Source organism: Candidatus Methylopumilus universalis (assembly GCF_006365315.1).
In the GTDB taxonomy this organism is placed as follows: Bacteria; Pseudomonadota; Gammaproteobacteria; order Burkholderiales; family Methylophilaceae; genus Methylopumilus; species Methylopumilus universalis.
Genome location: NZ_CP040968.1, coordinates 170,519 through 226,156 on the forward strand (window position 1 = coordinate 170,519; position 55,638 = coordinate 226,156).

General features: G+C 37.5%; 67 protein-coding genes (2 of these 67 only partly in view). 49 read left to right on the forward strand and 18 right to left on the reverse strand.

Annotated features, from left to right (window positions below; genetic code table 11):
* The 35 genes from rpoB to rplQ form a co-directional block, all read left to right on the forward strand.
* Positions 1-1,869, forward strand: the final stretch of a protein-coding gene (gene rpoB / locus FIT79_RS00965) for a DNA-directed RNA polymerase subunit beta (RefSeq protein WP_139875355.1). Its footprint begins 2,301 nt before the window's first position; 1,869 of the gene's 4,170 nt are visible here — the last part of the coding sequence; its start codon lies off the left edge, out of view; it ends in the stop codon at positions 1,867-1,869.
* 11 nt (positions 1,870-1,880) lie between these two features.
* On the forward strand, positions 1,881-6,128 hold the full coding sequence (gene rpoC / locus FIT79_RS00970; protein WP_139866859.1) for a DNA-directed RNA polymerase subunit beta': 4,248 nt from the start codon (positions 1,881-1,883) through the stop codon (positions 6,126-6,128).
* Positions 6,129-6,247: 119 nt separating this feature from the next.
* Positions 6,248-6,622 (forward strand): 30S ribosomal protein S12, encoded by a 375-nt coding sequence (gene rpsL, locus FIT79_RS00975; RefSeq protein WP_139866861.1) that lies wholly within the window; start codon positions 6,248-6,250, stop codon positions 6,620-6,622.
* A 34-nt stretch (positions 6,623-6,656) separates the two neighbouring features.
* Complete coding sequence (gene rpsG / locus FIT79_RS00980) at positions 6,657-7,127, forward strand: 30S ribosomal protein S7 (protein WP_139866865.1); 471 nt, start codon at positions 6,657-6,659, stop codon at positions 7,125-7,127.
* Positions 7,128-7,155: 28 nt separating this feature from the next.
* Positions 7,156-9,246, forward strand: a complete 2,091-nt coding sequence (fusA, locus tag FIT79_RS00985; RefSeq protein ID WP_139866867.1) for an elongation factor G — start codon at positions 7,156-7,158, stop codon at positions 9,244-9,246.
* A gap of 25 nt (positions 9,247-9,271) precedes the next feature.
* Positions 9,272-10,462, forward strand: a complete 1,191-nt coding sequence (gene tuf, locus FIT79_RS00990) for an elongation factor Tu (protein WP_139875356.1) — start codon at positions 9,272-9,274, stop codon at positions 10,460-10,462.
* Positions 10,463-10,514: 52 nt separating this feature from the next.
* The gene (gene rpsJ / locus FIT79_RS00995; protein ID WP_046486954.1) at positions 10,515-10,823 is read left to right on the forward strand and encodes a 30S ribosomal protein S10; all 309 of its coding nucleotides are present in this window, start codon (positions 10,515-10,517) and stop codon (positions 10,821-10,823) included.
* Positions 10,824-10,917: 94 nt separating this feature from the next.
* Positions 10,918-11,562 (forward strand): 50S ribosomal protein L3, encoded by a 645-nt coding sequence (gene rplC, locus FIT79_RS01000; protein WP_139866871.1) that lies wholly within the window; start codon positions 10,918-10,920, stop codon positions 11,560-11,562.
* Positions 11,562-12,188: a 50S ribosomal protein L4 gene (gene rplD / locus FIT79_RS01005; protein WP_139870006.1), complete on the forward strand. Its 627-nt coding sequence runs from the start codon at positions 11,562-11,564 to the stop codon at positions 12,186-12,188. The genes rplC and rplD overlap by 1 nt, the downstream gene beginning before the upstream one ends.
* The gene (rplW, locus tag FIT79_RS01010) at positions 12,185-12,496 is read left to right on the forward strand and encodes a 50S ribosomal protein L23 (protein WP_139875357.1); all 312 of its coding nucleotides are present in this window, start codon (positions 12,185-12,187) and stop codon (positions 12,494-12,496) included. Before rplD ends, rplW begins: the two co-directional genes overlap by 4 nt.
* A gap of 9 nt (positions 12,497-12,505) precedes the next feature.
* On the forward strand, positions 12,506-13,339 hold the full coding sequence (gene rplB, locus FIT79_RS01015) for a 50S ribosomal protein L2 (RefSeq protein ID WP_046486966.1): 834 nt from the start codon (positions 12,506-12,508) through the stop codon (positions 13,337-13,339).
* 5 nt (positions 13,340-13,344) lie between these two features.
* Positions 13,345-13,620: a 30S ribosomal protein S19 gene (gene rpsS, locus FIT79_RS01020; protein ID WP_139866878.1), complete on the forward strand. Its 276-nt coding sequence runs from the start codon at positions 13,345-13,347 to the stop codon at positions 13,618-13,620.
* A 1-nt stretch (position 13,621) separates the two neighbouring features.
* Positions 13,622-13,957 (forward strand): 50S ribosomal protein L22, encoded by a 336-nt coding sequence (gene rplV / locus FIT79_RS01025; protein ID WP_139866880.1) that lies wholly within the window; start codon positions 13,622-13,624, stop codon positions 13,955-13,957.
* Between the two features lie 12 nt (positions 13,958-13,969).
* On the forward strand, positions 13,970-14,767 hold the full coding sequence (rpsC, locus tag FIT79_RS01030) for a 30S ribosomal protein S3 (protein ID WP_139866882.1): 798 nt from the start codon (positions 13,970-13,972) through the stop codon (positions 14,765-14,767).
* Positions 14,751-15,167 carry a 50S ribosomal protein L16 gene (gene rplP, locus FIT79_RS01035; RefSeq protein ID WP_046486979.1) on the forward strand — a complete coding sequence of 139 codons (417 nt, stop codon included), beginning with the start codon at positions 14,751-14,753 and terminating at the stop codon, positions 15,165-15,167. Before rpsC ends, rplP begins: the two co-directional genes overlap by 17 nt.
* 1 nt (position 15,168) lies before the next feature.
* Positions 15,169-15,363 carry a 50S ribosomal protein L29 gene (rpmC, locus tag FIT79_RS01040; RefSeq protein ID WP_046486982.1) on the forward strand — a complete coding sequence of 65 codons (195 nt, stop codon included), beginning with the start codon at positions 15,169-15,171 and terminating at the stop codon, positions 15,361-15,363.
* A gap of 2 nt (positions 15,364-15,365) precedes the next feature.
* Complete coding sequence (gene rpsQ / locus FIT79_RS01045) at positions 15,366-15,632, forward strand: 30S ribosomal protein S17 (protein WP_139866884.1); 267 nt, start codon at positions 15,366-15,368, stop codon at positions 15,630-15,632.
* Positions 15,633-15,794: 162 nt separating this feature from the next.
* Complete coding sequence (rplN, locus tag FIT79_RS01050; protein WP_139866886.1) at positions 15,795-16,163, forward strand: 50S ribosomal protein L14; 369 nt, start codon at positions 15,795-15,797, stop codon at positions 16,161-16,163.
* A 10-nt stretch (positions 16,164-16,173) separates the two neighbouring features.
* Complete coding sequence (gene rplX / locus FIT79_RS01055) at positions 16,174-16,491, forward strand: 50S ribosomal protein L24 (protein WP_139866888.1); 318 nt, start codon at positions 16,174-16,176, stop codon at positions 16,489-16,491.
* Positions 16,492-16,499: 8 nt separating this feature from the next.
* A complete protein-coding gene (gene rplE / locus FIT79_RS01060; protein WP_139866890.1) occupies positions 16,500-17,039 on the forward strand; it encodes a 50S ribosomal protein L5 in 540 nt (179 codons plus the stop codon).
* Between the two features lie 9 nt (positions 17,040-17,048).
* A complete protein-coding gene (gene rpsN / locus FIT79_RS01065; RefSeq protein ID WP_139866892.1) occupies positions 17,049-17,354 on the forward strand; it encodes a 30S ribosomal protein S14 in 306 nt (101 codons plus the stop codon).
* A gap of 15 nt (positions 17,355-17,369) precedes the next feature.
* The gene (gene rpsH, locus FIT79_RS01070) at positions 17,370-17,765 is read left to right on the forward strand and encodes a 30S ribosomal protein S8 (RefSeq protein WP_139866894.1); all 396 of its coding nucleotides are present in this window, start codon (positions 17,370-17,372) and stop codon (positions 17,763-17,765) included.
* Between the two features lie 11 nt (positions 17,766-17,776).
* Entirely contained in the window at positions 17,777-18,310 is a 534-nt protein-coding gene (gene rplF, locus FIT79_RS01075) for a 50S ribosomal protein L6 (protein WP_139866896.1), read from the forward strand.
* A 10-nt stretch (positions 18,311-18,320) separates the two neighbouring features.
* Positions 18,321-18,674, forward strand: coding sequence for a 50S ribosomal protein L18 (rplR, locus tag FIT79_RS01080; protein WP_139875358.1), 354 nt, complete (start codon positions 18,321-18,323; stop codon positions 18,672-18,674).
* A gap of 25 nt (positions 18,675-18,699) precedes the next feature.
* Complete coding sequence (rpsE, locus tag FIT79_RS01085; protein ID WP_139866900.1) at positions 18,700-19,212, forward strand: 30S ribosomal protein S5; 513 nt, start codon at positions 18,700-18,702, stop codon at positions 19,210-19,212.
* A 4-nt stretch (positions 19,213-19,216) separates the two neighbouring features.
* Positions 19,217-19,420, forward strand: a complete 204-nt coding sequence (gene rpmD, locus FIT79_RS01090; protein ID WP_139866902.1) for a 50S ribosomal protein L30 — start codon at positions 19,217-19,219, stop codon at positions 19,418-19,420.
* Between the two features lie 9 nt (positions 19,421-19,429).
* A complete protein-coding gene (rplO, locus tag FIT79_RS01095) occupies positions 19,430-19,867 on the forward strand; it encodes a 50S ribosomal protein L15 (RefSeq protein WP_139866904.1) in 438 nt (145 codons plus the stop codon).
* 10 nt (positions 19,868-19,877) lie between these two features.
* Entirely contained in the window at positions 19,878-21,200 is a 1,323-nt protein-coding gene (gene secY, locus FIT79_RS01100; protein WP_139875359.1) for a preprotein translocase subunit SecY, read from the forward strand.
* A 10-nt stretch (positions 21,201-21,210) separates the two neighbouring features.
* A complete protein-coding gene (gene infA, locus FIT79_RS01105; RefSeq protein WP_139866908.1) occupies positions 21,211-21,429 on the forward strand; it encodes a translation initiation factor IF-1 in 219 nt (72 codons plus the stop codon).
* Positions 21,430-21,462: 33 nt separating this feature from the next.
* Positions 21,463-21,576, forward strand: a complete 114-nt coding sequence (rpmJ, locus tag FIT79_RS01110) for a 50S ribosomal protein L36 (protein WP_082092808.1) — start codon at positions 21,463-21,465, stop codon at positions 21,574-21,576.
* Positions 21,577-21,663: 87 nt separating this feature from the next.
* Positions 21,664-22,026 (forward strand): 30S ribosomal protein S13, encoded by a 363-nt coding sequence (gene rpsM / locus FIT79_RS01115; RefSeq protein ID WP_046487011.1) that lies wholly within the window; start codon positions 21,664-21,666, stop codon positions 22,024-22,026.
* 21 nt (positions 22,027-22,047) lie between these two features.
* Positions 22,048-22,440 carry a 30S ribosomal protein S11 gene (gene rpsK / locus FIT79_RS01120; protein WP_046487015.1) on the forward strand — a complete coding sequence of 131 codons (393 nt, stop codon included), beginning with the start codon at positions 22,048-22,050 and terminating at the stop codon, positions 22,438-22,440.
* Positions 22,441-22,482: 42 nt separating this feature from the next.
* Positions 22,483-23,112, forward strand: a complete 630-nt coding sequence (gene rpsD / locus FIT79_RS01125; RefSeq protein ID WP_046487017.1) for a 30S ribosomal protein S4 — start codon at positions 22,483-22,485, stop codon at positions 23,110-23,112.
* A gap of 30 nt (positions 23,113-23,142) precedes the next feature.
* Positions 23,143-24,129, forward strand: coding sequence for a DNA-directed RNA polymerase subunit alpha (locus tag FIT79_RS01130; RefSeq protein WP_139866910.1), 987 nt, complete (start codon positions 23,143-23,145; stop codon positions 24,127-24,129).
* 32 nt (positions 24,130-24,161) lie between these two features.
* Entirely contained in the window at positions 24,162-24,569 is a 408-nt protein-coding gene (gene rplQ, locus FIT79_RS01135) for a 50S ribosomal protein L17 (protein ID WP_139866912.1), read from the forward strand.
* Positions 24,570-24,639: 70 nt separating this feature from the next.
* Here rplQ and rpmG read toward each other — a convergent pair whose 3' ends face one another.
* The 4 genes from rpmG to coaBC form a co-directional block, all read right to left on the reverse strand.
* Positions 24,640-24,795 (reverse strand): 50S ribosomal protein L33, encoded by a 156-nt coding sequence (rpmG, locus tag FIT79_RS01140; RefSeq protein WP_139866914.1) that lies wholly within the window; start codon positions 24,793-24,795, stop codon positions 24,640-24,642.
* A 9-nt stretch (positions 24,796-24,804) separates the two neighbouring features.
* Positions 24,805-25,041 carry a 50S ribosomal protein L28 gene (rpmB, locus tag FIT79_RS01145; RefSeq protein WP_046487024.1) on the reverse strand — a complete coding sequence of 79 codons (237 nt, stop codon included), beginning with the start codon at positions 25,039-25,041 and terminating at the stop codon, positions 24,805-24,807.
* Positions 25,042-25,125: 84 nt separating this feature from the next.
* Positions 25,126-25,578, reverse strand: coding sequence for a dUTP diphosphatase (gene dut / locus FIT79_RS01150; RefSeq protein ID WP_139870011.1), 453 nt, complete (start codon positions 25,576-25,578; stop codon positions 25,126-25,128).
* A 1-nt stretch (position 25,579) separates the two neighbouring features.
* Positions 25,580-26,761: a bifunctional phosphopantothenoylcysteine decarboxylase/phosphopantothenate--cysteine ligase CoaBC gene (coaBC, locus tag FIT79_RS01155; protein WP_223259641.1), complete on the reverse strand. Its 1,182-nt coding sequence runs from the start codon at positions 26,759-26,761 to the stop codon at positions 25,580-25,582.
* Positions 26,762-26,903: 142 nt separating this feature from the next.
* On the opposite strand from coaBC, the gene FIT79_RS01160 reads away from it, so the two are divergent.
* Positions 26,904-28,901: a carbon starvation CstA family protein gene (locus FIT79_RS01160; protein WP_139872316.1), complete on the forward strand. Its 1,998-nt coding sequence runs from the start codon at positions 26,904-26,906 to the stop codon at positions 28,899-28,901.
* A gap of 27 nt (positions 28,902-28,928) precedes the next feature.
* Positions 28,929-29,087, forward strand: a complete 159-nt coding sequence (locus FIT79_RS06775; protein ID WP_190238388.1) for a CstA-like transporter-associated (seleno)protein — start codon at positions 28,929-28,931, stop codon at positions 29,085-29,087.
* On the opposite strand, the gene lgt is transcribed toward FIT79_RS06775, so the two are convergent.
* Positions 29,084-29,851, reverse strand: coding sequence for a prolipoprotein diacylglyceryl transferase (gene lgt, locus FIT79_RS01170; RefSeq protein WP_139875361.1), 768 nt, complete (start codon positions 29,849-29,851; stop codon positions 29,084-29,086). The genes FIT79_RS06775 and lgt overlap by 4 nt on opposite strands.
* Before the next feature lie 63 nt (positions 29,852-29,914).
* On the opposite strand from lgt, the gene ilvD reads away from it, so the two are divergent.
* The 3 genes from ilvD (at position 29,915) to FIT79_RS01185 (ending at position 33,085) form a co-directional block, all read left to right on the forward strand.
* Positions 29,915-31,768: a dihydroxy-acid dehydratase gene (gene ilvD, locus FIT79_RS01175; protein WP_139875362.1), complete on the forward strand. Its 1,854-nt coding sequence runs from the start codon at positions 29,915-29,917 to the stop codon at positions 31,766-31,768.
* 8 nt (positions 31,769-31,776) lie between these two features.
* Positions 31,777-32,676, forward strand: coding sequence for a D-hexose-6-phosphate mutarotase (locus FIT79_RS01180; protein WP_139870015.1), 900 nt, complete (start codon positions 31,777-31,779; stop codon positions 32,674-32,676).
* Between the two features lie 88 nt (positions 32,677-32,764).
* The gene (locus FIT79_RS01185; RefSeq protein WP_139866928.1) at positions 32,765-33,085 is read left to right on the forward strand and encodes a c-type cytochrome; all 321 of its coding nucleotides are present in this window, start codon (positions 32,765-32,767) and stop codon (positions 33,083-33,085) included.
* A 30-nt stretch (positions 33,086-33,115) separates the two neighbouring features.
* Here FIT79_RS01185 and FIT79_RS01190 read toward each other — a convergent pair whose 3' ends face one another.
* The 9 genes from FIT79_RS01190 to polA all read right to left on the reverse strand — a co-directional run bounded on the left by FIT79_RS01190 (position 33,116) and on the right by polA (position 43,604).
* The gene (locus tag FIT79_RS01190; protein WP_139866930.1) at positions 33,116-34,531 is read right to left on the reverse strand and encodes an amino acid permease; all 1,416 of its coding nucleotides are present in this window, start codon (positions 34,529-34,531) and stop codon (positions 33,116-33,118) included.
* Positions 34,524-35,432 carry an oxygen-dependent coproporphyrinogen oxidase gene (gene hemF / locus FIT79_RS01195; protein WP_139875363.1) on the reverse strand — a complete coding sequence of 303 codons (909 nt, stop codon included), beginning with the start codon at positions 35,430-35,432 and terminating at the stop codon, positions 34,524-34,526. The genes FIT79_RS01190 and hemF overlap by 8 nt, the downstream gene beginning before the upstream one ends.
* Position 35,433: 1 nt before the next feature.
* The gene (tsaC, locus tag FIT79_RS01200) at positions 35,434-35,976 is read right to left on the reverse strand and encodes an L-threonylcarbamoyladenylate synthase type 1 TsaC (protein WP_189508952.1); all 543 of its coding nucleotides are present in this window, start codon (positions 35,974-35,976) and stop codon (positions 35,434-35,436) included.
* A 1-nt stretch (position 35,977) separates the two neighbouring features.
* On the reverse strand, positions 35,978-37,249 hold the full coding sequence (gene purD / locus FIT79_RS01205) for a phosphoribosylamine--glycine ligase (RefSeq protein WP_139871026.1): 1,272 nt from the start codon (positions 37,247-37,249) through the stop codon (positions 35,978-35,980).
* Between the two features lie 3 nt (positions 37,250-37,252).
* On the reverse strand, positions 37,253-38,812 hold the full coding sequence (purH, locus tag FIT79_RS01210; protein WP_139875364.1) for a bifunctional phosphoribosylaminoimidazolecarboxamide formyltransferase/IMP cyclohydrolase: 1,560 nt from the start codon (positions 38,810-38,812) through the stop codon (positions 37,253-37,255).
* Positions 38,813-38,814: 2 nt separating this feature from the next.
* The gene (locus FIT79_RS01215; RefSeq protein ID WP_139866940.1) at positions 38,815-39,054 is read right to left on the reverse strand and encodes a helix-turn-helix domain-containing protein; all 240 of its coding nucleotides are present in this window, start codon (positions 39,052-39,054) and stop codon (positions 38,815-38,817) included.
* On the reverse strand, positions 39,054-40,064 hold the full coding sequence (gene dusB, locus FIT79_RS01220; RefSeq protein ID WP_139866942.1) for a tRNA dihydrouridine synthase DusB: 1,011 nt from the start codon (positions 40,062-40,064) through the stop codon (positions 39,054-39,056). The genes FIT79_RS01215 and dusB overlap by 1 nt, the downstream gene beginning before the upstream one ends.
* Before the next feature lie 74 nt (positions 40,065-40,138).
* Positions 40,139-40,888: a competence/damage-inducible protein A gene (locus tag FIT79_RS01225; protein ID WP_223259405.1), complete on the reverse strand. Its 750-nt coding sequence runs from the start codon at positions 40,886-40,888 to the stop codon at positions 40,139-40,141.
* On the reverse strand, positions 40,875-43,604 hold the full coding sequence (gene polA, locus FIT79_RS01230) for a DNA polymerase I (RefSeq protein WP_139875365.1): 2,730 nt from the start codon (positions 43,602-43,604) through the stop codon (positions 40,875-40,877). Before polA ends, FIT79_RS01225 begins: the two co-directional genes overlap by 14 nt.
* Positions 43,605-43,625: 21 nt before the next feature.
* Between polA and FIT79_RS01235 the strand changes: the two genes are divergently transcribed.
* From FIT79_RS01235 to FIT79_RS01250, 4 genes are read left to right on the forward strand one after another with little or no spacing between them, the layout of a single operon-like run.
* Positions 43,626-44,354, forward strand: a complete 729-nt coding sequence (locus FIT79_RS01235; RefSeq protein ID WP_139866946.1) for an LOG family protein — start codon at positions 43,626-43,628, stop codon at positions 44,352-44,354.
* 50 nt (positions 44,355-44,404) lie between these two features.
* On the forward strand, positions 44,405-44,749 hold the full coding sequence (locus tag FIT79_RS01240; RefSeq protein WP_223254735.1) for a DUF2782 domain-containing protein: 345 nt from the start codon (positions 44,405-44,407) through the stop codon (positions 44,747-44,749).
* Between the two features lie 34 nt (positions 44,750-44,783).
* Positions 44,784-45,704: a homoserine kinase gene (locus FIT79_RS01245; protein ID WP_139866948.1), complete on the forward strand. Its 921-nt coding sequence runs from the start codon at positions 44,784-44,786 to the stop codon at positions 45,702-45,704.
* An 18-nt stretch (positions 45,705-45,722) separates the two neighbouring features.
* A complete protein-coding gene (locus FIT79_RS01250) occupies positions 45,723-46,493 on the forward strand; it encodes a BPSS1780 family membrane protein (protein WP_139866949.1) in 771 nt (256 codons plus the stop codon).
* Here the strand turns inward: FIT79_RS01250 and FIT79_RS01255 are convergent.
* The 3 genes from FIT79_RS01255 to FIT79_RS01265 all read right to left on the reverse strand — a co-directional run bounded on the left by FIT79_RS01255 (position 46,490) and on the right by FIT79_RS01265 (position 50,720).
* Entirely contained in the window at positions 46,490-48,646 is a 2,157-nt protein-coding gene (locus tag FIT79_RS01255) for a UvrD-helicase domain-containing protein (RefSeq protein WP_139875366.1), read from the reverse strand. The genes FIT79_RS01250 and FIT79_RS01255 overlap by 4 nt on opposite strands.
* Positions 48,647-48,737: 91 nt before the next feature.
* On the reverse strand, positions 48,738-50,390 hold the full coding sequence (gene groL, locus FIT79_RS01260; RefSeq protein WP_139866953.1) for a chaperonin GroEL: 1,653 nt from the start codon (positions 50,388-50,390) through the stop codon (positions 48,738-48,740).
* Between the two features lie 42 nt (positions 50,391-50,432).
* On the reverse strand, positions 50,433-50,720 hold the full coding sequence (locus FIT79_RS01265) for a co-chaperone GroES (protein WP_046487076.1): 288 nt from the start codon (positions 50,718-50,720) through the stop codon (positions 50,433-50,435).
* Between the two features lie 156 nt (positions 50,721-50,876).
* On the opposite strand from FIT79_RS01265, the gene FIT79_RS01270 reads away from it, so the two are divergent.
* From FIT79_RS01270 to FIT79_RS01290, 5 genes are read left to right on the forward strand one after another with little or no spacing between them, the layout of a single operon-like run.
* The gene (locus FIT79_RS01270; RefSeq protein WP_139866955.1) at positions 50,877-51,953 is read left to right on the forward strand and encodes an aldo/keto reductase; all 1,077 of its coding nucleotides are present in this window, start codon (positions 50,877-50,879) and stop codon (positions 51,951-51,953) included.
* A 3-nt stretch (positions 51,954-51,956) separates the two neighbouring features.
* Positions 51,957-53,261: an adenosylmethionine--8-amino-7-oxononanoate transaminase gene (bioA, locus tag FIT79_RS01275; RefSeq protein WP_139875367.1), complete on the forward strand. Its 1,305-nt coding sequence runs from the start codon at positions 51,957-51,959 to the stop codon at positions 53,259-53,261.
* A gap of 2 nt (positions 53,262-53,263) precedes the next feature.
* Positions 53,264-54,655: a D-alanyl-D-alanine carboxypeptidase/D-alanyl-D-alanine endopeptidase gene (gene dacB, locus FIT79_RS01280; protein ID WP_139870024.1), complete on the forward strand. Its 1,392-nt coding sequence runs from the start codon at positions 53,264-53,266 to the stop codon at positions 54,653-54,655.
* A 26-nt stretch (positions 54,656-54,681) separates the two neighbouring features.
* Complete coding sequence (locus FIT79_RS01285; RefSeq protein WP_420886387.1) at positions 54,682-55,137, forward strand: FKBP-type peptidyl-prolyl cis-trans isomerase; 456 nt, start codon at positions 54,682-54,684, stop codon at positions 55,135-55,137.
* Positions 55,137-55,556, forward strand: a complete 420-nt coding sequence (locus FIT79_RS01290) for an OsmC family protein (protein WP_139866961.1) — start codon at positions 55,137-55,139, stop codon at positions 55,554-55,556. The genes FIT79_RS01285 and FIT79_RS01290 overlap by 1 nt, the downstream gene beginning before the upstream one ends.
* 7 nt (positions 55,557-55,563) lie before the next feature.
* Here FIT79_RS01290 and FIT79_RS01295 read toward each other — a convergent pair whose 3' ends face one another.
* Positions 55,564-55,638, reverse strand: the final stretch of a protein-coding gene (locus tag FIT79_RS01295) for a DUF2322 family protein (RefSeq protein ID WP_139866963.1). It continues 240 nt past the right edge of the window; only the last 75 of its 315 coding nucleotides appear in the window; its start codon lies off the right edge, out of view; its stop codon occupies positions 55,564-55,566.

Below are 55,638 nucleotides of genomic sequence, written 5' to 3' on the forward strand. Positions count from 1 at the left end.
GGAGAAGTTGGCGTTGATATTTATAATCTAACTAAATACACAAGATCTAATCAAAATACCAATATCAATCAAAGACCGCTTGTAAGAATTGGCAATAAAATTGCAAGAGGTGATGTGATTGCTGACGGCGCATCAACAGATGTGGGCGAATTAGCACTTGGTCAAAATATGCTTGTTGGATTTATGCCTTGGAATGGTTACAACTTCGAGGATTCGATTTTAATTTCAGAGCGTGTAGTAGCTGAAGATCGATATACATCGATTCATATCGAAGAATTATCTGTTGTATCTAGAGATACAAAATTAGGCCCGGAAGAAATTACACGTGACATTTCAAATCTTTCAGAAAGAATGCTTGGAAGACTGGATGAGTCAGGCATTATTTATATTGGCGCTGAAGTTGAATCAGGCGATGTGCTTGTAGGTAAAGTTACACCAAAAGGCGAGACACAACTTACACCTGAAGAAAAACTCTTAAGAGCAATTTTTGGTGAAAAGGCTTCTGATGTAAAAGATACAAGTTTAAGAGTGCCGTCAGGCATGTCTGGAACAATTATTGATGTTCAAGTATTTACTAGAGAGGGCATTGATAGAGATTCAAGAGCTGAACAAATTATTGATGACCAATTAAAACACTTCAAACAAGATCTAGCTGATCAATTAAGAATCGTTGAAGATGATACTTTTGGAAGAATCGAAAGATTACTTACAAACAAAGTCGCAACTGGCGGCCCAAAAGGGTTGAAAAAAGGCGAAAAAATCTCTAAAGATTTTCTAGCTTCAATTAATAGATACGATTGGTTTGATATTCGCCTAGGTAACGACGATGCTTCAAAACAATTAGAAAGTTTGAAAGATAATTTAGCAACTGCTAAAGAACAATTCGACAAACGTTTTGAAGAGAAAAAACGAAAATTAACACAAGGCGATGAGCTCCCTCCGGGCGTTCAAAAAATGGTTAAGGTTTACTTGGCCGTGAAACGCAGAATTCAGTCGGGCGATAAAATGGCTGGACGTCACGGTAACAAAGGTGTTGTTTCAAAAATTGCTCCTGTAGAAGATATGCCACACATGGCTGATGGCACACCTTTGGATATTGTATTAAATCCATTGGGCGTTCCTTCTCGAATGAATATTGGCCAAATTTTAGAAACTCATCTTGGATGGGCAGCTAAAGGCCTAGGTCTTCGTATCGGAGAAATGCTAAAAGAAGAAGTAAAAATTACTGAAGTTCGTAAATTTTTAGATCAAATTTACAACGATGCTTCAGGTAAAAAAGAAGATATTAAGTCATTAAACGATGATGAAGTTGTAGAGCTTGCTGAGCATTTGAAAAATGGCGTTCCATTTGCCACATCAGTGTTCGATGGCGCATCTGAGTCGGACATTCAATATATGTTAGATCTTGCTTACCCAGATAACGATCCAAAAACAAAACTGTTGCAATTCTCAGCAAACAAAACGCAAGTTAAATTATTTGATGGCCGCACAGGTGAGGCGTTTGAAAGACCGGTCACAGTAGGTTACATGCACGTACTTAAATTACATCATTTGGTTGATGACAAAATGCATGCACGTTCAACAGGACCTTATTCTCTAGTAACGCAACAGCCACTTGGCGGTAAAGCGCAATTTGGCGGACAACGTTTTGGTGAGATGGAAGTTTGGGCGCTAGAAGCATACGGCGCTGCTTATACCTTACAAGAAATGTTGACTGTTAAATCAGACGATGTTGCTGGTAGAACTAAAGTATACGAAAACATAGTGAAGGGTGAGCATAAGATTGATGCAGGCATGCCTGAATCATTCAACGTGTTGGTTAAAGAAATTCGTTCACTAGCTATTGATATTGACCTCGATAGAAACTAAGGAGATCACAGATGAAAGCTTTATTAGACCTATTTAAACAGGTTACACAAGAAGAAGAGTTTGATGCAATTAAGATTGCATTAGCATCTCCAGAAAAAATTCGTTCATGGTCTTATGGTGAAGTTAAAAAGCCAGAAACGATCAATTACAGAACATTTAAACCTGAAAGAGATGGTTTATTTTGCGCAAAAATATTTGGACCTATTAAAGATTACGAATGTCTTTGCGGTAAATATAAACGACTTAAACACCGAGGTGTCATTTGTGAAAAATGTGGTGTTGAAGTTACCTTATCAAAAGTGCGTCGTGAGCGCATGGGTCATATTGATTTAGCAAGTCCAGTTGCACATATTTGGTTCTTAAAGAGCTTGCCAAGTCGTTTAGGTATGGTGCTTGATATTGCTTTGAGAGATATTGAACGCGTTCTTTATTTTGAAGCATTTATTGTTGTTGATCCTGGCATGACTCCTTTAACAAGAGGACAACTTCTTACCGAAGATGACTATCTTGCAAAAATAGAAGAGTTTGGCGATGAATTTACCGCAGTGATGGGCGCTGAAGCAATTAAAGAATTGCTTAAGTCACTCGATATTAATAGTGAAATTGAAAAATTAAGAACTGAATTAGCTGAGACAGGTTCAGAAGCAAAAATTAAAAAAATTGCTAAGCGTTTAAAAGTGCTTGAAGCATTCCAGAAGTCAGGCATTAAACCTGAATGGATGATTCTAGAAATTCTTCCTGTGCTCCCTCCTGAGTTAAGACCTTTAGTACCTCTTGATGGCGGAAGATTTGCTACATCAGACTTGAATGATTTGTATCGCCGAGTGATTAACAGAAATAATCGTTTAAGAAGATTATTAGATCTTAAGGCGCCAGAAATTATTGTTAGAAATGAAAAGCGTATGTTACAAGAAGCAGTTGATTCACTTCTTGATAATGGAAGACGTGGCAAGGTTATGACAGGTGCTAACAAGAGACCATTGAAATCTCTTGCCGATATGATTAAAGGTAAGGGTGGCCGATTTAGACAAAATCTTTTAGGTAAGCGTGTTGATTATTCAGGACGTTCAGTGATTGTTGTTGGACCACAATTAAAACTTCACCAATGTGGTTTGCCGAAGAAAATGGCACTTGAGTTATTTAAACCATTTATTTTTCATAAATTAGAAGTGCTTGGCCTTTCTACAACTATTAAAGCTGCAAAGAAAAAAGTAGAAGAAGAAGGACCGGAAGTATGGGATATTTTAGAGGACGTAATTAGAGAGCATCCTGTTCTATTAAACAGAGCCCCAACATTACATCGTTTAGGTATTCAAGCATTTGAGCCTATATTAATTGAAGGCAAAGCAATTCAATTGCATCCCTTAGTTTGTGCTGCATTTAACGCCGACTTCGACGGTGACCAAATGGCAGTGCATGTGCCTTTATCTCTTGAGGCTCAAATGGAAGCAAGAACTTTAATGCTTGCATCTAATAACGTTTTATCTCCAGCCAATGGCGAACCAATTATTGTTCCATCACAAGATATCGTGCTTGGTCTTTATTACATGACGAGAGACAAAATCGCTGCACGCGGTGAAGGTATGAAATTTAGTGATGTAGCAGAAGTTCATCGTGCTTTTGATAGTGGGCTGGTTGATCTTCATGCGCGCGTCACAGTTCGCATTAAAGAAACTGAATTAGGTCTAGACGGCACAACAACTGACAAAATAAATCGATATGAGACTACGGTTGGAAGAGCAATACTTTCTGAAATTCTTCCAGCAGGACTTTCTTTTGATTTAATTAATAAAGCATTAAAGAAAAAAGAAATTTCAAAATTAATTAATGCAGGTTTTAGACGTGTCGGCATCAGAGAGACAGTAATTCTCGCAGACAAACTAATGTACATGGGTTATACCTATGCCACAAAAGCAGGTATCTCAATCAGCATTCATGACATGCTTGTTCCTCCAGAAAAAGAGCAGCTCATTGAAGCTGCTGAAGCTGAAGTTAAGGAAATTGAAAATCAATACATCTCAGGCTTGGTTACCCAAGGTGAAAGATATAACAAAGTAGTTGATATATGGGGCCGTGCAGGTGACAAAGTTGCTGACGCAATGATGAAGCGTCTTAAGGAAGAGCCTGTTAAAAATGATGCTGGTGAAAATGTAAAAGGCAAAGATGGTAAAGATCTTTATCAAGAATCATTCAATGCAATTTATATGATGGCTGATTCGGGCGCTCGAGGATCTGCAGCTCAAGTAAGACAGCTTGCAGGTATGCGAGGTTTGATGGCAAGGCCTGATGGCTCAATTATTGAGACACCAATTACTGCTAATTTCCGAGATGGCTTAAATGTTCTTCAATATTTTATTTCGACGCACGGTGCACGAAAAGGTCTTGCAGATACAGCATTGAAAACAGCTAACTCAGGTTATTTAACTAGACGTTTAGTTGATGTAACTCAAGATCTTGTTGTAACACAGCACGATTGCGGCACAGAAGACGGTTTAGTTACGAAAGCGCTTATCAAAGGTGGTGAAGTTGTTGAGCCATTAAGCGATCGTATTTTGGGTCGTGTAAATGCCCTCGATATTTACCATCCAGAAACTCAAGAAGTGATTTATTCAAAAGGTACGCTCCTTGAAGAAGATCATGTTGAGAAAATTGATGCACTTGGTATTGATGAAGTGAAAGTGAGAACTGCACTTACATGCGAAACAAGACATGGTATTTGTTCTCAATGTTATGGTCGTGATTTAGGTCGCGGTAAATTGATTAGTCAAGGTGAGTCTATCGGTGTTATTGCAGCGCAATCTATCGGTGAACCTGGCACACAATTAACAATGAGAACCTTCCATATTGGTGGCGCAGTTTCTAGAGCAGCATCAGTAAGCCAAGTTGAAAGTAAATCAAATGGCGTAATTCAATTTACATCCACAATGCGTTACGTTACCAATGCTCGAAATGAGCAGGTTGTTATTTCACGTAATGGTGAGTTGATTATTCAAGATGAAAGTGGTCGCGAAAGAGAACGTCATAAAGTTCCTTATGGTGCAAACCTAGTTGTACAAGATGGCAAACCTATTAAAGCAGGTGGCGTTCTTGCAACATGGGATCCTCATACACGCCCAATTATTTCTGAGTATGCTGGACAGGTTAAATTTGAAAACGTTGAAGAAGGTATTACAGTTGCAAAACAAATTGATGATGTCACAGGCTTATCATCATTAGTTGTGATTGATCCTAAGCAACGTGCAGGTCAGTCAAAAGGCTTAAGACCGCAAATCAAAATCTTAGACACATCTGGCAATGAAGTTAAATTAGCGGGTAGCGATATATCTGTTAACGTAACTTTCCAGCTCGGTTACATCATTACTGTAAAAGATTCTCAAGAAGTAAAAGTGGGCGATGTGATTGCTCGTATTCCACAAGAATCTTCTAAGACGCGAGATATCACCGGTGGTCTTCCAAGAGTTGCTGAATTATTTGAAGCAAGATCTCCAAAAGACGCAGGTATGTTAGCTGAAAGTACAGGTACAGTTTCATTTGGTAAAGACACCAAAGGTAAACAAAGACTTGTGATTACAGATCTTGAAGGTGTTTCAAAAGAGTTTTTAATTCCTAAAGACAAACATGTGACAGCGCATGATGGTCAAGTTGTCACTAAAGGTGAAACTATTGTGGACGGACCAGCGGATCCGCAAGATATTCTTCGCCTTCAAGGTAGGGAAGCTTTAGCAAGATATATTATCGATGAAGTTCAAGATGTTTATAGATTGCAAGGTGTAAAAATTAATGACAAACACATTGAAGTTATTGTTAGACAAATGTTAAGACGTGTTCGTGTCACTGATGCAGGAGACACTTCATTTATTCAAGGTGAACAAGTCGAAAGAGCTGAATTGTTAACTGAAAATGAATCGATAATGTCACAAGACAAAAAACCTGCTGAGTATGAATATGTGCTTTTAGGTATTACTAAAGCATCGTTATCTACAGACTCATTTATTTCAGCGGCTTCGTTCCAAGAAACAACTCGTGTTCTCACTGAAGCAGCAATTTTAGGCAAGCGTGATGAATTAAGAGGACTTAAAGAGAATGTAATCGTTGGTCGTTTAATCCCTGCAGGTACAGGTTTGGCTTATCATGAATCAAGAAAAGCTGCAGCTGCTGGGGAAAGTATGGACCCTGTTGAGGTACCTCTCGATCAGATCGATACTCCAATGGAAGTGGCACAGGAAACTAGCCCTGAAATTGAAGCGCCGACTGAATGATAGGTTGACATTATGCAGGAACCAAAATACAATTTGCGGCTTTTTGGGATCTTCGCGTTTAGCGGGGACTCTAATAAAGTCATCATCAATAGTAATTTAGAAATTTAAGGATTTAGGCGATGCCAACAATTAATCAGTTAATTCGTAAACCACGAAAAAAAGTTGAAAGTAAGAGCAAGGTTCCAGCTCTTGAAGCTTCACCTCAAAAAAGAGGTGTGTGTACGCGTGTTTACACAACAACTCCAAAAAAACCAAACTCCGCTTTGCGTAAAGTGGCTAAAGTTCGTTTGACGAATGGTTACGAAGTGATTAGTTATATCGGTGGAGAAGGCCATAATTTACAAGAACACTCTGTTGTTCTATTAAGAGGCGGCCGTGTAAAAGACTTACCAGGCGTTCGTTACCATATGGTTCGAGGAAGTCTGGATACAGCCGGTGTTAAAGATCGTAAACAGTCTCGATCTAAATACGGCGCTAAGCGACCTAAAGAATAAGTTTTTTAGAATACTAAATTAAGGTAAACATATTATGCCAAGACGTAGAGAAGTTCCCAAAAGAATCATCCTTCAAGATCCAAAATTCGGAAGCCAAGAAGTTTCTAAATTTGTGAATGTATTAATGACGAGCGGAAAAAAATCCGTTGCCGAAAGATTAATTTACGGCGCATTCGATCAAATTAAAACGAAAAGCGGAAAAGACCCTATTGAAGTATTCTCTCTCGCATTAACAAATTTAAGACCAGTTGTTGAAGTAAAAAGTCGGCGTGTAGGTGGTGCTAACTATCAAGTACCTGTCGAAGTAAGACCTTCAAGACGTGTGGCTCTAGCTATGAGATGGCTAAGAGATGCAGCACGTAAAAGAGGTGAAAAATCAATGGATTTACGTTTAGCAGCAGAAATTGTAGAAGCTTCTGAAAATAAAGGCGCCGCAATGAAAAAACGTGAAGAAGTTCACAGAATGGCAGAAGCTAATAAAGCGTTCTCACATTTCCGTTTCTAAACTTAATTAATTAAAAGGTAATTCTAAAGTGGCTCGCATAACCCCCATTAATCGATACAGAAATATAGGAATTAGTGCTCATATTGATGCAGGTAAAACTACAACAACTGAGCGTATTCTTTTTTACACTGGGGTGAACCATAAGATTGGTGAAGTGCACGATGGTGCCGCAACCATGGACTGGATGGAGCAAGAGCAAGAGCGAGGCATTACGATTACTTCAGCAGCAACAACTTGCTTCTGGAAGGGTATGGCAGGTCAATTTGACCAGCATCGAATTAATATTATTGATACCCCAGGACACGTAGACTTCACTATTGAAGTGGAGCGATCAATGCGAGTTCTTGATGGTGCTTGTATGGTTTATTGTGCAGTAGGTGGTGTTCAGCCTCAATCAGAAACTGTATGGCGTCAAGCAAACAAATATAAAGTTCCACGTTTAGCTTTTGTAAATAAAATGGACAGAGCCGGCGCAAACTTTTTTAAAGTTTACGATCAAATGCGCTTACGTTTAAAAGCAAATCCAATTGCACTTCAGGTCCCTATTGGCGCTGAAGAAAAATTTGAAGGTGTGATTGATCTTATTAAAATGAAAGCTGTTTATTGGGATGAATCATCTCAAGGTATGAAATTTGATTATCGCGATATTCCTGCAGACTTAGTTGATACATGTAAAGAATGGCGCGAAAAAATGCTCGAAGCCGCCGCAGAAGCCAATGAAGAATTAATGAATAAATATTTGGAAACTGGTGATTTAAGCGAAGAAGATATTAAAAAAGGATTGCGCATTAGAACGATTAATTTTGAAATTGTGCCTATGTTATGTGGATCAGCCTTTAAAAATAAGGGTGTGCAAGCTATGTTGGACGCAGTGATTGAGTATTTGCCTGCCCCTACTGATGTTGCAGCGCTCGTATGTGAAGATGCCAAGGGCCAACCCACAACTCGCAAAGCCTCTGATGATGAACCTTTCTCAGCGTTAGCATTTAAAATCATGACAGACCCTTTTGTAGGTCAGCTTATTTTCTTCCGCGTATATTCAGGCGTTATTAAATCAGGCGATACCATTTATAACCCAATTAAAGGCCGTAAAGAACGTATTGGCCGTATTCTTCAAATGCACGCAAATCAGCGTGAAGAATTGAAAGAAGTTCGTGCTGGCGACATTGCGGCAGCCGTCGGACTTAAAGAAGCAACAACAGGCGACACTTTATGTGATATTAACAATGAAGTTGTTCTTGAAAGAATGATTTTCCCTGAGCCTGTTATTCACGTTGCAGTTGAACCTAAAACAAAAGCCGATCAAGAGAAAATGGGTATAGCTTTAAATAGACTTGCTCAAGAAGATCCTTCATTTAGAGTGAAGACAGATGAAGAAACAAATCAAACAATTATTTCCGGCATGGGCGAGCTCCATTTAGAAATTCTTGTAGATCGAATGAGAAGAGAATTTGGTGTTGAAGCTAATGTAGGTGCACCGCAAGTGGCTTACAGAGAGGCTATCAAGAAATCAGTTGAAATTGAAGGTAAATTTGTAAAACAATCTGGTGGTAAGGGTCAGTATGGTCATGTATGGCTGAAAATGGAGCCAAATGAACCGGGTAAAGGTTTTGAATTTATTGATGCAATTAAAGGTGGATCAGTGCCTCGTGAGTTCATTCCTGCGGTTGAAAAAGGATTACGCGAAACACTTCCTGCAGGTGTAGTTGCTGGTTATCCAGTTGTAGATGTCAAAGTTACTTTATTTGATGGTTCATACCATGATGTTGACTCAAATGAAAATGCATTTAAAATGGCAGCTTCGATGGCATTTAAAGACGGAATGCGCAAAGCGGACCCTATCCTTCTTGAGCCTATGATGGCAGTTGAGGTAGAAACACCTGAGGATTATTTTGGTGATTTGATGGGCGACCTTTCATCTAGACGTGGCATGATTCAAGGTATGGAAGATAATGCATCTGGCAAAGTTGTTCGCGCTGAAGTTCCTTTAGCAGAGATGTTTGGATATTCAACAACCATGCGTTCCCTATCTCAAGGTAGAGCGACATATTCGATGGAATTTAAGCATTACACAGAAGCACCAAGAAACGTAGCAGAAGCAGTTGTTAACAAAAAATAAGTTAAAAATTTAAGGATATAACATTATGGCAAAAGGCAAATTTGAACGTACCAAACCCCATGTGAACGTTGGCACAATTGGTCACGTTGACCATGGTAAGACAACACTTACAGCGGCAATCACAACGATTCTTGCTAAGAAATTTGGCGGAGAAGCTAAGGCTTACGATCAAATTGATGCGGCGCCAGAAGAAAAAGCACGTGGTATTACAATTAATACAGCCCACGTAGAATACGAAACAGCGAATCGCCATTATGCGCACGTTGACTGCCCAGGCCATGCTGACTATGTTAAAAATATGATTACAGGTGCAGCGCAGATGGACGGCGCAATCCTTGTATGTTCAGCAGCTGACGGCCCAATGCCTCAAACTCGTGAACATATCCTTTTAGCTCGCCAAGTAGGCGTGCCTTACATTGTGGTCTTCTTAAATAAAGCAGACATGGTGGATGACAAAGAATTATTAGAGCTCGTTGAAATGGAAGTACGTGACCTTTTAACGAAATATGACTTCCCAGGCGACAAAACGCCAATCGTGATAGGTTCTGCAAAATTAGCACTCGAAGGTGACCAATCTGAAATTGGTGAGCCATCAATCTTTAAATTAGCTGAAGCACTTGATTCTTATATACCAATGCCAGAACGTGCAATCGACGGTGCATTCTTAATGCCAGTTGAAGATGTGTTCTCAATCTCAGGTCGCGGTACTGTAGTAACGGGTCGTGTTGGGCGCGGTATTGTTAAAGTGGGCGATGAAATTGAAATCGTAGGTATCAAACCTACACTTAAAACAACATGTACAGGCGTTGAAATGTTCCGTAAGTTACTTGACCAAGGTCAAGCAGGCGACAACGTAGGTGTGTTGTTACGTGGTACAAAACGTGAAGAAGTTGAACGTGGTCAAGTATTAGCTAAAGCAGGTTCAATCACACCACATACAAAATTCGCTGCAGAGATCTATGTGCTTGGTAAAGATGAAGGTGGTCGTCATACACCATTCTTCAATGGTTACCGCCCACAGTTCTACTTCAGAACAACAGACGTAACAGGCGCTGTTGATTTACCAGCAGGCACAGAAATGGTGATGCCAGGTGACAACGTGTCAATCACAGTAACACTCATTGCACCAATCGCGATGGAAGAAGGTTTACGTTTTGCGATTCGTGAAGGTGGCCGCACAGTAGGCGCTGGTGTTGTTGCTAAGGTGATTGAATAGTTTTTTAAAATTAATACCGTAAGGTATTCGCTCTTTGGAAAGGTAGTAAAAAATGCAAAGTCAGAAAATTCGTATACGTTTGAAGGCATTTGATTATCGTTTAATCGATCAATCAGCCCAAGAGATCGTTGAAACAGCAAAAAGGACAGGAGCTGTTGTTAAGGGACCTGTTCCGCTTCCTACTCGAATCGAAAGATTTGATATTTTAAGATCGCCACACGTCAATAAAACGTCGCGAGATCAATTTGAAATAAGAACTCATCAGAGATTGATGGATATCATAGATCCTACAGATAAAACAGTAGATGCTTTAATGAAACTGGATTTGGCTGCTGGAGTTGATGTAGAAATTAAGTTGTAAAATTTTAAAGCGTTAGGTATAATTTCGCGCTCTTTGTAGAAATCGGTCAATTGTAATCGGTTTCGTTTAATAATAATAATTTAAGGATACGATCATGAGCTTAGCGCTTATTGGTCGCAAAGTGGGTATGACAAGGGTATTTACAGAGGATGGCACTAGCATTCCTGTAACAGTTCTTGAAGTCTTACCTAACCGCGTGACACAGATCAAAACAATCGCTTCGGACGGCTATACTAGCCTCCAGCTAGCCTATGGTGCAACAAAAGCTACTAAGCTTGATAAAGCACTTACAGGACATTACGCTAAAGCAGGTGTAACAGCAGGTACTGGCTTACACGAAACTGCAATCAAAGAAGAAGATGTAGCGAATTTCCCTTTAGGGACAAATATCACTGTAGAAAATTTCAAAGAAGGCCAGCTTGTTGATGTTACAGGTACATCAATTGGTAAAGGTTATGCTGGCGTTATAAAAAGACATCATTTCAGATCAAATCGAGCATCACACGGTAACTCAAGATCACATAATGTTCCAGGTTCAATCGGTATGGCTCAAGATCCAGGTCGAGTTTTCCCAGGAAAGCGCATGTCTGGTCATTTAGGTGCTGTGAGAGTAACTACACAGAACTTGGAAATTGTTCGTGTTGATACTACAAAAAATCTAATCCTAATTAGAGGGGCGGTTCCAGGCTCCAAAGGCGGCGATGTTTTAGTTCGCGCAGCTGTGAAAGTGAGCAAATAATGGAATTAAAATTACTTGATAAAAACGGAAAGTCCGCTAAGAAAAGCGTCACAGTTTCTGATGCAACATTTGGCCGAGAATTTAATGAGGCGCTTGTTCATCAGTTGGTTGTTGCATATATGGCAAATGCACGAGTTGCAACTCGCTCACAAAAAACAAGAGGTACTGTAAAACACAGTACTCGCAAGCCTTACGCACAAAAAGGTACAGGCAATGCTCGTTCTGGTATGACTTCAAGCCCTATATGGCGTGGAGGTGGCAGAACATTCCCAAATTCACCTGATGAAAATTTCTCTCACAAAATGAATCGTAAAGCATATCGCGTTGGTATGAGATCTATTTTGTCTGAATTGGTAAGACAAGAGAGATTAAGTATCGTTGAGGAATTTAAAGTTGAAACGCCAAAGACAAAACAACTTGTCGATAAAATTAAAGACATGGGATATACGCAAGGTGTTTTAGTTTTAACAGATGCGTTTGATGAAAATTTATATTTATCATCAAGGAATTTAACTAACGTAATGGTTGTAGAAGCGCAATATGCTGACCCAGTAAGTTTAGTTCAGTTTCCAAATGTTGTGGCCACAGCTGGTGCACTTAAAAAACTTGAGGAGATGCTAGCGTGAGTCAAATAGTTCATACACAAGATCGTATTATTCAAGTTATTTTAGCGCCACAAATTACTGAGAAAGCAACATTCATTGCTGACAAATATAATCAAGTGGCATTCAAAGTAAGAACTGATGCGACTAAATCAGAAATTAAAGCTGCTGTTGAATTAATGTTTAAAGTTGAAGTAAAGGCTGTGACATTACTCAATGTAGGTGGCAAGGTAAAAAGAGCAGGCCGTTCATTTGGTAAAAGAAATGATTGGAAGAAGGCTTACGTAAGTCTTAAACCAGGCCAAGAGATTAATTTTGCGAGCGGTGAATAAGGATAAAAAATGGCTTTAGTTAAAGTAAAACCAACCTCCCCAGGAAGACGCGCAGTTGTTAAGGTTGTTAATCCAGACCTACACAAAGGCAAACCCTTCGCACCTTTAGTTGAAAAAAAGAATAAGCATGCCGGAAGAAATAGCCGTGGTGTTATTACAATTCGTCATCATGGTGGCGGCCATAAACAAAATTATCGAATGATTGATTTCAAACGAAATAAAGATGGCATTCCTGCAAAAGTAGAGCATCTTGAATACGATCCAAATAGAACTGCAAATATTGCACTTCTTTTATATGCAGATGGTGAAAGAAGATACATTATTGCTCCTAAAGGTGTAGCTGTAGGTGCTGAGTTAATAAGTGGCTCGGAAGCGCCCGTTAAAAATGGTAATGCTATGCCATTAAGAAACATTCCTGTAGGTAGCACTATCCACTGTATCGAACTACAGCCTGGCAAAGGTGCGCAAATAGCTCGCTCTGCTGGAACTTCTGTGCAGCTTTTAGCAAGAGAAGGTACATATGCTCAATTAAGACTTCGTTCAGGCGAAGTAAGAAAAGTACATGTAGATTGCAAAGCAACTTTAGGTGAAGTCGGTAACGAAGAACATTCTCTAAGATCTATTGGTAAAGCAGGTGCTATGAGATGGAGAGGCGTTAGACCAACAGTGCGCGGTGTAGTGATGAATCCTGTTGATCACCCACATGGTGGTGGTGAAGGAAAAACTGCGGCTGGTATGCATCCAGTGAGCCCTTGGGGAACTCCAACTAAAGGCTATCGAACAAGAACAAATAAACGTACTGACAATATGCGCGTCAGTCGTCGTCCAGCGAATAAGAGGTAATAAATATGGCACGTTCAGTTAAAAAAGGACCATTCATTGATGCACATTTGGCAAAGAAAGTTGAGGTTGCCTCAGGTAATCGCGATCGTAAGCCAATTAAAACCTGGTCAAGAAGATCAACGATCTTACCTAGCTTCATTGGTCTTACCATTGCAATCCATAATGGAAAACAACATGTACCTGTAATGATTACAGAAAATATGATTGGACATAAGTTAGGTGAATTTGCACTAACAAGAACCTTTAAAGGTCACGCTGCTGACAGAAAGGCTAAGGTATAAAATGGCTACCGAAGTTTCAGCAGTTCTAAAAGGTGTTCGTTTATCACCCCAGAAGGCAAGATTAGTTGCTGATTTAGTAAGGGGAAAAAAAGTAGATTACGCGCTTAACATTCTTAATTTCAGCCCAAAAAAAGGTGCAGAAATTATTAAGCGAGTAGTAGAGTCCGCAATTGCAAATGCTGAACACAATAATGGGGCTGATATAGATGAATTGTTTATTAAAACAATTTATGTAGATAAAGGCATTATTTTAAAACGTATCCGTGCTCGCGCTAAAGGCCGTGCAGGGAAAATAACAAAACCAACTTGTCACATTAAAGTGACAGTCGGCAACTAAAGAGAAAAAAATATGGGTCAAAAAATTCATCCAATTGGTTTCCGCTTAAGTGTTCAGAAAAACTGGACATCACGTTGGTATGCTAATAGTAAAAATTTTCCTGCAATGTTGAACAATGACATTAAGGTCAGAGAATTTTTAAATAAAAAATTAGCAAATGCTGCGGTAAGTAAAATTGTTATTGAGCGACCAGCCAAAAATGCAAAGATTACAATTTACTCAGCAAGGCCTGGAATTGTAATTGGGAAAAAAGGTGAAGATATTGAAACATTAAGATCAAGTTTACAGGCGCTTATGGGCGTTCCGGTTCATTTGAATATTGAGGAAGTACGTAAACCAGAAATCGATGCAACGTTAATTGCACAAAGTATTGCCCAGCAATTAGAAAAACGTGTGATGTTTAGACGTGCTATGAAAAGAGCAATGCAGAACGCAATGAGGCTAGGGGCTCAAGGTATCAAAATTATGAGTGCTGGCCGATTAAATGGTATTGAGATTGCAAGAACAGAATGGTATAGAGAAGGCAGAGTGCCTCTTCATACATTAAGAGCTGATATAGATTACGGTGTGGCCGAAGCGAAGACGACTTATGGAATTATTGGTATAAAAGTATGGGTCTTTAAAGGTGAGTTATTCGTAGACAATACAAAAGAAACTTCACAGACATTAGATGCTGCAAATCCAGCAATTGAAAAAGCTGCAGAAGAAAAAAAACTTAGAAAACCAAGAGTAAAAAAAGACGAAACAACAGCACAAGAACCAGAAAAAAAAGTGAGAAAGTCGAGGGCTAAAGATGTTACAACCGGCTAGACAAAAATTTCGTAAGATGCAAAAAGGCCGAAACAAAGGCATTGCAACGACAGGAAACAAAGTAAGTTTCGGTGATTTCGGTTTGAAAGCTATTGGACGAGGACGTCTAACAGCGCGTCAGATTGAAGCTGCACGTCGAGTGATGACGCGTCACATTAAGCGTGGTGGCCGAGTATGGATTCGTATATTCCCAGATCAACCAATTTCAAAAAAACCTGCTGAAGTTCGTATGGGTAACGGTAAAGGCAGTACCGAGTACTACGTAGCTCAAATTCAGCCTGGCAAAATGTTATATGAGATGGATGGAGTGACTGAAGCATTAGCGAGAGAAGCATTTAAATTAGCAGCAGCTAAGCTTCCAATTGAAACAACCTTTATTACTCGTCATATCGGAGGCTAATATGAAAACAGCTGATTTAAGAAAAAAGACAACTGAAGAATTAGGTACCGAGTTATTAGAGTTAAGAAGAGCTCAGTTCTCATTAAGAATGCAATTGGCAACCCAACAATTAAACAAGGTTGATCAAATTGCGAAAATTAAACGTGATATCGCAAGAGTGAAAACAGTTCTTGGCGAGAAAGTTAAACAGGCTTAAATATGACGGATACAAAAAAAGTTGTTAGAACCTTTACGGGCAGAGTTGTCAGCGACAAGATGGACAAGACAGTGACTGTATTGGTTGAAAGAAAAGTAAAACATCCTTTAATTGGCAAGGTAATTGTTAAGTCAAATAAATTTCACGCGCATGATGAAAAAAATGAAAGTAAGGAAGGTGATTTGGTTGTTATTACAGAAAATCGCCCTATTTCAAAAACTAAATCATGGGTCGTTAGTAAAATAGTTACAAAAGCAGTTCAAGTTTAGTTATAAGAAGTTGAGAATAAGAAATAAATAGCATATAATGCGAGACTTTTTTGGGGTTCATAAACTATAAGTTTATAAGCTAACCCCCCAATACTGACCGTAGTATATCGGCTAATTAAAAAGCTGGCCTTAGCAATAACGGATTAAGTTGGAGATAAATTCATGATTCAAATGCAGTCAAGATTAGAAATTGCTGACAATACTGGCGCACGCTCAGTAATGTGCATTAAGGTATTGGGCGGCTCAAAACGACGTTATGCAAGTATTGGTGACATCATCAAAGTAAGTATTAAAGACGCAGCTCCTAGAGGCAGAGTCAAAAAAGGAGAGGTTTATACCGCAGTTGTTGTGAGAACAGCAAAAGGCGTTAGAAGACCAGATGGGTCTTTAATTAAATTTGATGCAAATGCCGCCGTTCTTTTAAACGCTAAATTAGAACCTATTGGAACACGTATTTTTGGACCTGTAACTCGCGAATTGAGAACAGAACGGTTCATGAAGATCGTTTCATTAGCACCAGAAGTTTTATAGGAGCATACGGATGAACAAAATTCGTAAAGGTGACAAAGTCATTTTAAATACAGGTAAAGACAAAGGTAAACAAGGTGTTGTTTTAAGCGTACTTAAAACAGGACATGTTGTGGTTGAAGGTTTGAATATGGTAAAAAAACACACCAAACCAAATCCTGCAAAAAATATTCAAGGTGGAATCGTAGGTAAAGAAATGCCACTTAATATTTCTAATGTTGCTTTACTTAATAACTTGACTCAAAAAGCTGACAGAGTCGGAATTAAAAAATTAGATGATGGAAAAAAAATCCGTGTTTTCAAATCAAACAACGAAGCAGTTGACGCATAGGAAAAGAAATGGCTCGATTAAAAGAATTTTATAAAACAGAAGTTATTAAAAAAATGACTGAACAATTTGGTTACTCATCACCAATGCAAGTCCCTAGAATTGAAAAAATTACTTTAAATATGGGTGTGGGTGAAGCGGTAGCTGACAAAAAGATCATGGAACATGCTGTAGGCGACATGGAAAAAATTGCTGGTCAAAAAGCTATTGTCACAAAAGCTAAAAAATCAGTGGCAGCATTTAAGATTCGTGACGATTATCCAGTAGGTTGCAAAGTAACTCTTCGAAGAGATCGTATGTATGAATTCTTAGATCGACTTGTTACAGTTGCTATTCCTCGAATTAGAGACTTTAGAGGTATTTCTGCTAGATCATTTGATGGTCGTGGGAATTACAACATGGGTGTTAAAGAGCAGATTATTTTTCCTGAAATTGAATACGATAAAATCGATGCATTAAGAGGGATGAATATCACAATTACAACGACAGCTAAAACTGACGAAGAAGCAAAAGCATTGTTATCTGCGTTCAGTTTTCCATTTAGAAACTAGGTTTAGACTATGGCTAAAATGTGCATGATAGAACGTGAGTTAAAACGACGCAATATGGTTGAAAAATTTAAGACCAAACGTGCTGCTTTAAATCAAATTATTTCAGATATAAACGCATCTTCAGAGCAAAAACAAGAAGCGAGACAGAAACTACAAAGTTTACCCCGCAATTCAAGTCCAGTTAGATTAAGAAATCGTTGTTCTCTAACAGGACGTCCAAGAGGCGTCTACAGTAAGTTCGGGATTGGTCGAAGTAAATTAAGAGATTTAATGATGCGAGGCGAAGTGCCTGGCGTGATTAAAGCAAGTTGGTAATAGGAGAAAAATAATATGAGTATGAGCGATCCAGTTGCCGATATGCTAACCAGAATTAGGAATGGTCAGGGTACTAATAAAGTATCTATCACCATGCCTGCATCTAAATTAAAAAAAGCTATCGCACATGTTTTAAAAGATGAAGGCTACATTGAGAATTTTGCTGAACACGAAGTTCAAGGCAAGCCAGTATTAAATATTGAACTCAAATATTATGCCGGCAGACCTGTTATTGAAAAAATTGAAAGAGTAAGTAAGCCAGGTTTACGAGTTTATAAAGCAAGCCAAAGCATTCCAGAAGTTATGAATGGTCTTGGTGTTGCAATCGTATCGACGTCTAAAGGAGTTATGACAGATAGAAAAGCAAAAGCTGCAGGTATTGGCGGCGAAGTGCTTTGCTATGTGGCTTAAGGAGAGAATATATGTCACGTATAGCTAACGCACCCGTAGCGATTCCTCCTAAAGTAGAGGTTTCAATTAATGATTTAAATATTTCAATTAGTGGACCGATGGGAAAATTAAATCAGTTCATTACACCTAACGTTAAATTAAATAATGATGGCCAAGCAATTACATTTGCAGCAGCCGATGAATCTCAGCAAGCAAACGCAATGGCTGGCACTATGCGAGCTCTTGTTGCAAACATGATGAAAGGTGTTTCTGAAGGATTTGTAAGAAAACTAACTTTAATTGGTGTTGGATATAAAGCTCAAGCGCAAGGTGCAAATCTTAATCTTGACTTAGGTTTTTCACATCCTGTGAATTACAAAATGCCTGAAGGCGTTAAAGTTGAAACACCAAGTCAAACTGAAATTATTTTAAAAGGTTCTGATAAGCAATTAATAGGTCAAGTTGCTGCTCAAATTAGAGCGTATCGACCTCCAGAGCCTTATAAAGGTAAGGGCGTTCGTTATTCAGATGAGAACGTAATTATCAAAGAAACTAAGAAAAAATAAAGGTTGAGATATGTATAATACAAACCCCCGTTTACGTCGCGCTAAAAAGACAAGAGCAAAAATCGCTGAACTTCAAGTGACAAGACTAAGCGTTCACAGAACGAACACAAACATTTATGCGCAAATCATAAGCGCTGGCGAGAATAAAGTTTTAGCAAGCGCTTCTTCACTTGAAGCGGATGTTAAAAAAACTTTAAAGAATGGCGGCAATATTGAGGCAGCTGCTCAAATTGGCAAACGCATTGCTGAAAAAGCAAAAAAAATCGGAATTACAAATGTAGCATTTGATAGGTCAGGTTATCGCTATCACGGCAGAGTTAAAGCTTTAGCAGATGCTGCTAGAGAAAACGGCTTGTCTTTCTAACCCAATAATTTAAATAGGTCAAAACATGGCAAAAGATTTAGAAAATCAACAAACGCAAACAGACGGTCTAAGAGAAAAAATGATTGCTGTAAACCGAGTTACCAAAGTAGTTAAGGGCGGTCGAATCATGAGCTTTGCTGCGTTAACTGTTGTTGGTGATGGAGACGGTTCAGTTGGTATGGGAAAAGGTAAAGCAAGAGAAGTGCCTGTGGCAGTTCAAAAAGCAATGGACGAAGCTAGAAGAGGCATGCTCAAAGTAAAACTTAACAATGGTACTTTGCAACATGCAGTAATGGGTGAGCACGGCGCTGCAAAAGTATTCATTCAGCCTGCTTCCGAAGGTACTGGGATTATTGCTGGTGGTGCTATGCGAGCAATTTTCGAGGTAATGGGCATTACTAATGTTTTAGCAAAATGTATTGGTTCAACAAATCCTTATAATGTTGTAAGAGCAACATTGAATGGACTTGAGTCAATGAATACACCGGCTGAAATTGCTGCTAAACGCGGTAAATCAGTAGAAGAAATTAGAGGCTAATTAAATGGCAAAAACAAAAAAAGAAATTACAGCGGGTTTAAAAGTTACATTAATTAAAAGTTTGATTGGCAGAACTGAACCTCATCGCGCAACGGTAAAAGGATTAGGTCTTAGAAGAATACATCATACAGTTGAGTTGCAAGACACTCCTGCGATTCGAGGCATGATCAATGCAGTTAATTACTTACTTAAAGTCGAAAAGATATAAAGAGAAATTATGAAACTAAATACATTAAAACCAGCAGTTGGTTCTAAAAAAGTAGCAAGACGTGTTGGCCGAGGTATTGGTTCCGGTCTTGGAAAAACGGCTGGACGCGGACACAAAGGACAAAAATCTAGAGCTGGTGGATTCCATAAAGTTGGTTTTGAAGGCGGTCAAATGCCGATTCAAAGACGTCTTCCAAAACGCGGATTTAAATCATTAACTCATAAATTAACTGCTCGCGTTAGGACAAATGAGCTTAATTTAGTTGAGTCAGACAATATTGATTTGCTCGTACTAAAAGCGGCAAAATTAATTTCTGATAATGCAAAGACAGCAAAAGTATATTTGTCTGGCGAAGTGAAAAGAAAATTAACAATCCAAGGTTTATTGCTAACTAAGGGCGCTCGAGCTGCTATTGAAGCGGCAGGCGGAAAAGTAGTAGAAGTTTGAGAACTTAATTTTGGCTCAAGATAATTTATTAGGTGCTTTAGGCAAAACAAGCGAATTAAAAAATCGCATATTGTTTGTTTTAGGTGCCATTATTGTTTATAGACTTGGCGCGCATATTCCAGTACCTGGGATTGATCCGCTTGAGCTTAAAAAATTATTTGATTCACAAAGCGGTGGCATTTTGGGAATGTTTAATATGTTCTCCGGTGGCGCGCTAAAAAGATTTACTTTATTTGCATTAGGGATCATGCCTTATATTTCAGCATCGATCATTATGCAATTATTAACTGTAGTCTCGCCTCAGCTTGAACAGTTAAAAAAAGAAGGCGAAGCAGGCAGAAGATTAATAACAAAGTATACGAGATATGGCACAGTAATTTTGGCCGCATTTCAGGCGCTTGGCATTTCAATTGCGCTGGAATCTCAACCAGGATTGGTACTTGATCCCGGGTTAGCTTTTAGACTTACAACAGTTGTAACTTTAGTTAGTGGAACAATGTTCCTTATGTGGTTGGGAGAGCAAATTACTGAAAGAGGTATTGGTAACGGTATCTCAATTGTTATTTTCTCAGGCATTGTGGCTGGATTGCCAAGTGCATTGGGAAGCACACTTGAACTAGCTAGAACGGGTGCATTTTCAATCCCGTTAGTTTTTTTCTTGTTTGCGGCAACTATTTTAGTGACAGCACTGGTCGTTTTTGTTGAAAGAGGCCAGAGAAAAATTACTGTTAATTATGCGAAAAGACAAGTTGGCAATAAATTATACGGAGGTCAAACCTCTCATTTGCCTTTAAAACTTAATATGGCGGGTGTAATCCCACCAATTTTTGCATCAAGCATTATTTTATTTCCAGCGACTTTAGCTGGGTGGTTTGGATCTAGTGAAAAAATGTTGTGGCTTAAGGATATTGGAGCTGCGATATCACCAGGACAGCCGATTTATATTTTTCTATTCGCATTAGCGATAGTGTTTTTCTGCTTTTTTTATACCGCTTTGGTTTTTAATCCAAAGGAAACAGCAGATAATTTGAAAAAAGGCGGTGCGTTTGTTCCTGGCATCAGACCGGGAGAACAAACTGCAAAATATATCGACCAAATTATGGGTAGATTAACTTTAGTAGGTGCTGTGTATATAACGCTTGTATGTTTATTGCCTGAGTTTTTAATACTTAAGTTTAATGTTCCTTTTTATTTTGGAGGTACATCGTTATTAATTATTGTAGTGGTAACGATGGATTTTATGACCCAGGTTCAGTCTCATCTGATGTCATATCAGTATGAGGGATTACTTAAGAAAGCTAACTTTAAAGGTGGCGCTAATGCGCTTAGATAGCCTTTAATTAATGGCAAAAGAAGACACAATTGAAATGCAGGGGGAGATTATAGAAAATCTTCCAAATGCAACTTTTAGAGTTAAGTTGGAAAATGACCATGTTGTATTGGGTTATATTTCAGGAAAAATGCGTATGAATTATATTCGTATTCTTCCAGGAGATAAGGTGACAGTTGAAATGACGCCTTATGATTTAACCAGAGCAAGAATTACGTTCAGGGTTAAATAAGTAATATTTAATTAAAATTTAAGAGGTATAAAAATGAGAGTTCGCGCATCCGTAAAAACATTATGCCGAAACTGTAAAGTTGTCAGAAGAAGAGGTGTTGTGAGAGTAATTTGCTCAGATCCTCGACATAAGCAACGACAAGGATAAGGGTGGGTTGTTAATTGTTAAAAATTCAACAACCTGTTAAAATATAAGGCTTTTTATTTAATTTGCCATTTTTTTTTGGAGTAAGTTATGGCTCGTATTGCTGGGGTGAATGTGCCCGATCATCAACATGCAGAAATTGCTTTAACAGCAATTTATGGCGTTGGAAGAAACACCGCAAAGAAGATCTGTATTGCGGCAGGAATCATTGCGACTGCTAAATTAAAAGATTTGAACGATGCTGACGTGGAAAAGCTTCGTGATCAAGTTGCGAAAATTAAGGTTGAGGGTGACTTACGAAGAGAAGTCACAATGAACATTAAACGTTTGATGGATCTTAGCTGTTACCGAGGTGTAAGACATAGAAGAGGTCTTCCAGTAAGAGGCCAAAGAACTAAAACGAATGCAAGAACAAGAAAAGGCCCTGTTAAAGCAATTAAACAGGCTAAATAAAAGAAGGTTTAAGGATTATTTATGGCAACAAAAGCTAATGTTCGTGTAAAAAAGAAAGTTAAGAAAAATGTAGCAGAAGGTATTGCTCATATTCATGCATCTTTCAATAACACAATCATCACAATTACAGACAGACAAGGTAATGCATTATCTTGGGCAACATCTGGCGGCGCTGGATTTAAAGGCTCGAGAAAAAGTACACCTTTTGCAGCACAAGTTGCAGCTGAGGCAGCAGGTAAAGCGGCTCAAGAGTGTGGTGTAAAAAATCTTGAAGTAAAAATTAAAGGACCAGGCCCTGGAAGAGAATCTGCAGTGCGTGCACTTAATGCTGCAGGATTTAAAATTACGAGCATTCAAGATGTAACGCCAGTGCCACACAATGGTTGCCGTCCACCTAAGAAAAGAAGAATTTAATAAGTTGAGCATTGAATTGCTCATTGAATCAGGAGAGTTATTTTGGCAAGAAATCTAGATCCTAAATGTCGTCAATGTAGAAGAGAAGGTGAAAAACTTTTTCTCAAAGGCGAGAAATGTTTTACTGACAAATGCGCTATTGAAAAGCGTAATTTTCCTCCTGGCCAACACGGACAAAGAAGAGCGAGCCGCTTATCAGATTACGGCGTTCAATTAAGAGAGAAACAAAAGCTCAGAAGAATTTACGGAATATTAGAAGCACAGTTTAGAAGTTACTACGCTGAAGCGGATAGAAAAAAAGGCATTACTGGTGAAAATCTTCTACAACTTTTAGAGTGCAGATTAGATAACGTTGCATATCGAATGGGTATTGGAGCTTCACGAACAGAAGCAAGACAAATTGTCAGACACAACAGTCTTCTAGTAAATGGCCGAAGAGTAAACATTCCTTCCTATCAAGTTAAGCCAGGCGATGTTCTCTCAGTTGCAGAAGCATCTAAGCAACAATTAAGAATTAAAGGTTCAATTGAAGCTGCAGAGCAAAGAGGTTTTCCAGAGTGGATTGAAGTTGATGTAAAAGGTCTTAAGGGTACGTTTAAAAACAAACCACTACGCGATGATTTACCAGCAACAATTAATGAATCACTCGTTGTTGAGCTCTATTCGAAATAATTAAATAAGAATTATTGATAAGGATACATAATGCAAAATAGTCCTACAGAATATTTAAAACCAAGAATCGTAAATGTTGAAGTTATAAACCCGGTAAGAGCTCGAGTAACTTTAGAGCCTATGGAAAGAGGCTTCGGCTTTACTTTAGGCAATGCATTGAGACGCGTTTTATTGTCATCAATTCCTGGCTTTGCAATTACTGAAGTAAAGATTGATGGTGTAGTTCATGAGTATTCAACTTTAGATGGCGTGCAAGAAGACGTGGTTGATATTCTTTTGAATTTAAAAGGTGTTGCATTAAAACTTCATAATAAATCTGAGACAACGCTCACATTAAATAAAACTACCGAAGGTCCAGTGACAGCAGCTGATTTTGAAACAAATCACGATGCTGAAATTATCAATCCAAATCATTTAATTGCACACCTTACAAAAGGTGGAAAATTAAATTTAGAAGTTAAAGTTGAAATGGGTAGAGGATATCAACCAGTTCCAGCGAGAAGAAAATCAAATCAAGAAGATAAAACCCTAGGTTTTATTATGGTTGACGCTTCTTTTAGTCCGATCAATAAAGTAAGTTATTTTGTTGAGAGCGCTCGTGTAGAACAAAGAACAGACTTAGATAAATTAATCATGGACGTTGAAACTAATGGCGTTATTGACGCTGAACAAGCGATCAGAGATGCTGCGAGAATTTTAATGGGACAGCTTTCTGTATTTGCAAACTTAGAAAGTGCTTTAACTGAAGTTGAAGTGAAGCAAGCGCCCCAAGTTGACCCAGTCTTATTAAGACCTGTTGATGATTTAGAGCTCACAGTGAGATCAGCAAACTGTTTAAAAGCAGAAAATATCTATTACATTGGCGATTTAATTCAACGCAGTGAAAATGAGCTTTTAAAGGCCCCAAATCTTGGAAGGAAATCACTTAACGAGATTAAAGATGTTCTAGCTTCTAAAGGTCTAACTTTAGGAATGAAATTAGAGAATTGGCCTCCAGCAGGTTTAGAAAAAGCGTAATCATTAAATAAGAAAAATTTGAGGGTAAGAGTATGCGTCACGCAAATGGTCATAGAAAACTAAATAGAACGAGCAGCCATCGACAAGCAATGTTGAGAAATATGGCTACCTCTTTGTTAAAAAACGAGATTATTAAAACTACATTACCAAAAGCTAAAGAGCTTAGAAAAGTAGCCGAACCTCTTATTACATTAGCAAAAAATGCAACCTTATCTAATAGACGTCTAGCCTTTAGCCGTTTAAGAGATAGAGACATTGTCACTAAGTTATTCGCTGAGCTAGGCCCGCGATATAACACAAGAAAAGGTGGCTATTTAAGAATATTGAAGTGTGGCTTCCGAGATGGGGATAATGCGCCTATGGCTTTTGTTGAGCTTGTAGATAGGCCCATTGTTGAGGTTGCAACACCTGCTCCCAAAGAAGAGGCAGTAGCAGAATAAAGTATTATTAGATAAATAAAAAAAGCCAGCTAATGCTGGCTTTTTTTATTGTCTTTGTTAAAGCTTAAAATTATTTAATTTTTGCTTCTTTATAAACTACATGCTTTCTAACAACGGGATCAAATTTTTTGATTTCCATTTTATCAGGCATGGTTCTTTTGTTTTTTGTTGTGGTATAGAAATGTCCAGTACCAGCACTAGACTCTAATTTGATTTTTTCACGCATATTTATTCCTTAAATTTTCTGGCCAGCTGCACGCATTTTTTTAACAATAACATCAATGCCTAGCTTGTCGATTGTTCTGAGCGCTGCATTAGTAATTCTCATTGAAACCCAACGATTCTCGGTCTCAACCCAAAATTTACGGTTTTGTAAATTAGGTAAAAAGCGTCTTTTGGTCTTGTTATTGGCGTGAGATACGTTGTTTCCAGACATTGGTTTTTTGCCGGTTAATTGACATACGCGAGCCATAATTTAAATCCTTTATTTGTTACAATAATTTCGAAAAAGAGTGCTATTAAACCACATAACCCACTGTCTTTTCAAGTGAATTCGTTAGTTTTTACCTGTACTTCCAAAGCCGCCCTCACCTCTTTCTGTCTCAGGAAATTCGGCTACAAGGTTAAATTTAGCCTGGATAACCGGCACGATGACTAGTTGTGCGATACGCTCCATAGGGTTGAGTAGAAAGGCGTTCTCGCCACGATTCCAGCAAGAAACTAGCAATTGACCTTGGTAGTCTGAGTCTATTAAGCCTACCAAATTACCTAAAACGATACCATGTTTATGCCCTAAGCCCGACCTAGGAAGGATAAGCGCTGCATAAGCAGGATCCTTAATAAATATTGAAATACCAGTGGGTATAAGAAATGTTTCACCTGGATTAATCGTTTGTATATGCTCGGTACATGCTCTTAAATCAAGACCTGCTGAACCCGGCGATGCATAATTAGGCAGCATTTCTTCGATTCGCTTATCCAAAATTTTAAAATCAATTATTAGGCTCATTTTATTTGTCCGAATTTATGCGATGGGCTATTTCTTTTAAGATAACTTTTGCTGCAACTATTTTATTTGATTTTGGCACATCAATAACATCGTTTTTACTAATTATGGAAACTTTAGTATCTTGTAAGCCCATAGATTCATGAATTAAATTTGCCACAATTAAATCCAAATTTTTCGTCTTTAGTTTCTTTTGTGCATTTTCAATAAGATTTTCACTTTCTGCAGCAAAGCCTACTTTAAAGATTTTATTTTTAGATAACCCCACTTCTTTCAGAATGTCTATTGTAGGCTTGAGTTGAAGTGTCATATCTAAATTATTTTTTTTCAATTTCCCATTAAATATTTCTTTAGGTGTGTAATCAGAAACGGCTGCAACACTTATAAAAATATCTTGGTCATTGATATGCTGAAGGACAGCTTTATGCATCGAATGCGCATCTCTCGCATCAATCACATTTATATTTTCTGAAAAATCTTGATTGCCTGACGTGATTACAGTGACTGATGCGCCCATAGATTCTGCAGTATTGGCGATTGCAGAGCCCATATTGCCAGAGCTAAGATTTGTAATAGCTCTTACGTCATCTATCATTTCAATTGTGCCACCAGACGTTATTAATATTTTTTTGTTTTTGAGGATTTTAGGCGTGAGATGATTTTGAATTGATCTGAACAATTCTTCAGTATCTATCATTCTTCCAAGCCCTATATCACCGCAAGCCTGAGCCCCTGAATCGGGACCAAAAAATAACACACCATCTTTTTTTAATTGTGAAACATTACGTTGGGTAGCTTCATTGGTCCACATACGAATATTCATGGCAGGAGCAACGGCAATCGGACAAGCTCTTGCTAAGCACAAAGACGATAAAAGGTCATCAGCAAAACCATGCGTTAATTTGGCTAAGAAATTAGCGCTGGCAGGTGCAATAAGAATGAGATCGTAATCTCTTGATAGCTCTATATGAGACATCCCATTATTAGCATTACTTTTCCATAAACTTGTTAAAACTTCTTTGCCAGAAAGAGCCTGAAATGTAAGAGGTGTTATGAAATGACTCGCAGATTCAGTCATCACAATTTGAACATCGAAATCATTTTTAACAAGAAGACGAGTTAATTCAGCTGCTTTATATGCAGCTATACCCCCTGTAACGCCGATGATTATTTTATTAGATGCCAAGATAAGATTTACGCAGTCGAGATGAATTTAGTTATTTTAATTTTTATTAATTGCATATAATTAATAGATTGAATGGGAAGTCAGTATATCAAAGATATATAAGGCAATAAATTAATTTAGATATCAGATTGGATACATTGTGATTAAAAAATATTTTAAAAATATAGTTTGGATTCTTCTTGCTTTATTGGGGGCTTTAGCATTTTCAACAATTGCACTTAGCCGCAATGAGAGTATCAACGCCGTTTGGTTTATTACGGCTGCTGTATGCATATACATGATTGCTTATAGATTCTACGCAAGCTGGATTGCAGCAAAAGTTCTAGTCATTGACGAGCATAGAAAAACACCAGCTCTAAGACTGCAAAATGACAAAGACTTTATTCCTACAGATAAGTGGATTGTATTCGGCCACCATTTTGCTGCGATTGCTGGACCAGGTCCTTTGGTTGGTCCTACGTTAGCAGCCCAGTTTGGTTATCTTCCTGGCATGTTATGGATTTTAATAGGTGCTGTATTAGGAGGTGCTGTTCAAGATATGACCACATTATTTTTTTCGACGAGACGCAACGGAAAAAGTTTAGGACAAATGGCAAGGGATGAGATTGGTGTAATTGGTGGAACTGCTTCATTGATTGGCACATTTTTAATCATGGTTATTTTGATTGCTGTTTTAGGGTTGGTAGTTGTAAATGCTATGAAGCATAGCCCTTGGGCAACGTCGACAGTTGCCGCAACAATACCTATCGCAATTTTTATTGGGATTTATTTAAGGTCTATCAGGACAGGTAGAGTCCTTGAGGCCTCATTAATTGGATTCGGATTATTACTTTTGGCCGTTTTTGCTGGAGGATTAATTGACCATTCCCAGACGCTACGAACTTATTTTGATCATGATAGTTTGACGTTGGCATGGGCTATTATTTTTTACGGCTTTGCAGCAGCAGTGCTTCCAGTTTGGCTTTTGCTAGCGCCAAGAGACTATCTATCGACATTTGTAAAATTAGGTACAGTGATTGTTTTAGCGGTTGCGATTATAACCCTGCAACCAGAAATAAAAATGCCAGCCCTGACCCAGTTTACAGACGGTACAGGCCCTATTTTTGGTGGCAGTCTATTTCCTTTTGTTTTTATTACCATCGCGTGTGGATCAATTTCTGGATTCCACTCTTTAATAGCTTCAGGCACAACACCTAAACTATTGGACAATGAAAAATATATTCCAATGATTGGATATGGCGCGATGCTTTTAGAATCTTTCGTAGCTATTATGGCCTTAATAGCAGCAACAGTATTGGAACCAGGCATCTTTTTTGCAATTAATAGCCCTGTGGGAGTTGTTGGATCAGAAGCTGTCGATGCCATTCAAAAAATAAACTCATGGGGATTTAAAGTGACAGTTGAGGAAATGGAATTGCTTGCAAAAAATATGGGTGAAACATCACTTTTTGCTAGAACAGGCGGAGCCCCTTCATTAGCCGTGGGTATGGCAAATATATTTGGCAAGGCATTTGGTACAAACTTATTAGCGATGTGGTATCACTTTGCCATCATGTTTGAGGCAATATTTATTCTCACTACATTAGATGCAGGCACTCGTGTTGGAAGATTTATGTTACAGGATATGATTGGCAACATTTACCCGAAGTTTGGTCAAACTTCATGGATGCCATCAATTATTTTAAGTAGTGCAATCGTTGTAAGCTGTTGGGGGTATTTTTTATACATTGGCGTGATAGATCCTAATGGCGGTGTAAATATTCTGTGGCCTTTATTTGGTATTGCGAATCAAATGTTGGCAGCGATTGCATTATCTGTAGGCACTGGCATTCTTATTAAATCGAACAAATTAAAATACGCTTGGGTCACTGGACTACCTTTAATTTGGTTAATTATTGTGACCACTACTGCTGCTTATCAGAAAATATTTAGTCAAGATATTAGAGTTGGATTTCTAGCAGCAGCTAGAAATCTGACAGATAAAATAAATACAGGGCTCATCGAGGACAGTAAAATTTCCATTACTCATCAGCTAATTTTTAATCAAAAACTAGATGCTTTTATTACTCTCTTCTTGCTTATTATTTTGTGGACAGTAGTGATTGATATGTTAAGAATCTCATTTTTCAAAAAGAATTAATAAGCCATGCTAAGAGCAATTAAATTAATGTATGCATTTTTACGCAGATTATCAGGAGATGATCTCTATGATCTTTATTTATTGAATCATAAGCGGTGTTTAAAAAAACATAAGCTCATGAGTAAAAAGAATTTTTATCAAGCAACGCTTGATAAAAAATGGAGTGGTATAAAACGTTGTTGTTAGCTTTTTTTAAACAAATAAATGCCAGCAATGAGCATTGGAATAGACAGCCACTGACCCATTGAAAGATTAAGGAATAGCAGCCCTAGGAAATGATCAGGCTCTCTTGTAAATTCAATTAAAAATCTAAAAGTTCCATACAGTATCAAAAAAACAGCAGATATCTGACCCGTTTCCCTTTTTTGTTTTGAATACAACCAAAGCGCTATCAATAGAATAAAACCTTCAAAAAAGCTTTCGTAAAGTTGAGAAGGGTGTCTTGGCATACTGTCCACATTAGGAAAGATCATGCCTAAGAAAAATTGTGTGGGTCTTCCCCATAGTTCTGCATTAATAAAATTTCCAATTCGACCAAATACAAGCCCAAGAGGAACTAAAGGCGCAATGAAATCTAAAACTGATAGCAAAGATACTTTATATTTTTTAGCCAAAAGTATCATGGCAATAACTACACCTAAAAATCCCCCATGGAATGACATGCCACCTTTCCATAATGCAATGATCTCGGTCGGATCTTGAACATAGTATTGCAGTTGATAAAATAAGATATAACCTAATCGACCGCCTGCAATAACGCCAATAGCACCATAAAAAAAAGCATCATCCAACATTTTTTCATTCCAGGATAACCATGGACGCGTTCTGATTTGAACTTTACCTAATTGAAGAAATCCCACAAAAGCCAAAAGATACATAATTCCGTACCAATGAATTTGAAACGGTCCAAGATTAACTGCTACAGGGTCTATTTGGGGATGAATAAGCATAAGTTTATTGTCATTATAAGTTAAAATAATTGTTTAAATTGATTGTAATTTTAAGAGGTCATTATGCCCGTATATCGCTCTAAAACGACTACTCATGGCAGGAATCAAGCTGGTGCCCGCGCACTCTGGCGTGCCACAGGCATGAAGGATGGTGATTTTACAAAGCCAATTATTGCAGTTTGTAATTCATTTACACAATTTGTTCCAGGGCATGTTCATTTAAAAGATATAGGACAGCTTGTAGCAAGAGAAATTGAAAAACATGGCGGTGTTGCAAAAGAGTTTAATACCATCGCAGTAGATGATGGGATAGCTATGGGGCATGACGGAATGTTATACAGCCTTCCAAGCCGAGATCTAATTGCGGATAGCGTCGAGTATATGGTTAATGCTCACTGTGCAGATGCCATTGTTTGTATATCTAATTGCGATAAGATAACGCCCGGTATGCTTATGGCAGCCCTAAGAATTAATATTCCCGTAGTCTTTGTTTCAGGTGGCCCTATGGAAGCGGGTAAGGTCAATTGGAATAATGAAATCAAAAAATTAGATTTAGTGGATGCAATTGTTGCTGGCGCCGACCCGAAAGTATCTGATAAAAATTCTGATGAAATCGAACGGTCAGCATGTCCAACATGCGGTTCTTGTTCAGGCATGTTTACAGCAAATTCAATGAACTGTTTAACCGAAGCCTTAGGATTAAGTCTGCCCGGAAATGGAAGTACTCTAGCTACGCATGCAGCTAGAAAAAAATTATTTCAAGAGGCTGGAAGAGTTATTGTTGATTTAGCGAAGCGATATTACGAAGGTGAAGATGAAAGTGCATTACCTAGAAATATTGCAAGTTTTAAAGCTTTTGAAAATGCAATGACTTTAGATGTGTCTATGGGAGGCTCAACAAATACGGTTCTTCATTTGCTTGCGGCAGCCCACGAGGCTAAAGTAAATTTCACGATGAAAGATATAGATCGCATTTCAAGAAAAGTGCCTTGCTTAGCAAAAGTAGCGCCTGCCACAGATAAGTTTCATATGGAAGATGTTCATAGAGCAGGGGGTGTGATGGGTATTTTAGGAGAACTTGACCGTGCAACTCTAATTCATAGAGATGTTCCAACTGTCCATTCAAAAAGTTTAGGCGAAGCAATAGACCATTGGGATATTGTGACGACCAAAAATGAAGAAGTTAAAAACTTTTATCGTGCAGCTCCAGGAGGCATACCCACTACAATCGCATTTAGTCAAAGTATGCTCTACCCAACCTTAGATGATGATAGAACTGCTGGTTGTATTAGAAATAAGGAAAATGCTTATAGCCAAGATGGCGGACTAGCAGTTTTGTTTGGAAATATTGCACGTAATGGCTGCATTGTTAAAACAGCAGGTGTTGATGAGGGGATTTTAAAATTCAAAGGACGCGCGCGTATTTTTGAATCACAAGATGAGGCTGTAGAAGCTATTTTGGTGGGTAAGATTATTGCAGGTGATGTTGTTGTCATCACATATGAAGGGCCAAGAGGCGGGCCTGGTATGCAAGAAATGCTCTATCCAACTGCCTATCTAAAATCGAAAGACCTCGGAAAGGTTTGTGCTCTTTTAACTGATGGTAGATTTTCTGGTGGAACTTCAGGGCTGAGTATTGGACATGTATCACCTGAGGCTGCTGAGCAAGGCGAGATCGCATTAATTGAAGAGAATGATCATATTGAAATCGACATCCCAAATCGAACAATTAATTTAATGATTGATGATGCAACTCTGATTCAAAGAAAAAATAAGATGAATGCCAAGGGCAAGAATGCTTGGAAACCTAAACCAAGAACAAGAAAAGTTTCTCAAGCATTAAGAGCTTACGCATTGATGACCACAAGCGCAGATAAAGGTGCTATTCGTGACATTTCAAAGTTAGAGGAAATTTAATTTTTAAAATGATAAGTGAAAAAAATATATCAGCAGCTCAAAGTTACAAAATTACACAAAATGAAATTGGTTTAAAATTTATTACGATTGATAATGAGCTTGCTTCAGCAAAGATTGCGCTTCAAGGTGCTCACATTATGCAATGGAAGCCACATGATGTAAAAAATGAAGTGCTCTGGCTTTCAAGCAACGCGAGATTTATGCATGGAAGATCTATTCGGGGCGGCGTGCCTATTTGTTGGCCATGGTTTGGCGCCCATCCTACAGACGGAAGTTTTTGTCCGCATGGATTTGCTAGAGTTATTCCATGGCGCATTAATGAGATTATTGATTTGGAGAGTGGGGCAACTAAAGTGACACTTGTTATGCTTCCTACCCCCGAAGTGAATAGACAGCTTTCATATCAATTTAATTTAGAATTCTCTATCACGATTGGTAGTTCAATCCACCTTGATCTTAAAACAACAAATTTATCTGAACAACCTTTCTTAATTGGTGAGGGATATCACACTTATTTTGAGATAAGTGATATTGAAAATATTGAAGTGACTGGATTGGAAAATAAAATCTATTCAGACAAAGCTAGGGGGTATAAAAAATTCACTCAAGAAGATCAAATTAAATTTGATGCTGAATTCGATAGAGTTTATTTAAATACAAAAGATACATGTGTGATTCATGACCAAGGGTTTAGTCGGAAAATTACCGTACAAAAACAGAACAGTGAATCAACAGTTATTTGGACTCCGTGGGATAAAAAAGTTAAAACTATGGTTGATATGGGCACTGAACATGAATGGAAAAAAATGATCTGTGTGGAAACTGTTAATGCACTGGAAAATAGCGTTATGGTCTATCCAAATCAGTCTCATAACCTAATAGCCGAGTATTTAGTTCAGGAATATTAAGAGTCTAATTTTGTTTAAATTGCTTTTAATTTGAATAAGATTAGGAGTATCATAACAATCGCAAAATCAATTTAAGGGTGGAAATAATATGAAATCAGTAATTTTAGGTATTGCAATGATCGGTGCGTTCTTAGTAAATCAAGCTCAAGCCGCAGATGCTAAAGCTGCTGAAGCATTGGCTCAAAAAAGCGGATGTTTAGCTTGTCATGGTGTAGAGAAGAAAGTTCTTGGACCATCTTACAAGGATGTCGCAGCTAAATATAAGAGCGACAAAGGTGCTGAAGCGAAATTAGTAGCTAAAGTAAAAGCTGGTGGTAGTGGTGTTTGGGGTCCGGTTCCAATGCCGCCTCATCCTCAAGTTAAAGATGAAGATATTAAAACGATCGTACAATGGGTTTTATCGCTTTAATCAAGTTTTAAACTTAAATAAAAAACCGGCTTAGGCCGGTTTTTTATTTAAGTGACTATGTTTTATTGAATAAGTAAAGTAAAAAACAATCCCAATAAACACCCAAATCAAAAATCTTCTCCAAGTTTCATGGGGCAAGAAAAACATTAAGGCGCCACATGAAAAGATTCCCAAGAGTGGAATAAGGGGATGCCATTTATTCTTGAAAGTTGCTTTATTATTTTTGTGAAGTTTACGTATAAAAATGACTCCCAGAGAAACAATCACAAAAGCAGCTAATGTTCCAATATTAACAATTTCAGCTAAAGTGCCCAGCGGTATAAAACCAGCAATTAATGAGATGATCAGCCCGCAAAAAACAATAACTTTCACAGGGGTGTTGGTATTTTTATTTACCTCAGATAAAGCATGAGGAAGCAATCCATCTCTACTCATTGCGAAGATAATTCTTGTTAAGGCGTAGTAAAGAACAAGCATTACAGTTGTGAGCCCGGCAATAACACCAGTAGCGACAACTGCAGAGGCCCATTGAAAGCCTATTTTTTGGAGCGCATAAGCCACAGGCGAAGATACATTAAGTTCTTGATATGGAACAACGCCTGTAAGTAATAATGAAACAATAATGTAAATCACAGTACAAAAAGCAAGTGAACCAATAATGCCTTTGGGCAGATCCCTTTGTGGATTGATTGCTTCTTCAGCGGCAGTTGAAACTGCATCAAAACCAACGTACGCAAAAAATACCAATGAAGCGCCAGCGAGAACACCAACGGTTTTTCCATCAGGTAATGTCGAAAACCATCCATAAGGCATAAAGGGATGCCAGTTAGCTGGATTTACATTAAAGATAGCAACTGAAATAAATAATGTGATGGTTAGAAGTTTAATAAAAACCATCGCAGCATTAAATTTAGCACTTTGCTTTGCGCCGACAATAAGTAAGGACATCATGATTAATATAATGACCATTGCAGGAAGATTGACTAAACCTCCCAATGAAGGGGCTTTTGATAATGACTCCGGAAGACCAAGACCCATAGCGGTCAGAGCATTATTAAAATAGCCAGACCAGCCATTTGCAACTGCAGCAATAGACATTCCGTATTCCATTAGCAGAATCCACCCCATAATCCATGCAAAGAATTCACCAAAGGCAACATAACTATAGCCATATGCACTTCCACAGCCACCAATCGAAGATGAAAGTTCTGCATAAGCTAAAGCTGCAAAAGCACAAGCAAAGCCCGATACTATAAAAGATAAAATGACTGCAGGGCCAGCTTGGTTAGCGGCCGCAATACCGGTTAAAACAAAAATACCGGTGCCAATGATGCATCCTATACCAAGTAATGTAAGGTCTAGCGCACTCAAACATTTTTTTAAATGCGCTGGATGCTTATGGTTAATATTTTTTTTTCTAAGAATTTTTTTAAATAGATTATTCATGATTCAGCCAATCTTTATTCGTTAAAAAATATGTATATAATTTTTCTTCTTTACTGCCTGGATCTGGTTTCCAATCATATTTCCATTGAACCATTGGTGGCATTGACATTAAAATTGATTCAGTTCTACCGTTAGATTGCAAACCAAACAAAGTGCCACGATCAAATATTAAATTGAATTCTACATAACGACCGCGTCGATATAACTGGAATTCTCTTTCTTTCTCAGTGTACTGAATATCTTTTCTTCTTTGCAGAATGGGCAGATAAGCGTTTAAAAAAACATCACCCACCGATTTATTCAAACTAAAAGACTTATCAAGACCTAAGCGATTAAAATCATCATAGAAAATACCGCCAATCCCTCTAGGCTCTTTGCGATGCTTTAGATAGAAGTATTCATCACAATTCTTTTTAAATTCCAAATAAAAGTTTCTATCATATGAATCGAGCATAGTTTTAAGTGTCTGATGAAAATGAATTGCATCTTCGTCGAAGCCGTAATAGGGAGTGAGATCCATACCACCGCCAAACCACCATATATCTTCATAGCCTTCTTTTTTTGCAATAAAAAATCTAACATTCATATGCACTGTCGGCGCATATGGATTTTTAGGGTGAAAGACTAGCGATAACCCCATAGCCTCCCATTTTCTATCTGCCGCCTCTGGATGACTAGCGCTTGCCGATCTGGGCAACTTGTCACCTAAGACATGTGAGAATCCAACGCCAGCTCTTTCAAATACGTTACCATTTTCTAAGAGACAAGAAGTTCCACCGCCACCTTCTTTTCTTTGCCATGAGTCATTAATAAAATTTTTTCCATCAACAATCTGAATTGTTTCGACAATCTTAGTTTGAAGGTTATTAAAGTACTCAAAAACTACATTTGAATTAATCATATTATTTTCTAATTATTCTTTTACTAAAAAAATCTTGGATCGTTGTAGGTTTTTTTTCACTACCAATATTTCCTTTAATGATCTTTACTTTATCTCCATATAAATTTTTACATGCCCTAAGAGTTTTGATGGATTGTTTATGGCTTAAATTAGCACTTGTTGAGGTGATTGGAAAGTTGATTGAATTTAATAAATTCAAAGTGCTTTTAATTTTAGGAAGTCTTATAGCAATGTTTTGACTGCTACCCCTTAACCATAAAGGGCAATAATTAGACGCAGGGACTAACCAAGTATGAGGCCCAGGCCATTTATCCATCATTTCTTTTTTTTGTTTCTCTGACAGATCTCGCATATATGCACGCAAATGATTTATCTTGGAGCTAATTAAAATAAAACCTTTTGACCGGGCTCTTTTTTTTAAACATATAATTTTTTCTACCGCATATTTATTTTTTGGATCACAACCCAATCCATAACACGACTCAGTAGGGTAGGCTATAACGCCACCTTGTTTTAGATATCGGATTAAGCGTTGATTAGCCAATTTAATTATTATTTAATGCTCTGTAACCTATATCTTTTCGATATTGGACACCATTAAATTTAACAGTATTGATAGCCTCATACGCTTTAAATTGTGCTTCTTTGACAGAGTTACCAAGTGCAGTGACAGCTAAAACTCTTCCGCCGGAAGTAAGAAGCTTATTATCTTTGTATACAGTACCTGCATGAAAAATATAGCTGTCAGGAATAATTCGATCTTCAATATGAATTTCATCGTTTAGCCTTGGAGATTCAGGGTAACCTGCTGATGCTAAAACGACAGCTAGCGCTGTTCTTGTATCCCATTCAATTTCTAATGAATCAAGATGTCCGAGAGCTGCTTTGTATAGCATTTCAAACAAATCACTTTTCAGCCTCATGAGAATGGGCTGTGTTTCAGGGTCACCCATACGGCAATTAAATTCTAATGTTTTTACATCGCCCTTTTTAGTTATCATGAGACCTGCATAAAGAAATCCAGTAAAAGGAATACCATCTTTAGCCATACCATAAATAGTGGGGGAGATAATCTCTTCCATGACTTTAGAATAAATTTCGTTAGTTACTATAGGAGCTGGAGAATAAGCCCCCATCCCCCCTGTGTTAGGGCCCATATCATGATCTAAAAGCCTTTTATGGTCTTGACTTGTAGCAAGCGGTAGAATTGTTTTGCCATCACATACCACCATAAAGCTAGCTTCTTCACCCTCAAGAAATTCTTCGATCACAACTTTAGCCCCTGCATCACCAAATTTATTGTCTACAAGCATAAAGTCGATTGCTTCATGAGCTTCTTCGACTGTCATAGCAACAATGACACCTTTTCCAGAAGCCAAACCATCAGCCTTGATCACAATGGGCGCGCCATGCTCAGCAATATATTGATGTGCTTCATCTGGCATTTTAAATGTTCTATATTTTGCAGTAGGAATGTTGTGCCTATACATGAAGTCTTTGGCAAAATCCTTAGAGCTTTCAAGTTGAGCAGCTTTTTGAGTAGGCCCAAAAATATTCAAATTTTTAAATCTAAATAAATCAACAATACCTTTAGAAAGCGGTAGCTCCGGGCCAACAACAGTCAGATCAATTTTTTCTTTAATTGCAAAATCTGAAAGAAGATTAATATCGGTTAGATCAATATTTTTGAATTTTGGATTGAGATAAGTGCCGCCATTGCCTGGTGCAATAAAAATAGCACTTACTTTGATACTTTGAGAAAGTTTCCATGCCATTGCATGTTCTCTGCCGCCACTTCCAATGACAAGAACTTTCATAAATTAATGCCTAAAGTGACGATATCCAGTAAATAACATGACGAGACCTAATTCATCGGCAGCAGAGATAACTTCTTCATCTCTAAGGCTTCCGCCAGGCTGAATAACACATTTTGCGCCAGCCGTGGCAAGCACATCAATACCATCCCTAAAAGGAAAGAACGCGTCTGAAGCGACCACTGAATTTATTAAATCGAGATTTGCATTTTGAGCTTTGATCGATGCAATCTTGGTACTGTCTACTCTGCTCATTTGGCCTGCACCGATTCCTAATGTTTGATTATTTTTACAAAATACAATCGCATTTGATTTGACATATTTAGCGACGCGCCATGCAAAAAGCATGTCAGCCATTTGTTCTTGGTTAGGCTTGAGTTTAGAAACTATTTTGCAATGATCCATATCGATATTGAAATTATCTGGCGATTGAACGAGCAAACCGCCACCAATTTTTTTTAATTCAAAAGCATTGAAGTTGTTATCCAAAGTTACCTCTAGCAATCGAATGTTTGGTTTTGATTCAAATATTTTAAGTGATTCGGCCTCGTAAGAGGGGGCGATTACAACTTCCACAAATTGCGAAATAATTTGAGATGCAGTATTTTTGTCTAACGCTGTATTGCAAGCAATAATGCCGCCAAATGCAGAAGTTGGATCAGTTGAAAATGCTTTCTTATAAGCATCTAATAAGTCCTTAGAAGAGCCTACTCCGCATGGGTTGGCATGTTTTACGATTACGCAAGAAGGAAGCTTAAAGCTTTTAACGCATTCCCACGCTGTATCTGCGTCATTTAAGTTATTGTATGAAAGCTCCTTGCCTTGTAATTGTTTAAAGCTTGCTAATGATCCTTTGGTTACTATTTCATCAACGTAAAACGATGCACTTTGATGCGGATTCTCGCCGTAACGTAAATCCATCTTTTTATTAAATGCGAGGTTAAGTTTTTTAGGGTAAGTTACATTTTTATTTGTATCTAGTCCATTAAGATAATTTGAAATAGCTAAATCATATTTGGCAGTATGTTCAAAAGCTTTTTTAGCCAAAATAAATCTACATTCCAGATTAAGGGCGCCATCATTTTTCCTTAATGCATCTTCAATCATTTTATAATCCGAACTATCAGTTACTACAGCTACACCATTATAATTTTTGGCTGAAGATCTAATCATTGCTGGACCGCCGATATCTATATTCTCAATAGCTTCAGATAGCGGACAGTTTTCTTTGGATATTGTCGCTTCGAATGGATATAAGTTCACTACCACCAAATCAATTAAAGGAATATTAGATTTAATCATCGTTTGTAGATGTTTTTCGTCATCTCTTTTTCCGAGAATGCCGCCATGTATCTTTGGATGAAGTGTTTTTACTCTACCGTCTAACATTTCAGGGAAGCCAGTGTAATCACTGACCTCAATGACAGGAATATTATTTTCAGCAAATAATTTTGCTGTACCCCCAGTAGATAAAATTTCAACGTTGTACTTAATTAGTATCTTAGCGAAATCGATAATGCCTTTTTTGTCTGATACGCTTATAAGGGCTCTTTTTATTTTAATCATAACTAGATATCAATTTTATGTTGTTTTAACTTTTTTCTGAGTGTGTTTCTATTAAGACCAAGAATTTCTGCAGCCTTACTTTGGTTGCCTTTTGAAATGCCCATAATATAAGTTAATAGTGGCTTCTCTACGATACCAATGACCATATCGTAAACATTCGTGGGATGTTCGCCATCCAAGTCTTTGAAGTATTGATCTAAAGACTCGTTTACACAATCCGGAATATCTGTTTTCTTTTCCATTAAGCTACCAACATTTCTTCTTCATACTTTATATATGGGGATTCGATTGAAAGAAAATTAAAATAATCTTCGATTGTTTTAATTTGAGCATCGATTGTTTCAATTGTATTCATATGGTGTCTAAAATTTGCAGAATTTTTTAATCCTTTTGTGTACCAAGAGATATGTTTTCTAGCAATTTTTAATCCTGCGTTTTCACCATAAAAATCATAAAGCTCCTTCACATGAGCAATCGTTATATTTTTTATTTCATAAGTGGACGGGTTATCTAAATGCTTTCCTGTTTTAAGATAGTGATCAATTTCTCTAAAAATCCAAGGTTTACCTTGGGCAGCTCTTCCGATCATTACTCCATCTACACCGGTGTAATCTAAAACAAATTTAGCTTTTTCTGGTGAAGTAATATCACCATTCGCAATAACGGGAATTCTGACTGACTGTTTTACTTCGGCGATGGTGTCATATTCTGCATCACCCATGTACAAACAAGCTCTTGTTCTGCCATGAATAGCTAATGCTTTAATACCAATGTCTTCGGCAATTTTTGCAATTTCTATCGCATTACGATTTTTAGTGTCCCAACCAGTTCTTATTTTTAATGTGACAGGAACATCTACAGATTTAACCACGGAAGACAATATTTTTTGTACAAGCGGTTCATCTTTAAGAAGTGCTGATCCTGCCATGACATTACATATTTTTTTCGCAGGACAGCCCATATTGATATCGATAATTTGAGCGCCATGATCTACGTTAAATTGAGCTGCTTCAGCCATCATTTTTGGATCAGCGCCAGCAATTTGAACTGAAATTGGATCTACTTCACCTTCGTGATTGGCGCGACGAAGTGTTTTTTCGCTGCCGTATAGAAGAGAATTTGATGTCACCATTTCACTTACCGCCATGCCAGCGCCAAACTTTTTACAAAGTTGACGGAAAGGACGGTCTGTGACGCCTGCCATGGGCGCGACTACGAGATTATTTTTAATGGAAATGGAACCTATTTGCACTGTGTTTATATTTGCTTAGGGAAAGCTGCCTATTTTATAGGCAAATGGCTTTTTATAAAAGTGAAGTCTTCAAATTACTTATGCCATGCATAGCCTAAATTAACAATTTTAGTTTGTATCTCTAAAAGGGCTTCATCAACTGAATTTGATGGGCCTTTAACACCCAGCTCAATAGTCTTGATGGGCTTTAATTTGGGCAGGCTAAAAAGTTTAATTTCTGGATATTTTTTTACAATCTCATTCATCAAATCGATCAATTTACTTTCACTTACATCATTAATCCAAATCGAAGCTTCGGCAAAATCATTTTGATTTAATAGCTGCTGATAGTGGGTATTGAGAATCCATTCGACCATCGGCCAAGCCATTTCAGGAAAACCTGGCAGGAAATGATAATCATTAATTTTAAATCCAGGAATTTTATTAACGTCGTTTGGAATCAATAATGCACCCTCTGGAATATCTGCCATTAAAACTCTTTTTGGATAAGCTCCATCACCAAAATGTTCTTCAATAAGTTTTACAGCTTCATTATTTCTCATTAATTGAAGATCAAAAGCGATTGCAGCAGCCTGTCTTGTGAAGTCATCTGGTGTTGCACCAATGCCACCAAAAGAGAAAACAACAGTCTTAGAGTTTGTTGACTCTTTGATAGATTGAATAATACTTTTCGAATCGTCTTGAATATATTTCACCCAAGACAATAAAAGACCATATTTTTTTAATGTTTTTTTTAAGTATTCAAAATGTTTATCTTCTCTTTTGCCAGATAAAATTTCATCACCAATAATTAAAGCGCCAAATTCCATTCTAGTGAGCTGCATCCCAATTTAAACCAACACCGATATCTACAATAAGAGGAATATCAAGATTTGCAACGCCCTCCATTAAGACAGGCAATTCTTTTTGTAATATATTGATTTCATCTTGAGGGACTTCAAAAACAAGCTCATCGTGTACCTGCATAATCATCATTGTTTTTAAGTGTGTGTTCTGAGTAAGCCATTGATCAACTGCAATCATTGCTAACTTAATGAGGTCAGCGGCAGTGCCTTGCATGGGAGCATTTATTGCCGCTCTTTCTGCTGCAGCTCTTCTAATTCCATTTGAACTATTAATTTCTGGGATCCATAATCGTCTTCCAAAAAATGTTTCTACATAACCTTTATCTTTAGCAAATAATTTTGCTTCTTCCATATAACGTTTAACGCCAGGATATCTAGCAAAATAAGTCTCAATATAATTTGAGGCAGCACTGCGCTCAATACCAAGTGATTTTGATAAACCGAACACACTCATGCCGTATATCAATCCAAAGTTAATAACCTTGGCATAACGCCTTTGTTCTTGGGAAACGCTGTCTAGGTCGCAACCAAAAATTTCAGCTGCTGTTGATTTATGAATGTCTTCATTATTCCTGAAAGCTTCAAGCAATCGTTTATCTTGAGACAAATGAGCCATGATTCTTAATTCAATTTGAGAATAGTCTGCAGATAGAATAGATGAACCTTCATTCGCTATAAACGCTTCTCTTATTTTTCTGCCTTCCAGGGTTCGGATTGGAATATTTTGTAAATTAGGATCTGAACTTGCAAGACGTCCGGTGATTGCTACAGCTTGGTTATAGCTTGTATGAATGCGACCAGTGTTGGTGTTAATCATTTTTGGTAATTTATCTGTGTATGTTGATTTGAGCTTAGATAGACTTCGATGTTCAAGTAATAATTTGGGTAGAGGATAATCAAGGGCTAAATCTTGTAACACTTCCTCATCCGTAGAAGGCGCACCTGAAGGTGTTTTTTTTAAAGATTTAATACCCAGCTTATTAAATAAAATATCTTGTAATTGTTTAGGTGATGCGAGATTAAAGGGTTGTCCTGCTAATTGATAGGCCTCCTCTTCAAGCAGTAAAATCTTTTTACCAATTTCGTGACTTTGTATATTTAGTTTTTTGTCGTCCACAAGCACGCCATTTCTTTCAATTTTTAAAAGCACCCCAGCGGCGGGCATTTCGATGTTTTCGTAAATGAATTTTAGTGGCGCATCATTTTCAATTGCAGGATTAAAAAATTGATTTAATTGCAATGTAATGTCGGCATCCTCAGACGAATAATGAGATGCCACATCAATATCGACTTCATTAAATCTAATTTGATTTACACCTTTGCCTGCAACTTCTTCGTAACTTACACAGGTATGTCCTAGATGCCTCAAGCTTAAATTATCCATGCCATGGCTTTGATGGCTTTCTGTCACATAGCTTTGAAGCATCGTATCGTGCTTAATACCTTTAAGACATATCCCATGGTTTAAAAAAACATGCGCATCATACTTTATGTTTTGCCCAATTTTCTTGATCTTTTCATCTTCTAACATGGGTTTAAGTATATTTAATACAGTATCAACTGATAACTGATCAGGAGCGCCAGGATAATGATGTGCTAAAGGAATGTAGGCTGCTTCACCAGCAGTTATTGCTATCGATATCCCTACAATTTTTGCCTGCATAGAATCAAGTGAGTTAGTTTCTGTGTCGACACAGACATATTTTTTATCTTTGATTTTTTCTAGCCATATATGTAATAGATCTTTGTCGAATATCGTGTCGTATTTTATTTTAGAAATAAAATGACTGGGTGATTTGATAGATATTTTTTCTTCACTACTTTTGCTTGATAAATTTTCCTGATAGCTGCCTTCTTTAATTTCGTTAAGCCAATTTTTAAATTCAAATCTCTGATATAAATTTTCTAAAGTGGACGGATCCTGTGCTTTAGGTTTGAAATTATCCCAATTTTTGTCGATATCTAAATCGCATCGAATCGTAATAAGATCTTTGGCTTTAGGAATCCAATCGAGTGATTTTCTTAAATTTTCACCGACGACACCTGAGAATTGTGCAGCATTCTTTACGATATTGTCGAGTGTTTGATATTCATTAAGCCATTTCAATGCAGTCTTAGGACCGACTTTCTCAACACCAGGGACGTTATCTGAAGTGTCTCCAATAAGTGTTAAGTAATCGATAATTTGATTAGGCATCAACCCAAATTTGTTTTTGACACCTTCGATATCAAGCTTTTCATTTGTCATCGTATTAATCAAAGTGACATGCTTATTTACAAGTTGAGCCAAATCCTTATCGCCTGTAGAAACGACGACATTAAATTGATGTTGAGTAGCTTCCTTGCATAATGTACCAATGACATCATCAGCTTCAACTCCTTCTTGAATGATAATAGGCCAACCCATCGCTGTAATTGCTTCATGAAGCGGTTGGATTTGAGCTCTTAAATCATCAGGCATCGCTGATCGATTGGCCTTATACTCAGGGTAAAGATCATTTCTGAAAGTTTTTCCTTTTGCATCAAAAACGCAAGCGCTATAATCAGAAGGAAACTCTTTATGGAGTTTTCGGAGCATATTTAAGACGCCATAAATAGCCCCAGTAGGTTCTTGGTGACTGTTTCTAAGGTCAGGTAATCCATGGAATGCTCGATAGAGATAAGATGAGCCATCGACCAATAATAGTGTTTTCATTGTTTAACTTTGAAAGTTTTTATGTCAGCAGATAAAAAGATACCTAAATTTAACGGCCCAGAATTGTTTGATGAAACTCATAACGAGAGCGAATCCTGGTATGCATTTGAAATTATGTCAGAATTTGTTGGTGCCACCGAAAAACTTAAAAAAATAACCCCTGCCGTATCCGTGTTTGGCAGTGCTAGGGTTAGTGAAGACCATCCTTATTACAAGCTCACCGTCGATATAGCAGAGGCGCTATCCAACTCCGGATTTAGTGTTATTTCTGGCGGCGGTCCCGGTCTTATGGAAGCCGTGAATAAAGGAGCTTCCCTAGGCAAGGGCCCTAGTATTGGACTTAATATTAACTTGCCGCACGAACAAAAATCGAACGACTATCAGGATATTTCAATCAATTTTAAATATTTCTTTATGCGTAAAGTGATGTTTATTAAGTACGCTTCAGCTTACGTCGTATTACCAGGTGGATTTGGAACTCTTGATGAATTAATGGAAGTCATCACACTGATTCAAACAGGTAAATCAAGAAAAATCCCTATCATTTTAGTAGGAAAAGAGTTCTGGTCTGGCTTATTAGACTGGTTAAAAGACAAAATCGTAAATGAGGGCATGGCTGAATTAAAAGACTTAGATTTGATCCAAATTCTTGAGGGGCCCAAAGAGATAGTAGATGCGATATTTAACCACTATGAATCGATTGGTTTTACGCTAACGCCAGCGGAGAGAAAAGCTCAGCTTTACTTATAAATTATCAAATAAACCATACCATCTATAGGTTTTTTGCTAGAATCTTGTGTATGAAAATACAAAATTTAATTAAAGCTTTTTTATTGGCGACTGTCTTCATGAGTTTAAATGTAATGGCTGAAAAAAAACTCGAGCTTTTAGAAGAAGTGAAGCCGCCGCCAAAGAATTTTGAAAGCGATATTGTGGATGAACCTCAAATTACCATCACCAAAAAAGGTGCTGATACAGTCGAGGAATACCGCATTAATGGAGAGCTTTATATGATGAAAGTAACACCCCCTGCTGGTGGACCTTCATATTATCTATTGAAGGAAGACCAAGACGGTGGTTGGGCTAAATATGACGGCCCTAGCCAGCCGCTTACTGTGCCTAAATGGGTAATATTTAGATTCTAAATTTTTTTTGAAAGGGCTTTAAGCCCTTTTTTTTATGTCTGTCTATACATCAGTTAATATTGAAGAATTAAAAATCTGGCTTCAAGATTATGCTTTAGATAATCTCACTGATTATCAAGGTATCAAGTCTGGAATCACGAACACTAATTATTTTTTGATGACGGCACATGATCGTTTTGTTTTAACACTCTTCGAAAAAAACACCATAGAAGATCTCCCGTATTTTGTAGATCTCATGGCTCACTTAGCTAAAAATTCATTTTTGTGCCCCAAGCCGATTTTCAAAAATAACGGCACAGCTTTAAGTATTTTAAAAAATAAACCTGCTTTAATCGTGACATGCTTAAAAGGCAAAGAGCTCAACAAACCTGAAGTTAAGCATTGCAAGGCTGTGGGTGCAAGTCTCGCAGAGCTGCATATGAAATCAGCTAATTTTACAGCTCAACATCAAAATACAAGAGACCTTAACTGGATTAAAAAAACAGCTGAAACTTTATTTAGTGAATTGCCCCAAGATGAGAGTCTCTTATTAAGAGAAGAAATTCTTTACCAAGAAAAGAAAAATTATAAGCTGCCTAAATCCACTATTCATGGAGACCTATTTCGAGACAATGTGCTCTTTTTAAATGATCAAGTATCAGGGTTTATTGACTTTTATTATGCTTGCACAGATTATCTTATCTTAGATGTAGCGATCGCCGTAAATGATTGGTGCGTAAATAATGATGGATCTTTTGATGAGGCGAGATTGAATGCTTTCTTAGATGCCTATAAAAAGATAAGATCTTTTAATGATGATGAAGATCAAGCTTGGAATGATATATTGAGATTAGCGTCTCTTAGGTTCTGGGTTTCAAGACTTAACGATTTCTATCATATAGAAGAAGGTGAGCTTACCTTCATAAAAGACCCTGACCATTTTAAGAAAATTTTAAAGCAACGCATTAGCGGATAAATTTTAAGGTAAATTCATATGAAAAAAATTACATTCCGTGATTCCATTCGCTGGAATAAAGAGAGCTTCATGCTCTTCAAAAAGACGCCTAATCAATCATTGATGCTTAGCTTAGCTTATCTTTTTATTTTTATGCTCTTACCTTCAATGCCTATGATTCAAATTTTTTCAATTGCGTCTATCTTGATTTGGCCAGTTTTTTTGGTATTCGCGGTTAACTTCTACAAGACTCATGACAAAAATAAGGAAGAAAAATTTATAGCCGTTTTCGAAAAAATTAAACCTAGGCTGCCAACATTGCTAACACTTGGCTTCATTTGCTTAATTTATGCGGGTATGGTGACGATGGTTTTAAATTCTGAAATGCAGGGTTTTATTCAAATATCAGAAAAAAATAATGAGCTTTTGACAGTGATGAATAATTTTGTCCCCATGATAGGAAAATTAATCTTACTCCTACTTCCGCTTCTTATGGCTACTTGGTTCTCACCAATGCTGATCGTTTATAACAACTACTCACTTTTTAAAGCAATCAAATCTAGTATCGCCGGATGCTTAATGTATATTTTTCCTCTAGGTCTTTCATGGTTTATTTTTTCAACAATAGCAATATTATTTATGTTGTCATGTGGGTTATTGATTGGATCTCTCGCTTCATTCTTTCCCGCCATAGGACCCTCACTAATGGGAGCGATTATTTTCTTCGCACTTCTCGTGATTACATCAGTGATGTTTGCGTTTCAATATATTAGTTACCGAGATATTTTTAAGTCTGCTAGAAGTTATTAGTGTTTGAAGAGTTTTGCGTATTCCATTGCAAGCCATTTGGTACCTGCTTTGCTAAATTTAATTTGGATTCTTAAATCATCCGCATTTCCTTCATAACCTAAAACAGTTCCCTGGCCAAATTTTTCATGCATTACAGATTCACCAATTCGCCAGGAATGCTTCTGCTGAGAAGGTTGTGAATAATTCTCTTCAATCTGATCTACATTATTCTTAAAATTAATGGTGTTAATGTTTTTGACGAGATTCTCAGGGATTTCTTCTAAGAATCTTGATGGCATTCCATATCTTGTTTGACCATGGAGCATTCTTGATAATGCATAGCTTAAGTATAGTTTTGATCGGGCTCTCGTCACAGCAACATACATAAGCCTTCTTTCTTCCTCAAGCCCTTTGGATTCGAAGAGACTTTGTTCGTGCGGACATAAACCTTCTTCAAGGCCTGAAATAAATACTACATCAAATTCTAATCCTTTAGATGAGTGAATCGTCATAAGTTGAATAGCATCTGAACCTTCGCTTGCTTGCATATCACCACTTTCTAAAGAGGAATAATTCAAAAAATCTCCAAGTGGATTTGTAGACTCATTGTTATCATTGTTAAGAAAGGTTGCGGCCGCAGAAACTAATTCATTTAAGTTAGAGACCCTATCTAAACCATCTTTTTCATTGGTATAGTGATCCTTTAGTCCTGATTCGTTAATAATAAGATCAATCATTTGTGGAAGCGTTAATCCTTCGAAGCCGCTTTCAATATGTTTGATGAGATGGACAAAATAAGGCAAACCTTTTTTAATTGTGAGTGTTTGATCTGATGACTTCACTGCAGCATCCCAAAGGCTACAACCATCTCGCCTAGATGTATCTTGAAGACTTTCTAATGACCGACTTCCAATACCGCGTGTTGGAAAATTTACAATTCTTAAAAATGCACTGTCATCATTTTTATTTGCAATGAGTCTCAAATAAGCAATAGCATGTTTAATTTCGGCACGCTCAAAGAAACGTAATCCACCATAAACACGATAAGGTAGGTTAGATGAAAAAATATTATGTTCGAGAATGCGCGACTGTGCATTGCTTCTATAAAGAATTGCAATATGATTGAGCGAGACACCTTCCCTATGAAGCATTTTGATTTCATCTACAATAAACTTGGCTTCATCAATGTCGGTATGACCTGTATAAATTCGAATAGGATCGCCCTCTCCAGCCGAAGTCCATAAGTTCTTGCCTAATCTATTTTTGTTATGATCAATGATGGCATTTGCGGTATTAAGAATGTTACTTTTAGATCTGTAGTTTTGTTCTAGCTTAATAATTTGTTTAACATGGAAATCTCTTTCAAGATCTTTCATGTTGCCAACTCTAGCTCCTCTAAAGCTATAGATAGATTGATCATCATCCCCCACAGCAAATACAAAACTGCTGCTACCCGCAAGAAGTTTTAACCATTTATATTGAAGTTCGCTCGTGTCTTGAAACTCATCAATGAGAATATGCTTAAATCGATCTTGATAATGCTGGCGAATAGCTATTTTTTTTTCAAAAAGTTCATAGCATCTTAGAAGCAATTCACCAAAATCAACTAGACCTTCTTTTTGGCATTGTTTCTCATACTCAAGATAGATTTCATTTAATTTTTTTGAGTGTGTGTCATAAGTATCGGCATGCGCAGCCCTTAAGCCCTCATCTTTGCATCCATTGATATAATGCTGTACTTGTTTTGGTGCATATGTTTCATCGTCCACATTCATGACTTTCATAGTTCTTTTGATGAGAGATAACTGATCTTGGCTATCTAGTATTTGGAACGTCTCAGGTAAATCAGCATCTCTTGCATGCGTTTTAAGAAATCTATTACATAAACCATGGAATGTACCTACCCACATACCTCTTGTATTAATGGGAAGCTGCATAGTAATTCTTTGCAGCATTTCTTTTGCGGCTTTATTGGTAAATGTTACAGCGATAAGGCCAAAAGGACTCACCACATTTGTTTGAATAAGCCATGCAATTCTGGAGGTGAGTACTTTAGTTTTGCCACTCCCTGCGCCAGCGAGAATGAGTGCAGATTCATTTTGAAGTGTTACAGCTTCAATTTGTTTTTCATTTAAATCTTTAAATTGATTTTGGTTGGGCAGGGATAGGGTCATGAGGTGTAATGCTATCCTAATTTATTACTAGATAAAAAAAAGATTAAAAAAAAGACCTCCTAAGAGGTCTATTTTTATTAATGCTTTTGAGTTACATCATACCGCCCATGCCACCCATACCGCCCATACCGCCCATATCACCACCGCCCATTGCTGGAGAGTCATCTTTAGGAAGATCAGCAATCATACAGTCAGTCGTTAACATAAGGCCTGCGACAGATGCTGCATGTTGCAATGCAGAGCGAGTTACTTTAGTTGGGTCTAACACACCCATCTCAACCATATCACCATAAGTCTCGTTAGCTGCATTAAATCCGTAGTTGCCTTTGCCAGCTACTACATTATTAACCACTACAGATGGCTCTACACCAGCATTCGCAACGATTTGTCTTAAGGGCTCTTCAACAGCACGAAGCACAATACGAACACCAGCTTCTTGATCTGCATTTTCACCTTTAACTTTTGCAATCGCATCACGCGCTCTAATTAAAGCAACACCGCCGCCAGCAACAATACCTTCTTCAACTGCAGCTCTTGTTGCATGGAGTGCATCTTCAACGCGCGCTTTTTTTTCTTTCATTTCAATTTCAGTTGTTGCACCTACTTTAATTACAGCAACGCCACCTGCAAGCTTTGCAACACGTTCTTGAAGTTTTTCTTTGTCGTAGTCACTAGTAGCTTCTTCGATTTGTGTTTTGATTTGAGCGATACGTGACTTAATATTTTTTTCGTCAGCAGCACCATCAATAATGATAGTGTTTTCTTTGCCCACTTCAATTCTTTTCGCTTGCCCTAAATCTTCAATCTTAATTGTTTCTAATTTCAAACCTACTTCGTCTGAAATCACTGTAGCACCTGTAAGAATTGCAATATCCTCAAGCATTGCTTTTCTTCTATCACCAAAACCAGGTGCTTTAACTGCGACAGTCTTTAAGATGCCACGAATATTATTTACAACTAAAGTAGCCAGCGCTTCACCTTCAATATCTTCAGCAATAATAAGAAGAGGGCGGCTTGATTTTGCTACTTGTTCCAATGCCGGAAGAAGATCTCTAATATTAGATATTTTTTTATCATGTAAAAGAATAAAAGGATTATCTAACAATGCAATTTGTCGATCTGAATTATTTATGAAGTAAGGTGAAAGATATCCGCGATCAAATTGCATACCTTCTACAACGTCTAACTCATTTGTTAAGCCTGAACCATCTTCAACAGTGATTACACCTTCTTTACCTACTTTATCCATCGCATCTGCAATGATTTGTCCGATAGAGTGATCAGAGTTAGCAGATATTGAACCTACTTGAGCAATTTCTTTACTTGTTGTACATGGCTTACTTAATTTTTTAAGTTCAGCAACACCAGCTTCAACAGCTTTATCGATGCCTCTTTTAAGATCCATTGGATTCATACCTGCGGCTACTGATTTCATACCTTCACGAATGATCGCTTGAGCTAAAACAGTTGCCGTCGTCGTTCCATCGCCTGCGATATCAGAAGTTTTAGATGCAACTTCTTTAACCATTTGCGCGCCCATGTTTTCAAATTTATCTTTAAGTTCGATTTCCTTTGCAACTGATACACCATCTTTAGTGATTGTAGGTGCGCCGAATGAACGCTCCAGAACAACATTTCTACCTTTAGGGCCGAGTGTAACTTTAACTGCATTTGCTAAAATATTTACACCAGTAATCATCTTTTGGCGAACGTCGTCACCAAATCTTACGTCTTTTGCTGCCATTTTTTATTTCTCCAAAATATTTACGAATTAATGTTTAAGGCTTTATTCAACAATGCCCATGATGTCTTCTTCACGCATCACAAGTAATTCTTCACCATCGACTTTAACTGCCTGGCCAGCGTATTTTCCAAATAAAACTTTATCGCCTACTTTGACGTCTAGTTTTTTAACACTGCCATCTTCTAGGATTTTTCCATTGCCTACTGCTTGGACTGTTCCTTGGTCTGGTTTTTCTGTTGCGCCGTCAGGAATAACAATGCCTGATGCTGTTGTACGTTCTTCTTCAAGACGCTTTACAATTACGCGATCATGTAAAGGGCGAATTTTCATTTCATATTCTCCTAATAGTGTATTCTTTGAAAATTAATCAAAATCGAAAACATGAGCGATTAGCACTCAATGTCATAGAGTGCTAATAATAGGGACGAAAGTCTAAAATTTCAAGTGCTATTTCGTTAAATATCTGAATTTAAACATTATTTTTATATGAGTTATTACATAGAAAAGCAAGACTATCGAAACCTAGGGCAATCTAATTTGCTTATTTCACCCATTACTTTGGGGACGATGACCTTTGGTGAGCAAAATACAGAGGCTGAGGCATTTTTGCAGCTTGATTGGGCGATATCACACGGTATTAATTTTATTGATACGGCCGAGATGTATCCCGTTCCGCCAAAAGAAAATACTTTTACGGCGACCGAAATCATCATAGGTAATTGGCTAAAAAAACAAAAAAGAGATGACATTGTTTTGGCGACTAAAGCTGCGGGGCCTAGAAGATCACTCCATTGGATTCGCAATGGTCCTAAGGCGTTTGATGAGCAAAATTTTCGTGCGGCACTTGAAGGTTCTTTAAAAAGACTTCAAACAGATTATATTGATTTGTATCAGCTCCACTGGCCCGAAAGAAATGTGCCTATGTTTGGCCAATACAAATTTGATCCAAGCGGTGAAATGGAAGGTTCAAAATTAAAAGAATGGGTCTCTATAAATGAACAGTTAGAGGCATTAGCTAAGTTAGTGCAAGAAGGTAAGATTAAATATATCGGTATCTCAAATGAGCAGTCCTGGGGCGTGATGGAATTTATTCGTATTGCAAGAGAAAAGAATTTGCCTCTTATAGCTTCAGTTCAGAATTGTTATAACCTCATTAATAGGGGGTTAGAGTTTGGGATGACAGAAATCTTCTATCGAGAAAAGATCGGTTTTTTAGCTTACTCCCCTTTAGCTTTTGGACATCTCACCGGTAAATATTTAAAGAATATCGATGAAAAAGGTCGCGTCACATTGTTTAAAGGCTTCGCACAAAGATATGACAAGCCTAATGTCTTCCCTGCTGTGAGGGCTTATGAAGCATTAGCATTAAAACATGACATGACATTGACTGAGATGGCTTTAGCATTTGTTTATCATCAATGGTTTGTAACATCCACCATCATAGGCGCAACATCGGTTGATCAATTAAAAGAAAATATTGAGGCGTTCAAAAGAAGATTACCTCAAGAATTATTAGATGATATTGAAAGAATTCATCTTACTCATATGAATCCGGCACCTTAATGTATGAAGAATCAGCAGTTTATTGATAGAAGTTTAAAAAATTTGTGGCATCCATGCACGCAAATGAAAATTCAACAAGCCCAATCCCTTATCCCGATTAAGCGAGGTGAGGGAGTTTGGTTGTACGATTACAATGAAAAAAAATATTTAGACGCAATAAGTTCGTGGTGGGTTAATTTATTTGGCCACAATCAAAGCGAAATTAAAAAATACATCACAGACCAGCTTGATCTAATAGAGCACGTGATGCTTGCAGGTTTAACACATGAGCCTGCTATCCTTCTCTCCGAAAAGTTAAGTAGTATCACAAACTTAGGCCACGCTTTTTATGGCAGCGATGGATCTAATGCTATTGAAATCGCTATTAAAATGAGCGTGCATTATTGGAGGAATAAAGGGTGTCCTAAAAAAAATAAAATAATTTATTTGGAAAATAGTTACCATGGAGAAACGCTCGGTGCTTTATCTGTGACAGACATAAAACTTTTTCGAAAAAATTATGCTTCATTGATTAAAAAAAATAATCCTATCAAGACGCCAGACTGGCGATATGCTGACAAAGGTGAAACATCCGAATCCTATGCATTAAGATGTATTGAAGATTTAGAAATATATCTTCAAGACAATCATCAACACATAGCAGCTTTTATTATAGAGCCGCTTGTGCAATGCGCAACAGGCATGGGGATGTATCACGCAACTTATTTAGCAAAAGCCAGAGCGCTTTGTACAAAGTATCAAATCCATCTTATTGACGATGAAATTGCAGTTGGTTTCGGAAGAACAGGAAAAATGTTTGCATTTGAGCATGCACAAATAAAACCTGATTTTATTTGTCTCTCAAAAGGATTAACAGGCGGCTATCTTCCTCTGTCATCTGTATTAACGACTGATGACATTTATATGGCATTTTATGAAGATAAGATAGAAAAAGGATTTCTTCATTCGCATAGCTATACAGGTAATCCGCTCGCTTGCAGTGCAGCATTAGGCACATTAAGTTACTTTGAAAATCATGATGTGATTAATCAAAATAATCAAACCTCAGCTTATATATCGGAACGCATAAAGACACTCGAAACATTACCTATTTCTAATTTAAGAAATGTAGGCATGATATGGGCATTTGAGCTTGAAGAAGCCTCAAAAAACACAATAAAAAAAATAACTATGAAAGCCATTAAGAATGGGCTATTCATAAGACCAATAGGGAATACCATTTACTTTATGCCGCCTTATGTTATTAACCATGTCGACATAGATTTTATGATTGATACAACTTTAGAAGCAATCCAGTCATACGTATAAATATGCGAATACTAATTTTGATTTATGCGTTATGGACGCATGCTGCATTTGCGGATACTAATGCCATTAATAAAATACTCAATCGCGCTGAGCTTTCAAAAGAAAACTACTCGCTTTATATTAAAAATATATCGAAGCAAAATGTAGTGTTTAGTTATAACGAACAAAAAGCATTTAATCCAGCTTCAGTGATGAAGCTCGTGACGACATACGCTGGACTCCAACTTTTAGGCCCACAGTTCCAATGGAAGACAGAGGTACTTTATAAGGGCGCCATAAAAAATAAGCACCTTTATGGCAACCTTATTATTAAAGCTTATGGCGATCCCACACTCACTTATGCAGATCTTTCAGAAATTATCGAGAAAGTTCAACAGCAGGGTATTTTGCACATTCATGGCAATGTTATTTTTGATGAAAGTTTCTTCGGGAAATTGGAAGATCAAGATGCTATTGATGATAAAAAATATCGAGCCTATAACGTCAATCCAAAATCTTTTGTAGTGAACGAGAACACAGTCAACTTTAAATTTTCAATCATTAATGAAAAAATTAAAATACAAACCTTTCCTGAAATTAAAACGCTAAAAGTTATTAATCATTTAAAACTTACTGATCAGGGGTGTAATGATTGGAAAGATAGTCTTGGGTATGAAATAGAGACGAAATTAAATGTGACGGAGATTAAATTTAGCGGTCGCTTTGATAAGGCTTGTGAAAGTAAAAATATTGATTTGTCTGTGATGGGTATTGATCGCTTACCTCAGGCCTTATTTGAAAAGCTTTGGAAGCTCCACGGTGGAAGCGTAGAGGGTGAATTTAAAAACACCTATCAACATATTGCCGACACGCTTAAGATTTACGAGCACCAATCGAGACCGTTAAGTCTCGTTGTGAGAGATGTTAACAAATATAGCCAAAATTTAATTGCTAGGAATTTATTGCTTACTATTCTTGCAGAAAATAATGGCAATCCCATTACTGAAAATGAGGCGGGAAGATTTATTAAAGAATCTTTAATGAAAGGAAAAGTTAATCTTGATTCTCTTGAGATGGATAACGGCGCTGGACTATCAAGGAATGCAAAAGTGAATTCTGAGAATCTAGGCTTTTTATTAGAAAAAGCCTACACCGATACCTATATGCCTGAATTTATAGCATCGCTTCCAAATATAGGGATAGACGGTACTTTGAAGAGTAGAGGAAAAAAATTATCTGTTGCAAAGCATGCCTATTTAAAAACAGGCAGTATTCAAAATGTCAGCGCTATTGCAGGATATATTTTTGATAAAAATAATGACGTGAAAGTTTTTGTATTTATAGCAAATGATCCTAAGGCAAACGAATCATCTAAAATACAAGACGAGCTGATTGAATGGACTTATCTTAATTAAACTTAAGGAATGTTAATATGCGATATATGAATGTGATTAAATTTATTTTAGCTTTTAGTATTATTTTAATTAATATTGATTTGGCTTTTGCTGAATCAAAAATCTCACAAAAGGAATTGAAATTGGAAAAAAATATCACTACATTAGTTATTAAAGATAATGTCCTAGGAAATGGACGGCAAGCTGAAAAGGGGCTTGCAGTAACTGTTCATTACACCGGCTGGTTATACGACCCTAATCAAAAAGATGGCAAGGGCAAAAAATTTGATAGCTCATTAGATCGCAATGATCCTTTCGTTTTTAATTTAGGTGGTGGTCAGGTAATACGGGGTTGGGATGATGGAGTGGATGGTATGAAAATTCATGGCAAAAGGACACTCATTATTCCTCCAGAAATGGGTTATGGATCTAGAGGAGCGGGTGGCGTTATTCCACCAAATGCCACTTTAATTTTTGATGTTGAGTTGCTTGGAGTTAAATAATGAAAGCTCGGGTTAAGTGGGTTGAGAATGTATGTTTTATTGGTGAGTCCGAGTCAAATCATTCAGTGATCTTAGATGGACCCGAAGAGTTAGGTGGCAGAAAATTAGGTATGCGACCTATGGAAATGTTACTGATTGGCATGGGAGGGTGCACATCATTTGATGTGGTCACCATTCTCAAGAAATCAAGACAAGCTATCAGTGATTGTTATGCTGAAATTGAAGCTACGAGAGCTGATACAGTGCCAAAAGTATTCACTAAGATACATATTCATTTTGTACTAAAAGGTGAGAACTTAGACAAAGATCAGGTTGAGCGAGCGATTAAGTTATCTGCTGAAAAATATTGCTCAGCTTCGATCATGCTATCCAAATCAGTTGAAATTACTCACGATTTTGAAATTAAAGAAGGTGATTAAGCCGTAATTAATGTTTAATAATTCTTAAATCGAGAGGCTCTTCATTTTCCATTACGGAAAGAAGGCGATCAATATTTGGATG

What these genes read in the sequence shown, in the direction of transcription:
- rpsE (WP_139866900.1), top strand. Translation starts at nt 18,700, where the DNA reads ATGGCAAAAGATTTAGAAAATCAACAAACGCAAACAGACGGTCTAAGA.
- polA (WP_139875365.1), bottom strand. Translation starts at nt 43,604, where the DNA reads ATGAAAACACTATTATTGGTCGATGGCTCATCTTATCTCTATCGAGCA.
- rpsH (WP_139866894.1), top strand. Translation starts at nt 17,370, where the DNA reads ATGAGTATGAGCGATCCAGTTGCCGATATGCTAACCAGAATTAGGAAT.
- rplQ (WP_139866912.1), top strand. Translation starts at nt 24,162, where the DNA reads ATGCGTCACGCAAATGGTCATAGAAAACTAAATAGAACGAGCAGCCAT.
- rpoC (WP_139866859.1), top strand. Translation starts at nt 1,881, where the DNA reads ATGAAAGCTTTATTAGACCTATTTAAACAGGTTACACAAGAAGAAGAG.
- tuf (WP_139875356.1), top strand. Translation starts at nt 9,272, where the DNA reads ATGGCAAAAGGCAAATTTGAACGTACCAAACCCCATGTGAACGTTGGC.
- dut (WP_139870011.1), bottom strand. Translation starts at nt 25,578, where the DNA reads ATGAGCCTAATAATTGATTTTAAAATTTTGGATAAGCGAATCGAAGAA.
- rplE (WP_139866890.1), top strand. Translation starts at nt 16,500, where the DNA reads ATGGCTCGATTAAAAGAATTTTATAAAACAGAAGTTATTAAAAAAATG.
- rplD (WP_139870006.1), top strand. Translation starts at nt 11,562, where the DNA reads ATGGAATTAAAATTACTTGATAAAAACGGAAAGTCCGCTAAGAAAAGC.
- rpsN (WP_139866892.1), top strand. Translation starts at nt 17,049, where the DNA reads ATGGCTAAAATGTGCATGATAGAACGTGAGTTAAAACGACGCAATATG.
- FIT79_RS01215 (WP_139866940.1), bottom strand. Translation starts at nt 39,054, where the DNA reads ATGGAAAAGAAAACAGATATTCCGGATTGTGTAAACGAGTCTTTAGAT.
- FIT79_RS01290 (WP_139866961.1), top strand. Translation starts at nt 55,137, where the DNA reads ATGAAAGCTCGGGTTAAGTGGGTTGAGAATGTATGTTTTATTGGTGAG.
- groL (WP_139866953.1), bottom strand. Translation starts at nt 50,390, where the DNA reads ATGGCAGCAAAAGACGTAAGATTTGGTGACGACGTTCGCCAAAAGATG.
- FIT79_RS01245 (WP_139866948.1), top strand. Translation starts at nt 44,784, where the DNA reads ATGTCTGTCTATACATCAGTTAATATTGAAGAATTAAAAATCTGGCTT.
- FIT79_RS01225 (WP_223259405.1), bottom strand. Translation starts at nt 40,888, where the DNA reads ATGCAGCTCACTAGAATGGAATTTGGCGCTTTAATTATTGGTGATGAA.
- rplV (WP_139866880.1), top strand. Translation starts at nt 13,622, where the DNA reads ATGGCTACCGAAGTTTCAGCAGTTCTAAAAGGTGTTCGTTTATCACCC.
- hemF (WP_139875363.1), bottom strand. Translation starts at nt 35,432, where the DNA reads ATGATTAATTCAAATGTAGTTTTTGAGTACTTTAATAACCTTCAAACT.
- rplX (WP_139866888.1), top strand. Translation starts at nt 16,174, where the DNA reads ATGAACAAAATTCGTAAAGGTGACAAAGTCATTTTAAATACAGGTAAA.
- ilvD (WP_139875362.1), top strand. Translation starts at nt 29,915, where the DNA reads ATGCCCGTATATCGCTCTAAAACGACTACTCATGGCAGGAATCAAGCT.
- rpsL (WP_139866861.1), top strand. Translation starts at nt 6,248, where the DNA reads ATGCCAACAATTAATCAGTTAATTCGTAAACCACGAAAAAAAGTTGAA.
- FIT79_RS01255 (WP_139875366.1), bottom strand. Translation starts at nt 48,646, where the DNA reads ATGACCCTATCCCTGCCCAACCAAAATCAATTTAAAGATTTAAATGAA.
- purH (WP_139875364.1), bottom strand. Translation starts at nt 38,812, where the DNA reads ATGATTAAAATAAAAAGAGCCCTTATAAGCGTATCAGACAAAAAAGGC.
- rpmB (WP_046487024.1), bottom strand. Translation starts at nt 25,041, where the DNA reads ATGGCTCGCGTATGTCAATTAACCGGCAAAAAACCAATGTCTGGAAAC.
- rpmD (WP_139866902.1), top strand. Translation starts at nt 19,217, where the DNA reads ATGGCAAAAACAAAAAAAGAAATTACAGCGGGTTTAAAAGTTACATTA.
- rpsK (WP_046487015.1), top strand. Translation starts at nt 22,048, where the DNA reads ATGGCAACAAAAGCTAATGTTCGTGTAAAAAAGAAAGTTAAGAAAAAT.
- rplP (WP_046486979.1), top strand. Translation starts at nt 14,751, where the DNA reads ATGTTACAACCGGCTAGACAAAAATTTCGTAAGATGCAAAAAGGCCGA.
- FIT79_RS01130 (WP_139866910.1), top strand. Translation starts at nt 23,143, where the DNA reads ATGCAAAATAGTCCTACAGAATATTTAAAACCAAGAATCGTAAATGTT.
- rpsJ (WP_046486954.1), top strand. Translation starts at nt 10,515, where the DNA reads ATGCAAAGTCAGAAAATTCGTATACGTTTGAAGGCATTTGATTATCGT.
- purD (WP_139871026.1), bottom strand. Translation starts at nt 37,249, where the DNA reads ATGAAAGTTCTTGTCATTGGAAGTGGCGGCAGAGAACATGCAATGGCA.
- rpsS (WP_139866878.1), top strand. Translation starts at nt 13,345, where the DNA reads ATGGCACGTTCAGTTAAAAAAGGACCATTCATTGATGCACATTTGGCA.
- FIT79_RS01185 (WP_139866928.1), top strand. Translation starts at nt 32,765, where the DNA reads ATGAAATCAGTAATTTTAGGTATTGCAATGATCGGTGCGTTCTTAGTA.
- FIT79_RS06775 (WP_190238388.1), top strand. Translation starts at nt 28,929, where the DNA reads ATGTATGCATTTTTACGCAGATTATCAGGAGATGATCTCTATGATCTT.
- rplR (WP_139875358.1), top strand. Translation starts at nt 18,321, where the DNA reads ATGTATAATACAAACCCCCGTTTACGTCGCGCTAAAAAGACAAGAGCA.
- rpsQ (WP_139866884.1), top strand. Translation starts at nt 15,366, where the DNA reads ATGACGGATACAAAAAAAGTTGTTAGAACCTTTACGGGCAGAGTTGTC.
- FIT79_RS01190 (WP_139866930.1), bottom strand. Translation starts at nt 34,531, where the DNA reads ATGAATAATCTATTTAAAAAAATTCTTAGAAAAAAAAATATTAACCAT.
- FIT79_RS01265 (WP_046487076.1), bottom strand. Translation starts at nt 50,720, where the DNA reads ATGAAAATTCGCCCTTTACATGATCGCGTAATTGTAAAGCGTCTTGAA.
- FIT79_RS01235 (WP_139866946.1), top strand. Translation starts at nt 43,626, where the DNA reads ATGTCAGCAGATAAAAAGATACCTAAATTTAACGGCCCAGAATTGTTT.
- rpsG (WP_139866865.1), top strand. Translation starts at nt 6,657, where the DNA reads ATGCCAAGACGTAGAGAAGTTCCCAAAAGAATCATCCTTCAAGATCCA.
- rpmG (WP_139866914.1), bottom strand. Translation starts at nt 24,795, where the DNA reads ATGCGTGAAAAAATCAAATTAGAGTCTAGTGCTGGTACTGGACATTTC.
- FIT79_RS01270 (WP_139866955.1), top strand. Translation starts at nt 50,877, where the DNA reads ATGAGTTATTACATAGAAAAGCAAGACTATCGAAACCTAGGGCAATCT.
- FIT79_RS01250 (WP_139866949.1), top strand. Translation starts at nt 45,723, where the DNA reads ATGAAAAAAATTACATTCCGTGATTCCATTCGCTGGAATAAAGAGAGC.
- rpsM (WP_046487011.1), top strand. Translation starts at nt 21,664, where the DNA reads ATGGCTCGTATTGCTGGGGTGAATGTGCCCGATCATCAACATGCAGAA.
- rplB (WP_046486966.1), top strand. Translation starts at nt 12,506, where the DNA reads ATGGCTTTAGTTAAAGTAAAACCAACCTCCCCAGGAAGACGCGCAGTT.
- rpsC (WP_139866882.1), top strand. Translation starts at nt 13,970, where the DNA reads ATGGGTCAAAAAATTCATCCAATTGGTTTCCGCTTAAGTGTTCAGAAA.
- rplN (WP_139866886.1), top strand. Translation starts at nt 15,795, where the DNA reads ATGATTCAAATGCAGTCAAGATTAGAAATTGCTGACAATACTGGCGCA.
- infA (WP_139866908.1), top strand. Translation starts at nt 21,211, where the DNA reads ATGGCAAAAGAAGACACAATTGAAATGCAGGGGGAGATTATAGAAAAT.
- FIT79_RS01285 (WP_420886387.1), top strand. Translation starts at nt 54,682, where the DNA reads ATGAATGTGATTAAATTTATTTTAGCTTTTAGTATTATTTTAATTAAT.
- FIT79_RS01180 (WP_139870015.1), top strand. Translation starts at nt 31,777, where the DNA reads ATGATAAGTGAAAAAAATATATCAGCAGCTCAAAGTTACAAAATTACA.
- dacB (WP_139870024.1), top strand. Translation starts at nt 53,264, where the DNA reads ATGCGAATACTAATTTTGATTTATGCGTTATGGACGCATGCTGCATTT.
- rpmJ (WP_082092808.1), top strand. Translation starts at nt 21,463, where the DNA reads ATGAGAGTTCGCGCATCCGTAAAAACATTATGCCGAAACTGTAAAGTT.
- rplO (WP_139866904.1), top strand. Translation starts at nt 19,430, where the DNA reads ATGAAACTAAATACATTAAAACCAGCAGTTGGTTCTAAAAAAGTAGCA.
- rplF (WP_139866896.1), top strand. Translation starts at nt 17,777, where the DNA reads ATGTCACGTATAGCTAACGCACCCGTAGCGATTCCTCCTAAAGTAGAG.
- rplC (WP_139866871.1), top strand. Translation starts at nt 10,918, where the DNA reads ATGAGCTTAGCGCTTATTGGTCGCAAAGTGGGTATGACAAGGGTATTT.
- rpmC (WP_046486982.1), top strand. Translation starts at nt 15,169, where the DNA reads ATGAAAACAGCTGATTTAAGAAAAAAGACAACTGAAGAATTAGGTACC.
- lgt (WP_139875361.1), bottom strand. Translation starts at nt 29,851, where the DNA reads ATGCTTATTCATCCCCAAATAGACCCTGTAGCAGTTAATCTTGGACCG.
- FIT79_RS01240 (WP_223254735.1), top strand. Translation starts at nt 44,405, where the DNA reads ATGAAAATACAAAATTTAATTAAAGCTTTTTTATTGGCGACTGTCTTC.
- bioA (WP_139875367.1), top strand. Translation starts at nt 51,957, where the DNA reads ATGAAGAATCAGCAGTTTATTGATAGAAGTTTAAAAAATTTGTGGCAT.